Below are 57,671 nucleotides of genomic sequence, written 5' to 3' on the forward strand. Positions count from 1 at the left end.
AAATTTTCGTCATTCTATCTTGCTGTTCTCTCAATCAATCTTTTGTTTTACGAAAAGTTGATGCTCAAAGAGGCTAAAAATTTTAAATCTTATAATAAGATTAAGGGAAAGGCTTGCTTCAAAACTAAGAATAGCTAAAAATTTTAAATCTAAAAGTTTAATTAATCCCATGTATCTATTTAACATTCATAACGACGATATGTACTCTATATCAGACACGAAAGCTTATCAAATCAAAATAGACGAAAAACAAATATCTTCTTTCATAAACAGATATATAGAGATAGAATACCCATCCCTTAAAGAAGCATTAGAAACTAAATTACCTTCAACCTTGATTAAAAGATTAATATCTGAATATGATCCAATAAGGAAACAAATTTATTTAACTAAAAAATTGAAACAACTCCTAAAGTATCATGATGAACTAACAAAATTAGGATTGAAAATAAAAATAGAAACAAAAGATAAACTACCCAGTGAAACTAAAGGAAAGATGGATAAAGAAGTTAAAGGCATACGCATATACTTTACTGACCAAGCTTACGATACATTACTCTTAGCTAGTGAAGAAAAAGGAAAGGATATATACAAAGCGAAGAACGGGATAATGATAGATCATACATTGGCAATTGCAGTTATAGACGAAAAACAATTACCTGAGTCTATCTCCTTATGTTATGATGCAAAAAATATGAAAATCATACTTTTATCCAGTACGCAATTCATTAATTACGGAACAGGTAAGTATACTGCACCTTGCGTTAGAGCAAATATAAGAGGAGTTTCATCATATAGAAAAGAAAGCGTGCTGACTATTGCAAATAAAATAGAAAAAGAAGGGGAAGGAGAGAGAAAAGAGAAGAAATCCATTAATCAGAAGAAGCATTCAAAAGATGAAGTAACGCAGTACTCAAAAGATGGATATGATTACATTCAATGCATCTTAAATGATCCTATATCTACAATATGCAAACAAATTTTAATAAGAAATGGAATACAGACAGACAAAGTAGATGAAATAACTTATTTGTTTTCTCCCTGCGTTTACGTTTACACTTCTGCTGAACTCTGCCTATCTCACATGCCATCTTACATTGCCTCTGACTTAATAAGATTTTTATATAAATAGATAGTAATTTGTGCAGAATTTGTGATTACTTAACACTGATTCAGCTGGCATTCCTAGTTGAGAAAAGAGCATTAATTTTCAGATAATCCACAAACTTAGTCTGTGAAGTATTTCAAAATTGAAGTTCTTTCTCTTAATCAGAACATTTCATAAAATTAACGTAAAGTATTCAGATAGTAGACACTACAAACTACTAGTACTTTTAGTGTGCTCTCTTATCCTTTTTTCTTATTATTATAATTAATACTATGAAAATTCATCATTTTTCACGTTTATGTTCAAGTTTTTTACCAGAGTTGATCAGTCAGAACTTCTTAATAAAATATAAATATATAGAAGCTATAATTTTAAAAACGTAATGCAACTTCTCGTGCATATTTTCACAGTATTATGAAAATGTCCTTTTATAAACTTCTTTTTTCTGACATCTTCTTATTATACTGTGAATCCTTAAAGGAATAACTCAAGCAATTCAATTTTAATATCTAAGATAGTTTGTGGATTTTCTGAAAATTGATATTCTCTCTATTAGGACTATTCATAGAATTATCGTATAGTTTTAAAATGATATACACGCACACTAAATCTAAGTTAGTGTATATTTGAACACTTTACTTTTTTGCTATGAGTTAATCAAGAGAAAAGCTTATTTCAGATATTCTCTCCACAAACTAAATCTAAGAAAAAATTTATAAGATATACCTAGAACAACTAGCATTTCATGGGTACCCATTATTCATTGGTACCCAGGAATTCTGCCAGCGATCTAAATTTAGGCTTCTCTTCAACCGATACGTAAGCGTATTCACTTTCCTTATCATCAAGCCTTATGTATCCTATTCCTCTGCTTTTTCCTTGACCTATAAAATATCCTAAATCTCTTAAGTATCTTAACGTCTCTTTCCATCCATTAAATATTTCATCGTCACCCCTTAGTATTACCTTTACATTCACTACTGGAGTTAGCACTATTTCTTCTGAAAATAATGATTTCTCTAAGTTAGTCTTTGATTTTCTATCTATAGTAACATGAGGCCTTACCACGGATTTAGCGTCTATTAAACTATCAGATATTGTTATTGCTCCCGCTAAGCTCTCCTTTTCATCATGATATCCGTAAATGTATTTAGCTGACTGACTCACTGACTCCGTTATCCTCCTAAACATCCCTTTCCAACTAGTTGAAGGTATAACATATTTATCCCTGAATTTTAACGCATAAATTGTATTTTCTCCTTCAATTTTAGTTCCTATTCTTATCCCGTTCGGAGTTAAGAATTTTAGGTTAAATAAACAAGCTTTCATTCTACCACCTTTAATAGTTCATGAAGATCTTTTATTGACAATAAGAAGTTCAACCCAGCTGGCCTTAAGTCCACATTTATTCTGTCAAGGTAAATTAAACTTCCTTCTTTAATTGAATTGAACACAGGCTTTTGACCTGAGTATTCATCTGTAGTAAACCAGCCTGAGTATATGCTAGTGTCTCCTATTATTGACTTAGCTGAAAGTATTTGATTTCCAAATAATTTTGTTACGCATTGGGAAAGGCAATAGGATAAACCCCCTTCTGATTCTGGGAATTCTACTTCCTTTACTTTTTGAATCTGTATTTCTTTGTTACCTCTATTCTTTCCCCTACCTACTCTTATCGTTTCTACTACGTCTATTATTTCGCTCGGTTGAGAAAGAGCCCACATTTCTCCCAGTTTTTTGTACTCGTAAGCGTACAGCATATTCGTAACTGAGGTAGCCTTATCTTTGTCAATCGCTACGTGCATTTCTATCGTTGACTCTGAAGAATACTGAGAGTATAAGTATTTTTCGTTCTCTTCCTTATTTAAAGTGATCAATGTCCCTATTTTTGGTTTTGGCGTTTCTTCACTCTTAAATTTCATGATCTCTTCTAAACTCTTTCCTTCTTTCATTTCTGCACTCTTTTTCTGCAATATTTCTTTCTCTTCTTCAAAAAGTTTAGATTTTCTAGATACTGCTGGTGAGAAGTAATGGGCTGGAGCTGAGCTTTTAGGATACGCTGGAGATACGTAATAGTTCTGATCAATTTTTCCCTTTTGATAATAATATTCAGCTAATATTGCTCCACGTAACGTGGTAGACGGAATGTAATCAGTTACGGAAAAATAATAATTCTTTATTTTTCTCATATAAGTAGTAGTATATCCGTCTATTTTCAATTTCAACAAAACGTACTTCGACATAGAATCACCATAAATAGTTTTCTAAATTAGTTACAATTTTTTTCATTTCTTCATCACATTTATATTTTTCGCATATGTTTTCAATTTTAAGATCAATCATAGCATTCCTTCCTAACCTCCATAGCCTTAAAGCGGACAAAGAGTAAAGAAGCAATTTAAGCATCCTTTCACGACACGAATCTCTGAAATTCACTTCTATTACCACTTCACTTTCCGGAGATATTGCTTCTTGCGAAAATAATCCCCCTTCCACTGCCTTCTGAGTTTTATCATCAATGGCTACTCTAGTAAATGAAACTTTATCCAATTTTTCCAAATCTGTCACAATATTTATGGTAAAACATCCTATATCCCTAGATTTTGGATAACCAAATAGTAAGCAGACATCGCAAGGTTTTCCAAGTTCTTTATGTTTTTCAGTTATTTCTTCTGGTCTAATCTTCCCACAGCTAGTATAATTTTGCGGTAAAAATTTATTTATTGCAGTCCTCATACTTCCCTTTATGGATGACGGCGGAATAATTAGATCATTTAATGAAATATCTGTCCTTCCTTCAGCTCCACCGCCTATCGTTAACGCAGTGTAATTTTTAATAAAAACTTTGAACCTCATAAACCAACACCTAACCTAAAAGTCTTTAACATGTAAAAATAATCTTGAATTGGAAGTATTTCCTTACCTTCTTTCTCCTTTATTTCAACGTACTTCCTCAGAATAAAACTGATCAAATCCTTTTCCTCCTTAGATTCAGCCCTAAACTTATACCTAAGCATATAAGCTAAAGTCGAAAGAAAATCATTCTCAAAAGAATATTCTACAATGTAATTTATGTAACCCAATTTCTCCCTAGTCTTCTTCTTACCTTGTTTCTTATCGTAATAATAAGATAACACATTCTTAAAGTCCATATAACCTAACATATTCAAAACTCCTTCAACATCCTTCAATTCATTCTTAAGCAATAAATATGAATTCCCATCTTCTATTCTCCTAACTACTCCGTCCGTCGCTAAAGATGATTCAAAAGTCAAACAAGAAATAGAAGTTTTAGGACTTCCTTCTATTTTAGCATCCTCCATCAATTGATCTACAGCCCTTATAGCAAACTGTATTGGATGATCAGGCTTTATCGTAAGTACACCAACCTTAAAAGTAAAACCAGTATACTCTTCAGCCCTCTGAAACATCTTCACAGCAAAAGGCAAAGAAATTATTGCAGGAGAAAAAATCAAAACATCGTCTCCGCCCAAATAGAGAACTCCAGATAAAATCCTTGAAGCAATATTCTCCTTATCCTGTTCTGACAAACTGCCTAAGTCTAACAACTCCTTCAACGTTTCATAAAACGAAGTCTTTATTCCATAGTCTAACCTAAAACTCCTATCAATATAATCAGAGAAAGTAATACTATTTCTAAAAATTTCCCCACCGTAATTTCCATCAGCCTTTATCAAGGATAAGTAAGTACTATCATTCGGATCCCTATATCCAGCTATGAACTCCATAGGATCTATATCCTTCCTAAAACTTTCAGGATTTATAGTATAATTTCCAACAATATAAGTAGAATTAACCTTAGCAGAAAATCCCCTGTTAATCGAAAGAGAGTTAACCTTATAACACAGAGAACATAACTTCATATTCTCGTTATTGATCGACACTATTTCTACAGCTGGTCTTATTCCACAGTTATCGCAAACCACGTGAAACCCTAGAGAGTAAACTTCCTCCTCCTCAGAGTTTACAACATACCTTTCAGTAGAAGAATAAAGATAAGGAGTAACCTCAGCAAAATTCCTAACGTAATTCCTATAAGCAAACTCAGCAATCCTAACAGAAAGCTTAACTCCAAATTCGTCCTTTCCCAAATCCCTTAAACTAGCCAACTTATTCTCTAAATCAGACCCAATATCCTTCCTCACCACGATGTAAGAATGTCCTCCATAACCACTCAGTAAAGCCTCGGCAGGAATCCTGGACTTTCCATTAGTAATATTGTAAAATAAATTATCAATGTAAACAAAGGAAGAAACTGTAGTCATGAAATCAACCAACATACTGGCAAAAGACATATCCCTCAAATTCGGAAAACTAGAAATAAACTTCTGAATACTTGGAAAATCTATGTAAACCAAATAACCTATAAGATCATTAGGTACAACCTTCGCGACATTAACCTTTTTATCGCTCTGGAAAACCTTCAATTCAGACTTTTTGTCAATCAAAGTACCAAGCAAATACTTAAACAAAGTAACGCTAAGCTCCTCGTACTTTTCCTTACCTAACTGATTAAAACATTCAAAAGACTCCTCCCTCCTCAGTTTATAACACTTCTCATCTTCAGAACCCTCCAAAGCCTTACCAATAATCTTACTTAACCTATCAGCGGAAGAAGCCAGTTCGTCAGCCTTACTCAGAATAGAATCGTAATCAGAATGATGCTGTAAAACTATATCCCTAACCCTGGTCAAAGGATCATAAATCTTATTATCTTTACCTATATTAGCCAAAACTTTATCCAAAATCTCCACTCCAGCCTTAACGTGATGCTCAGGTTCAAACAATTTCCCCAAATCGTGAAGCAAAGCAGCAATCCTCAAATAATTCAAATCCAGAGAAGACGCTTGAAGAAGCCAAACCAAAATAGAAGTCAACTGAAGATGAGAAGCCAAAGAAGAAACATTGTACCCAGGCCTAGTATCAGCAGGAGTATAAAGCAAAGCCTCATAAATTTCCTTTATAGAATTAATATAACCAGAAATCTGAGTAAGATTCAATTTCTTCCTTAAATCCTCTAATTTCTTCATCAAATCCTCAACATTCGTGTAATTAATCACATTACAATGCCTAGCAATAACATAAGTAAAGAAATATTCATAAGCAGTAGACAAATAATTACCACTCGACGGAGCATAAGACAACAACATCGGAGCCTTAAATATAAACGAAAGCAAATCAGCGTAAACATCGATAGCATGATCAGGACAAACATTAGAAGAAATATCAGCAAACACAGTCAACACTTGAACTACCTTCTCCTTCAATTCTTGATTCTTACTTTCATCAACAAACCTAACTTTTAATTCAGGAACTAGAAGCTTTCCCCTCATAATTCACCACCATATACAAATATTCCAATTCCTTTCCATTTACCTTAACAGAAATCTTTTTTTCATCGTTTATCACAGCATCAGCCAAAAACAAACACTCCTCCCCATTAAAAGAAAGAGACAAATCCCTCTTAACACAGATCTTCCTTTCCACCATTCCTACCAATCCTCCTTAAAATCTCTTGGCCTATATTTAGTTTGAAAAGCTTGAATAGAAGAGATAACATCAGAAGAATTGACAGCACCAATAGAAAAAGTAACCCTACCAAACCTCTTATCCTCATACTTAAATCTTCCCAAAAGCTGAACCTTACTTAAGACTCTCCCATTCTGAACCCTAATCCCAAAACCATAAAACAACATTCCTAACTCCTCCTTACTTAAAGAATTATAGACAACCTTTCCAGAAAACCTAGCACCCTTTTTAGCAACCTCATATCCAACATTACTTATCTTAATTACGTCAGTCTTATCACTGGATACAAAATCAGAAAAATTCACCCTACTAGCCAAACCAGAATTACCCAAAAGATTACACACCGGGCAAACATTAGGATAATCCTCTGGATCAAACCTATCACTCTTCTTATGCTCAGGTTTAAATATACTCTTATACCTTGGAGAATAATTACTTCCCCTGCTATCCACAATATAACAGCTACCAGGTATAGCTAACTCCAACCTAGTCCTAACCATCCCCTTAATAGTAGAACCGGGAATTACAGTCTTTCCCTCATAATGATTCATCAAATACATTTCCTGAGAAAAGAAATTATTAACCTCATTAGGTATATCACCTTTTAATGCCTGATCAACCAACTTATCCACATCAGAAATCGGCTTTAAAACTTCAACACTATACTCACCACTTCCAACGTGAAGATAATCAGAAACCACAGTCATTTCAACATTAATAATTCCACTAAATCCGCTCACTCTATTTCTAGGAGTATACTCACTCCTTTGGATATGGGATTGAGACACTTTCAAACGCCTCTACAAATTTTTTCATTTGTTCAAAAAAATTGTTAAAATCTTTCTCCTTGACGTGGGTAATTTCAACCGGTTTATCCTCATCCCCAATCTTATTATCTCCCTGAGAAGTGAAAGACAAATTCTCAAATCTAACGAAACCAAAACCCCTAGTCTTAAGTCCACCTAACTGAACATACTCATCATTAATATTCTTCATAATTTTAATTAAATATCCAATAGCATAATTAGGCAAATTATATCCTATTAATTTAAAAGGAAAAACCGAACCAGGCTCTACAAATTCAACAGTGAGCAAAGCCCTACGAGCAGCTGCCCCATCCTCCCTACTAATAGCTACCATAGTCCTTACCCCTAGAGTGTAAGAAGAAGACACTGAATCCAAAAACCTAACAGAACCAATAACACTCATAGTCCCAAACAATTTACAGTTCAAGCAAGTGTAATCCCAAAACGTCTTTAAAGCCTCTTCAACTTTCTCCTCCTTTATCAATCTCTGAAAATAATCCGCCTTTCTTTTATTATTTAAACAGTAATCCCTACCTACTCCAGAACAAACTTTGACATTCCTTGACCTCAATATCCTTTCTCCAGTAGACCTAAAAACTCCCTTCCAAGAAGAACCTGGAATGACAGGATTACCCAGAACGTCCTTTAAAACCTCATCCCTAGCCAAGCTAGAAGGAGAAAAATTAGCCTTCCCACCACCAATCCTTAAAGGAGCCGTATTTATCACATTACCCTCAATTATTACAGTCCTTTTTAAAACATCCTTTCTAGCAAAAGTATAATCTACCATGACGAAATCAACTCCTTCAAATCCTTTTCAGAACTTGACGAAAGAGTACGAAAAGAAACCCTACCTTCCACCAATTTAACCAAACCATAACCCACACTTTTCCTTCCTCCCACGAATACGCCATCGTTAACTAAAGTCTTCAAAAGATAACGCATAACCTCCACAGCCTTATTCTTCCATTCTTCTTTTTCTCCATTTATTATATCTAAATTATTTATTATCATGTTAAATTTAAAAGAAGCTCCAGGATCTACAAAATCCAAAGTATATAAATGACCAGCGTGTTGACCTCCAAAAACCCTATTTATTGTAACCATAGTACGCATAGAAATTGAATAATTACCCTCAATCACAGCGTCAAATAAGAAAACCCTAGACGAAATATCGTGAAAACCAAAAAGAATACAAGGAATACAGTAAATCCTCTTATTATTAACTTCCTTACAACTTGGCTCCTCCCTTTCTTTAAGATCATAAACCTTGTAAATTACATTATTTTCTCCCTCATTATTTTCTCCCTTATTCGTTTCCTGACTCCTCATATAAGCCTCAGCCAAACTACGCAAAACTCCCTTCAGAGTTGACCCAGGAATAACAGGCTTATCTCCCAGAGTTAATACAGGGTTATCAGTCAGCGAAGTAAACACTTGAGCCCTCCCTGAACCAATCCTCAGCGGAGTCTCATTCCTAAGAATACCTTCAATCCTCGTAGTCGAAACTATCCTATCCAAATCATAACAATCTGACATTAACTCACCTGGATAGAACTTCAACCACTCCTTTAAAATCCTTTACCTTAGAAATCTCAGCCTTCTTATTTCTTGCCTCCTCAGTATCTAAAGCCTCGTACAACCACTTAAAATAACCTAACAGCTCCAACGCCTCCTCTAGCTTCTTCCCTTTCAACTTAGATAAAAGAAGTTTACCAGTGTTTTGATCTATTTCACCCCTACGCATTTGCCTCATAATGTACAACAAAAGCTCATTTACATTCTTTCTAGATTGTAAAAAAATTTAACAAATTATTTACAGTACTACTGCTCACTTTTCCGAACGTAGTAGCAGAAATACCAATTTCTGTTGCTTCGTCCAATAAAGATTTATTCTGAGACACAATATTATTAGTAAAGAACATTTTTATAAAGATTATCCATTTACATGTTTGAAACAAACATAAAAACTAACTTAACTTTAAAGAAAACATGATCCATGAAATTTAAATCCGTTCATTACAACTTGAGCCAATCCCCTCATGTTTTTAAGATTTCTTTATATAGCCTTTCAATTTAATACTTAATTAAAAGGAAGGGATAAGCCCGTATTATTAAATCCACATTATAAAAGTAAGAATCACGCTAGTTTGTGGATCACATGAAAATTGAGGAGATACTAGTAGTATGTCTCATTTGAAAACTAGACGATAATTCTATGAATGATCCTAATAGAGAGAATAGCCTCAATTTCCAGATATTCCACAAACTACAATCTGGAAATCAATTTGCTCCAGACATAAGTGAATAAACGAGCTATTGAACTTACAATCCCCTACTGAATTATTCTTTTTTATTACGATCTTCAAGATTTGAATCGTTATGTCTTTCAATTTTTACAGGATTATTCAAAGAACAGAATCACTAGATGAATGAATTTCGGAAGTATACTTTTAATTCTATACTTGATTGATCCTAATTATTGTCCCAGCCGTAATAGCATACAAGATATATTGTTTTCAATTCCCTAAAGGATTAATCCTCATCATAGTCCCTGCAGTCATCGCGTATAAGATGTATAGCTTTCAATTCCCTAAAGGATTAATCACTTAGCCCGTTGATAAAACCAACCCGAGGACACCCAAGCTTTCAATTCCCTAAAGGATTAATCAATGGGAGTTAGGGCTAATTGCCTCTAGCCCGTATGTCCACGCACTTTCAATTCCCTAAAGGATTAATCTTATTATGAAATTTTAGAAGGTAAATCATATTGGGTTAGCTTTCAATTCCCTACAGGATTAATCCGGGAAAATATCAAATTAATGTGCTATCTTATACTACTTCTTTCAATTCCCTACAGGATTAATCAAGAAGAACTAAGGTGGCAGAATGATCCAGTAAATAATTGCTTTCAATTCCCTACAGGATTAATCATCATTTTGTATTTGCATTAAAAAGTCTATGTTAGAACATTCTTTCAATTCCCTACAGGATTAATCAAGAAATATGATTTTTACATTCCTAAGTTTAAGATGTATATCTTTCAATTCCCTAAAGGATTAATCTTATAGCGTACTGCAGTCCGTTGAATGATATCTACTACAGCTTTCAATTCCCTAAAGGATTAATCTGGGATACACAAATTCAATTTTCTGGGAGTCAACAATTCTTTCAATTCCCAAAGGATTAATCCTTTAGCGTACGCTTTTTAGCATCGTAGCATTTGATGAAGCTTTCAATTCCCTAAAGGATTAATCATGTCGGATCAAGATCTAGATGATCTCGTTAATTCAGTAAACTTTCAATTCCCTACAGGATTAATCAGAGTGAATCAACCGTTTGTGTGGAAGCTTATCGATTATCTCTTTCAATTCCCTACAGGATTAATCATCACAAGTTCTAAATGGTGAAGAATCAATAGAAAAGACCTTTCAATTCCCTACAGGATTAATCTGGATTTGACTCTGTTTTCCGACTCTGATTATCTATCTTTCTTTCAATTCCCTACAGGATTAATCAATACTAATAACTAAGAAATTACCATCAGACTACCTAAAATACTTTCAATTCCCTACAGGATTAATCCTTTTTCATGAAAAAGCAAATGATAAGTAATGATAATGTTACTTTCAATTCCCTACAGGATTAATCCTTTGACAAATTTAATAAGATTAATGACGAGATAATAGCTTTCTTTCAATTCCATAGTGGATTAATCAAAATATCAAGTTGTTGTTTTGATTCATAATGCTAAATACTTTCAATTCCATAGTGGATTAATCAAATTTTGGATGGCTACACACAATAAGCGCATTTGACTTTCAATTCCATAATGGATTAATCCTTAATCTGCCAGACTATGTCATCGCAGTAATTAATGCTCCTTTCAATTCCATAGTGGATTAATCAATAGAAGAAAGAGAATAGCAATCTCCATAAGATATATAAACTTTCAATTCCATAGTGGATTAATCTCAGTACGACGCTATCATCGCATCGTTACCAGTAAATTTGTATCACTTTCAATTCTATAGTGGATTAATCATTATCCCCGAAAAAAAGAGCAATTGCCTTTAGAATCTTTCAATTCCATAGTGGATTAATCTGGGTACAATTTTTCAATATAGTCTTTGAAAATATAGTCCTTTCAATTCCATAGTGGATTAATCTCACTTTATGATTTCTATCCTTCCATACTATGATATGTCTTTCAATTCCATAGTGGATTAATCACCATAAGAGACAACTAAGAAAAAAACAATAATTTCTGCCATTCTTTCAATTCCATAGTGGATTAATCCTTCTTTTAACTCTTCCTTATATACTATACCTTCACCACTTTCAATTCCATAGTGGATTAATCACATGGAAGGGATATAGATGTCTGAGAATTCTATAGAAAACTTTCAATTCCATAGTGGATTAATCAAGAACATATTCAGAAATTCAATTAACTGTAGAAAATCTCTTTCAATTCCATAGTGGATTAATCATAAACTTGTAAATCTAAGGATAAGGATTTAAGCTGTTCTCTTTCAATTCCATAGTGGATTAATCCAAAACAAACAATAGAACATAGAATTCATATTCTATATACCTTTCAATTCCATAGTGGATTAATCGTAACCATGATCCAAGTAGCTTCCTTAGAATATAAAGTTCTTTCAATTCCATAGTGGATTAATCGATCCCTGACTAGTTGAACTACCAGTTGTTGGATTGATAGTCTTTCAATTCCATAGTGGATTAATCTTTTCTTGTTTTTGTAATTTTCATTTTATTTATTTCAAACTTTCAATTCCATAGTGGATTAATCGCTTTGTGTTTTTTTCTGTGCCCCGCTTTGTTTTCGATTCTTTCAATTCCATAGTGGATTAATCCTTGAAGACTTCAGGATTACCTTCAAACCAATAACTACTTTCAATTCCATAGTGGATTAATCCGCCATACTTGGGCTCGATGAAACGGAGCCAGTAGGCATTACTTTCAATTCCATAGTGGATTAATCGAGTTCAAAACAGTTAGTGTCGGCAATATGACTATTAGTCTTTCAATTCCATAGTGGATTAATCATCATTTTTTTAATAGTTATATTTGTGGGAATTTGGTATTACTTTCAATTCCATAGTGGATTAATCGCTTTGTGTTTTTTTCTGTGCCCCGCTTTGTTTTCGATTCTTTCAATTCCATAGTGGATTAATCCTTGAAGACTTCAGGATTACCTTCAAACCAATAACTACTTTCAATTCCATAGTGGATTAATCCGCCATACTTGGGCTCGATGAAACGGAGCCAGTAGGCATTACTTTCAATTCCATAGTGGATTAATCGAGTTCAAAACAGTTAGTGTCGGCAATATGACTATTAGTCTTTCAATTCCATAGTGGATTAATCATCATTTTTTTAATAGTTATATTTGTGGGAATTTGGTATTACTTTCAATTCCATAGTGGATTAATCTAGAAGTCATGCAAAGAAGAATGGTATAGGTGGTGTAGCTCTTTCAATTCCATAGTGGATTAATCAAAGTACACAACATGGGGATATAGTGGACTAGACCATAGACTTTCAATTCCATAGTGGATTAATCCCTTCTTGTAAGAATTTAAGGATTTCATTCATACTACTTTCAATTCCATAGTGGATTAATCAAAATCTAAAACCATATAAAGATTGCAAGATTGTTATATTTCTTTCAATTCCATAGTGGATTAATCAAATAAGATCATTATTAAATCAACTAGAAAAAGAAAATGACTTTCAATTCCATAGTGGATTAATCCAACAATAATTGTCGAAATATATAGAAACCTATTAAAAATCTTTCAATTCCATAGTGGATTAATCGCATTTCAGGGTCTCGTAGTAGGAGGAACGAAGGCATACGCTTTCAATTCCATAGTGGATTAATCCGCCAGGAATGTTTCCTAGCGGGAGTTATTTATACCTAACCTTTCAATTCCATAGTGGATTAATCCTTTAACAAGCCCTTCATACCTTTGTACATAATTCCAACATACTTTCAATTCCATAGTGGATTAATCATTCCTTCGATAGAGAAAGTATAAACACTATGTTCAAGCGGCTTTCAATTCCATAGTGGATTAATCTTGAACCTTCTTGTAGAGATTATTATCGCTTTCTTAGAATAACTTTCAATTCCATAGTGGATTAATCATTCCAAATCCGTCAATAAAATTCACTCAGGATGAAATTCCTTTCAATTCCATAGTGGATTAATCAGGCACTGGTCAGCCTGCAGTAGAAGGACAACCTGTAAACCCTTTCAATTCCATAGTGGATTAATCAGTCTCATCGCAATCTGTAAGAAATTATCTCAATTCATTCTTTCAATTCCATAGTGGATTAATCATACAATCTCAACAGCTGTACTGTCAACATTTCCAGTCATACCTTTCAATTCCATAGTGGATTAATCACGACATTAAAAACGTAATAACACTATTAGCAGACAGCGTCTTTCAATTCCATAGTGGATTAATCGAAACATGACATTGAAACTGCTGAATACGGTCTTGATGAATCTTTCAATTCCATAGTGGATTAATCTCAGGAAGTCTATGTACACATTACGCTGACATACGCTTTCAATTCCATAGTGGATTAATCAGAAGAAGGTTGTAAAGAAGAAGTAGTATGTTGTAAATAACTTTCAATTCCATAGTGGATTAATCAAGTTTTTCGGTTAATTATAGATAACGCTACGTAAGTTTACTTTCAATTCCATAGTGGATTAATCTGCAATGAAGAATGTGTTTAGTTCGTCCATCAACCAGTCCATCTTTCAATTCCATAGTGGATTAATCATTTTATTAATCTCTTCTACAAAATACAGACAAACACCTTTCAATTCCATAGTGGATTAATCACAAGTAGAGTGGATATTCCACTCAATTTTTATCAGGCTTTCAATTCCATAGTGGATTAATCAATGAACAATATAAATTTCTCTCATACGAATTAAACTAACTTTCAATTCCATAGTGGATTAATCTCTTGGTCTTTTGATGAAAATTGAAGTTTTAGAAAGAACTTTCAATTCCATAGTGGATTAATCAGATTGGTTTTTTCCAGGACTAAGAGACATAATACATATACTTTCAATTCCATAGTGGATTAATCGAATTTACAACCTGCAAAAATTCCGTATCAACTTCTTCAGTTCTTTCAATTCCATAGTGGATTAATCAGTTTTGTAGTTTTCTAATTATATCTAATGCATTCTGATACTTTCAATTCCATAGTGGATTAATCACGCAAAAAACGAAACAAATTCAAAGTCCTTATTAATTGACTTTCAATTCCATAGTGGATTAATCCTGGAAAATTGTAATTTCGCGGCTGAAATTTCATTTAGATGCTTTCAATTCCATAGTGGATTAATCAAAGCAATACATTACCCTTCATTTCTGGAATATCATTTATTCTTTCAATTCCATAGTGGATTAATCATGATGATTGCGACAGCTGTACCGTTTTTCATATATTAAACTTTCAATTCCATAGTGGATTAATCCTTAATTCTTAAACTCTTTTTTCTCTTGGGTGGAAAAAACTTTCAATTCCATAGTGGATTAATCTCCGCCTCCCTTTTAACCTCATGCCCCAGTAAAAGCATACTTTCAATTCCATAGTGGATTAATCTGTTGGTTTTATATATCACCTATCTTAGTTTTTTCTTTCTTTGTTTATAAGTTTACGTGTTTTCCTTAGTTTTAGTTGCGACCGACTTCTCTAGTATTTACTTTTGCGTTTTTTGGTCGCATGGTCTTTTTCACAAATTGAAAGTAAAAATTGGTTTTTAAATGTAAGTTTTCTCTGATGATTTCGTTTTGGTCGCATTGAGACTCGAACTTTCACATTTTTAATCTCTAAATCAAATTCGAAAGTAACCCTTCCTGAAGTTTAACTTCTTTTTCCTAAATTCGTCAGAATACCTCAAAAACTTTATTATTCAAGTTCTTCTCTTCTGTTTTTTGTTTATTTTTAGGTTTTTCTGTGTTTTTATTCTCTCTTATAAATAGGCGTTTCGACGTGGAAAAAACTACGACGTAAACTTAAACACTTTTTATCTAGCTTTAAATCTAATATTAGATATATTATTTGAATATTTTACTCTAGTATGTGAGTTGTTCTACTTAGAAAATCTCGATTTCAGATTATGGGAATTGTTGGAACGCAGACACGAAAATTAGTATGTAATACGCAAAGAATTAAACGTAAAGAAATTATATACACAAAAGTTATTTACGTAAGCACAGCAATGCGTAAGTGCTTCTTTTTCATCTACAGTATCAATCAGTCTTGTTTTTTCACGTAAATATACCAATGTTAACTAACATTAATTTAGGGTTTATTGCAAGACACTTAGAGGATTATATAAGCTACAATTTAGATCGTATTATTTGTTGATTTTCATGACTGCAATCCAAAGTCTCAGATAGTAGAAAATTAACGAAAAAAAGAATGTCTAATATAACAAAAAATAATTGGCATTTCTATTTAAGACCAAAATATATAATACTATCCATTCATGGATTGTATGATGGAGTTTAGTTCTTTTCTAATTTTTTCTATTGATTTTTCTATGTTAGATAGACTTACGTCTTGAGACGATTGTTTTATATTCCCATTGCCATCGATTTGGGTTTTTGCATCTATTGACAGTCCACTGTGCATTATGAAGTTTCTATATTTTATTAGATCTGAGATCTTTTTCGTTATTGTTTCATTTACTCTTTCCTCGCATTTTCCGTATAATGTGCTTTCTTTAGTTTTATCCTCTGTGTCTTCGAATTTTCCTCCTCCGTTAATTTTCAAACAATACGCTATAGGATATTCTCTAGCTAAAGATAAAAACTTGTCGTAATACTTCACTTCAGCGTAAAGGTCAATAATATTTCTGAGAGAATCTAAGTCGTTGCTCGCCTTTATCCTGGATATTAAGCTTTTCACCGTTAAAGCAGAGTAGAAATTTGACAGTAGAATGGAAGTGAACTCTGACAATTTTGAATAGGAGTACCATTTCTCGTACGCGTCTTTCAAGGTCATTACTCTGTTTTCGAAGTTAGTCATCTCATCTTCCAGTTCCTTTAATTCTTTCACTGCATTCACTGGAAATCCGTTCCTTAACTCTGCTAGAAAATTCTTTATCCTGCCTGGATCGTGGGACTTTATTTTTCCCAATATATCAGAAATTTCTGGCATTTTATCAGGTCTAATTTCTTTCAATTTGTCTGAATAATCCCTAAAATATCTTTCGTCAACTTTCTTAATGGACTCTTCAGTCATTATAGAATCTTTCATTGCCTCAATAACGCCAGTTAGCTCTACAATGTTCACCTCTTGTTGCTGTCCAGGAGAGCCCATGACTGGGGCAGCGAATACTTTGGCATTAAACATTGAGGCCACAGTTAAAGAAATACTGGTTAACACGTTAGTCCCGTGAGTTAGATCTAAGATTATATCATAACCGTCATCACGATATTTTCTGAATATTGAATATATTACATTAAAAATGAAAACAGGGCTAAAGTTACTCGAATAAGGAACCCTGGCGTACTTATCATCTTTACTTTTTTCAAGGTTTGATCCATTAGCTTTTATAGCACTTCCAATACCAGTGTTTGGAATAACGTAAGCCTCTAAATTGCGTAGAAAAGCATCAATTTCCTCCTGGTTATAGTTCAACTTACTAGCCCTTTCCTTAATTAGTTGCGTGTAAGCATCCTTTAATTGGCCAGGATCTAGTTTATCTCCAGACGATATTAAAGAATCTGGCAATAAAGCCACTACCTTCTCTGGTTTAAAAATTTTATAAAGTGCATGAGCTGCAAAAAATGTTTTTTCACTTTGGTTAGAATATTTATAAGTTATTACATTATAATTACTTACATCCCCAGCTATATAAAATAGGACTTCCATAAAGAGATAAAATACTCTCTTGTATAAACGTTTTTGTGAACATGACAGTTTTCTGATCCTTCATGCATTCAGAGTATTAGAAATGCCTAGACCAATTCCCTTTTCTGTCTTTCTCAGAGCATTGCATGAAAACGTCCAGGTTTATTTTTCTTAGACATTTTCGCATAAACAAAAAGCGTAATAGTAAGAAGGAGGTGATAGAAGATGCAACGTTTAAAGGTTTTCGCATAAACAGAAGCGTGACATATGAGTTTAAAAATACCGCATTAACTTGCTGAGTAAATCCAAAACCGAATCTCTTCTTAATCTAACATTCTTTTACGAATAACGTATTTTAACAAAAACACAGTTGTACGTACCATTTGAATACTTAACGCTTATTTTACGAATAATTCTGATCTTGAAAATTGTCTCAATTTTCAGATTATTCACAAGCCACTTTACTCATACATTTTTAATTAACGTTTATTCATTTCAATTAGTTTGTGGATTGTCTGGAAATTAAGGCTATCCTCTTTATCAGAATAATCCATAGAACCAACATAAAGATTCAAATGTTACACACACTACATTTCAATACGAAATATTGGATTGGGAAGAGAAATGAGTGAAGAACACTATGGACGTTTATTTATTTCAATACCTTTCTGATTTTACGAAGGTCTAACCTAGAGAAAAACCTCAGTTCCCAGATACTTATCTCCAAACTGCCTTGATCAAGAAGTTGCCAGTTTTAAATGCTCACAGATAGAAAGCGTGTGGAATATCTGAAAATCAAGATTCTTCTCTTTATTAGAATTATCATCTAATTTTCAAATAATACACACATTACAGATAAAAGGGGAAATTTGAAAAACATGGAGTAAGACTTTAGACTCAGCCAGAACCATTGAGATAAAAGGGGAAATTTGAAAAACCAATAGTATTTTATATTTATCAGTTTTAAACGATTTCATTCATTTTCACACGGTTAAACTAGGCATGGCAGATGTTTTTTATATTCCTCTACTATTCTACTATAACTATTCCCTCTGTCTTTATTCGCAGCCACTGTATCTGATACCATCAGTGGTCCTAAAACTATTGGATAAACGCTTAGTAAATTTAGGCTAAAGCTCAGATTTTGGAACCATTTTAACGCTTTTATTGGTGAAATTACTTTATTATTTTCTATCGTTTCAATCACTACATCTGTAATTCTCTTATCTATTTCTATAGTAATTTTTTCTATTTCTTCTCTGCATTCTTCACAAAATTCAAACTGTTTCACTTGATTTATTTGACTTATGCTTCTCATTAATTTGAACCCTCTAGCTGCCATAGCTTCGTGGTGGTTAATAGATGCCAGTACAAACGGTATTCCAATATTATCTGTGTTTTTGTTATTTTCAAAGTTTTCATATATCTTATACAGCAAATAACCACTGTAGATTTCATGCCCGTAGTAATTAGGCCCCTTTTGGTAATTTTTAGAAGTTTTACCTAAGTCGTGAAGAGCTATTGCCAATTCAGTGTAAACTTCAATTTCCCTTTGATCCCTATTCAGCCTTTTAGCAATTATGGGCACAGTTTCTTGAAAGCATCTTCTGAACACATTTAAAGTCTCTATTCCATGTTGCGAGAACGTCTCTTTGCCTGAAAATGCCCAACACATTTTCTTATACTTTGCACTTCACAAATATAAACATTTGAGTTTTGCGATTCAACGCGATATTATAAGGTAATAATGGTTCTTCTCCACATGGATTCCTAGCGTTTTGCATTTCAACGTGATATTATAGTGATGAAAACTTAGAATTTTTATCCATTCCGTCAGAGTTTTGCGATTCAACGTGATGTCAACAGTATATGATCAATTATCCATCCAGTTATTGCAGAATTCAGTTTTCCAATTCAAGACGATATCAACACGAAAATTTCTCCGTCAATCCGTTTCGATACGTTAAGTTCTATGATTTACCGTGATATCCTTTTTCCTTAATAGAAAGCGTGCCATCACTCTGTGTAAAACCATATTATGTATTTCTGGCAGAATCCACTGTCCTATAGCTTCAACTCTTCCTCGCGGTAACTTAGCTTCTATTATTTCTGGCAGAATCTACTGTCCGATGCTCAAAAAGTAACGAATTAAACGCGTAGTATGCAGTATTTAACCTAAAGTGGTATAGTTTTAAACCACTCTGAATCTTTTTAGCGTTTGTGCCCCAGTTTGTGGAGCTATTGAGTATAGTTTTAAACCACTCTGAATCAGTTAAGTACGCTTAGTATACAGTATTTAACTAATTTTGGTATTGCTGATCAGAGGGATTCATTTTCAGATATTCCATACAAGGTTACATAAAGTTACCATGTAAATTAGCATTTGATTACTTAAAGCTCCACAGACTATCATTTAACAACTAAAAATTAACGCTCTATCAAGACATATACGGCTAGCGTAAAATATCCGAATAGTAATAGTAAAATTATCTAAAATAATAGACTTATAGACTTCAATTTCTTAGCAACCTAGAGCTCCATTAATCTCTTTAAACCTAGCTAAGAATTTCCAATTTCATATAAGATTAATCAAGAAAGTAGTGAAGTAAAGGGATTTTTGTTTCAAAAAATTCAATTCTCTAAAGGATTAATCTAAAGAAACTCAAGTCATCTGAACCTGTATAGTCTACTTCTTTCAATCTGCCAATGGATTAATCGTAGGCAAGAATTTGTAGCCAATGCTATAAGAAGAATCTTTCAATTCCCTAAAGGATTAATCATCCCTATGAAACAAAGAATCCCGCGGACTACTTGCTTTCAATTCCCTAAAGGATTAATCATAATCAATTTGAGACACATATCAGATATTATCATGACTTTCAATTCCCTAAAGGATTAATCAGGTTGGGTGTGACTGTACTCTGACAGGGGTGGGCATACCTTTCAATTCCCTAAAGGATTAATCAGGTTGATACATTTGGCTATATTGTAAATTCAGTTTTATCCTTTCAATTCCCTAAAGGATTAATCGTTATATTTTTATTGATGAAATCTCGCCTGTGGATCCCACTTTCAATTCCATAATGGATTAATCAGATTATTCAAAAGTATGAGTCGCTTTGCCCTGGAGTAACTTTCAATTCCATAATGGATTAATCATAATATAGTATAATTTTATGGGACATAGGATAAATGGAATCTTTCAATTCCATAATGGATTAATCTTAGAAAATGCGTTAAAGTCGTTTCTCGAACAGTATAAAATCTTTCAATTCCATAATGGATTAATCATAGCAATAAAAATTAGATATAGATTTTTGCTAAAAATACTTTCAATTCCATAATGGATTAATCACTTTGATGGTACACATTTCCCAGTAGAGCTGAGCTCTTTCAATTCCATAATGGATTAATCAGTCCTTCCCTCTGTCTGCCTTCTTCAAGTGATTTAAATCTTTCAATTCCATAATGGATTAATCTTGATTATTTTGCTAAGAAGAGAATTTTAATCATCAATTTCTGCTTTCAATTCCATAATGGATTAATCTAACGGATATGCAACAGTCGATATTAACGGTACTATTTTCTTTCAATTCCATAATGGATTAATCGCAAACTACACGAATTAATATCCAATTTTCAAACTGAACTTTCAATTCCATAATGGATTAATCTATGAAGGGTGCCGTTTACCTGAGTAAAGGCTTAATCTTCTTTCAATTCCATAATGGATTAATCAGTATCAGTTTGATATCCACAGACAGGGCAAACGTAACCAGTTCTTTCAATTCCATAATGGATTAATCTTGCAGATACTGATGATGAATTACTAGATTTTATACACTTTCAATTCCATAATGGATTAATCAGAGCAAAAATTCCATGGCGTAGGATACAAGAAGAAAGGAACTTTCAATTCCATAATGGATTAATCAATGAAATAAGATTTATACAACGTCATTACGAGTACGTTACTTTCAATTCCATAATGGATTAATCATTTTAGCGTACATTTTAGTGGCATGGGAAGGGTTCGAAGACTTTCAATTCCATAATGGATTAATCAAGAATTAGAGAAATAGCCCAAGAAGAAATAGAAAAACACTTTCAATTCCATAATGGATTAATCTGTGAGAACAATTGGACTTTGATGGAATTTACTCAAATGATCTTTCAATTCCATAATGGATTAATCAGGCGGTGTACCCCATAGTACACCCTTTTACTTACCCCTTACTTTCAATTCCATAATGGATTAATCAGAACCCTGAAATACCTGGTTTATAATTTATTGTATAATCTTTCAATTCCATAATGGATTAATCCAGAAACAATTCAAGTTCAACCACCAGGTACAATTACCTTTCAATTCCATAATGGATTAATCATGATTATAAAGAAGTATTTGATCAAATTAACAGTGTTAACTTTCAATTCCATAATGGATTAATCTGAACAAATATGAACTTAAAATGTTAGAACAGATGAAAGACTTTCAATTCCATAATGGATTAATCTTTTTTGTTTTGTATTTTCGTTCTTTATTTGTTATTTTCTTTCAATTCCATAATGGATTAATCGTTTGCAGGGAGATATTATAAAGATCGGCACTTTATCAAACTTTCAATTCCATAATGGATTAATCATCGTGTTTCTTACATTTAATCAATTCAGAGATTTAAACTTTCAATTCCATAATGGATTAATCCTGGAGCATCTAGATTTGATGAATGTAGGAGAGTAATCTTTCAATTCCATAATGGATTAATCTAGCATTTTGAGAACTGTAAATAAGTACTGAAAATGGTCTTTCAATTCCATAATGGATTAATCTTATAAAGCCTCACCTTCCCACAGATAATTATTGATTTGCTTTCAATTCCATAATGGATTAATCAGAAAGGGAATATTAGGAATGAAAATAGAGGTTGATTAACTTTCAATTCCATAATGGATTAATCATATATCGTGATAATGCTGACCTAATATCAATTTATTATTTCTTTCAATTCCATAATGGATTAATCAAAGTTCCCATCAAATGGTGTTCCTTACATTGAAGTTAATCTTTCAATTCCATAATGGATTAATCACATTATCTTGCACATGGTCATGAAAGGGGGAATTAATATCTTTCAATTCCATAATGGATTAATCGAAAACTGAAAATTATTCATAAAAATGAGAAAAAAAGACTTTCAATTCCATAATGGATTAATCAAATTTGGGAAACAGATGATAAACACAGACCTTATAGTTTAACTTTCAATTCCATAATGGATTAATCCTATCTTTTTATTCTTGATCTAAGGATGTCTTTCTTACTTTCAATTCCATAATGGATTAATCTTCGAAAATTGGTTATCTCAGTATGGATTTAAATGGTTTGCCTTTCAATTCCATAATGGATTAATCATCAGTGGACGGTATCGTTCGCTAATTCTTCATCATCAACTTTCAATTCCATAATGGATTAATCGGCTTGCTTTGCTAAAAACGTCATTTGCCAGGAGATCTTGTCTTTCAATTCCATAATGGATTAATCAAGTTTTTAATGCGGAAGTTATAATTTTTTGTGTTTTATATCTTTCAATTCCATAATGGATTAATCTACTTTCGGTTTCGCGTTAAGTAGACCGAAACTGTTAACGTTCTTTCAATTCCATAATGGATTAATCATGACAAAGATGATATTAGTGCCAAATGATGTTTATCAACTTTCAATTCCATAATGGATTAATCATTACGATAGCATTCTTAATGGGAATATTTTGCGATTTACTTTCAATTCCATAATGGATTAATCATCCTTTATTCATATAAAATTCAACACCTAAGTCATGTACTTTCAATTCCATAATGGATTAATCGTTTTAGATTATTTTATCGCAACAAATTACAGAGGAATACTTTCAATTCCATAATGGATTAATCTCAGCTAAACAGTTCATAAGTTTTATTAATTCAAAAGAGGCTTTCAATTCCATAATGGATTAATCGACAGATTAGCTAAAGTGATAGTTGAAACTCAAAATGAACCTTTCAATTCCATAATGGATTAATCAGAGAAGCTTCGAAATAGGTAAGGGAGAATGGTTTACTTTCAATTCCATAATGGATTAATCATGATCATGATTTGATGAAAGCCAAATATATTTTTTAAATACTTTCAATTCCATAATGGATTAATCAGATATTCAAACATCATCTCTACAATTAAAGGAATACATCTTTCAATTCCATAATGGATTAATCTTTGTAAGATTGTAGTTTTGTATTGTATGATTAAGAAATTCTTTCAATTCCATAATGGATTAATCTGTTCTCTTCATCGATTTCGTATCTATCCTGTCTGACTACTTTCAATTCCATAATGGATTAATCCTGCTTTCAACTGTTCATTATCTTCAAGCACCTGATCTATCTTTCAATTCCATAATGGATTAATCTGCAAATTCTGTAAGAGCGATACTTAAGTTTGCTGATTCTCTTTCAATTCCATAATGGATTAATCAATTGTGTTACACGCCGAATACCACTGCAGAGGAATACCGTCTTTCAATTCCATAATGGATTAATCTAAATGAAGCGAAAAAACTCCCCAGTTTCCAATATTACGTCTTTCAATTCCATAATGGATTAATCGGAAGACGAATACTACGCTTATAAATACTTTGAAGCGAACTTTCAATTCCATAATGGATTAATCAATTTGTTTCATTTTTTGCGTGTAATACGATAAAAATCTTTCAATTCCATAATGGATTAATCCCTTAACCCTATGCGGGCGTAAAACCCGTTTCATTAAAACTTTCAATTCCATAATGGATTAATCCGTTGATGAGTCGTTAACAGGATCGCAGGAATACAGCTTTCAATTCCATAATGGATTAATCTGTTGGTTTTATATATCACCTATCTTAGTTTTTTCTTTCTTTGTTTATAAGTTTACGTGTTTTCCTTAGTTTTAGTTGCGACCGACTTCTCTAGTATTTACTTTTACGTTTTTTGGTTGCATGGTCTTTTTCGTGAATTGAAAGTAGATTTTGGTTTTTAAATGTAAGTTTTCTCTGATGATTTCGTTTCGGTCGCATTGAGACTCGAACTTTCACACTTTTAATCTCTAAATGAAATTCGAAAATCACCTTTCCTAAAATCGTATTCTTTCTTCATAAATTCGCTAGGATATCTTAAAAACTATATTATAGGCTTTGGTCTTTTCTGTTTTTTGTTTATTTTTAGGTTTTTCTGTGTTTTTAATCTCTCTTATAAATAGGCGTTTCCTCGTAGAAAAAGCTACTTCGTAAATTTAAACGCTTTTTATTTCAGTTTTTGCTTATTTCTTTAAAAAAATAAAATTTTTTTCAAATAGAACTATTATTAGAATAAGTATTAGATAGTCAAATATTAATACAATGAGCTGTAAGATTAATGCGCTATAGGGGACTGTTGGAGTGCAGTCATGAAAATTAGTATAACACGCAAAAAATTAAGCGTAAAGAAATCATGTAGACAAAAACTAGTTCGCGTAAATATGCCAATACTAATTAGCGTTTATTGTAAAATATATAGACGATTAATAAGCTACAATTTAGCTCGTATTATTTATTGATTTTCGTGGATGCAATCCAACACACCCCATTAATTCTATAACTAGTCGTTGGAATGCATAGTATTTTCACGTTTATGTAAAAGTGTAATTAAATTGACGTTATGTATTAGCCTTGATAATTAATTTTTAAGTAATTATTCAGTTATCACCTTTATTTAGTACTTTCATGAAGTTGTAAAAGTTAAATGCTGGATTTTATGGACTATATCATTTTGCTCTTTAGTTCAATATTTTATAGATAGTAGGAAAAAATAAATATTATTAACGTATTATTTTTTATAAAAATAAAATTTAGTAGTCGTTGGCTTCTTATTTATTATGAAGTCTTAATCACGATAGAGTAACGTAATCTATCCGTGCTTCTATACCCTGTATTATTGAAAGAATACTTAAAAACTAGTTTATGTAGAAGCCGAATACTTTACGCTGGTTCTAAGAATGGTCTTGATTTAGAGAAAAATCTCTGTTTCCGAACACTCCACAAACTATTTAAAAAACTATCATAGTTTAACTGGCGGGATAACCAGTTACTGGTGTACCACCAGTTTCATAGACTGAACGTGCGTAATAAGAGTGTTATTTTCAGTCTAGAAGGAAAATCTAACTGATTAAAGGAATGTACATTGACGGAGTGTCCATTTTCTGTTTAAGAGGAAGATTTCGATAAGATTCTGTCACAATTTCATATTTTATTTGAAACGTGTTTGTAGTTACTTAACGTTTTAACTACAGTCTAACCTTCAGAATTGCGAAGAAGAGCTTAGCTCTCATCCCCTTCAGCTACACTCTAACTCGGAGAATTGCCTCAATTTTCATATTATCCCCTATAGATTTTGTAATTAATTCACAGAAGTAGTGTGTATCATTTGAAAACTAAACTATAATTCTATAAATGGCTAATAAATAGAATAACCTTAATTTTCAGATAATCAAGGTGTATGATTATCCGTTGAATGTAATTACTGCCTCTAGCGAATAACCTTAATTTTCAGATAATCCACTATCTATCAGAGAAGTTTTCGATGTTGGTAAATCAGCAGGCAACGAAGTTAGGATAATCCTCTATCTATCAGAGAAGGAAAAAATTGATATAGAATTAGTGAACTTAACACCTCAATTTTCCTGTGATCCACTATGAATTGTAATTTTACTATGATATATGTAGTCCTAATTCTTTATCATAGTATTTTGGATTTACTTTGAACGCTATGAAAACCATCTTTTTATTGTCTTCCCATATCACATCTTTATACTGTTCAGCTAAATTTTCTAGAAAACTATCAACATCTTTACCGAACCAGCGGTAAACTGTAGAAGAACATTTCTCTATTATGCCTGAATCGTAGGTTTCTAAGTACACTGTTACGCATTTATTGTTATTATCAAAATAAAGTAATTTTTCCCTATTATTGTATAAATAGTTAACGCTCACTGGTATCAGTTCTTTTTCGTCATATGGCTTAGTAAAAGCCACGTTTAGGAAGAGGTTTCCTGTCAATGATAGATAATCTTTCATCATGTTTTGCAGATCTTTCTTTGCTAAAAATATATTTTCTGATAATTGTTTGAGCTTTGTAATCATCGTAGAATCTAACTTATAACTGATGTTTATCTTATTTGCATAGCCTGGTTTTTGATAGCATCCGAATGGGTGTCTTAAACATAGTTTTTCTTTATTTAATATTTCTAATGTTGAGTTCACTAATTCTTTATCATAAGGACCTGGATTTCCGCTATTCCAAATATATATTTTTCCTTCACTTTCCTCATTTTTTCTTAGTACTCTACCTACTCTTTGTACAATTGAAGGTAATGGAGCTAATTCTGTTATCATGCTGAGTGCGCTTATGTTTACTCCAACTTCTATAACCTGGGTTGAAACTATGACTTCGCAGTTTGAGAAGTCTTTGTCCTTATCTTCAACTCTGAATCTGGAATGGACTAAGCAAAGCCCTTCCATTTTATTCTTCAATTTACTGTATACTTCTATTGCCTTATCTACTGTATTTAGGACAATTAGTAGTTTAGGTTTTTTGTCTACTTCTTTTTTAGCTATTTCTTCTGCTTTAGAATATATTTCATCTTCATTATTAATTATTTCGTAGTCTATGTTAGGTACTTTGAAATCGTCCACGATTTCGATAAGTTCGTACTCTGAGGAAGACCCTTTAGGTTTGCACGTGTAATGCCCTTTTTCTCCTTCCTCTTTGCAATCTTTACCTTTTATTGCTTCGCCGTAATTATTTACTATTGCTATTGATATTATGCGTCTGTTGTTTTCTGCAAATTCTCTGGAAATTGCTTCTTCCAAGGGGATTGAAGGAGTTGCTGAAGAAAATATAACGTTGACTCCCATTTTAGCTAGCTGTTCTGCTGAGGCTATCAATGAAGAATATCCTTTATCGGTCATTAAATGATATTCATCGAAGTTAACTATTGACGTTAAAATGGAGAATCTAGGTAAATCGTAGTGGCCGTGATCTGTGAAAGGTTCACCTATGTTTCCTTTATATAAATTGAGGAAAAATGAATCGTAGGTGGTAATTACAAAGTTTGAAAGGAAAAAAGGAGACTTTAATTCTGAAGGAGAGAAAGAATACTGAACTCTGAAATCCAGTCCATATTTTTTGGCGTCATCTGTTATACTTTTTACTAATGCTCTGGTAGGGACTACGTGAATTATTCTAGAGAAATTAGAAGTAGTGTGAGTGGATAAATATTTAGCTAAAATTAGGGATAAAGTAGTTTTTCCGTAACCTGTAGGTAAGGATAGGATAAAGTTAACGTCATTGCATTCTGCTAATTTTCTTCCGTTAATTTCTGTTCCAGTTTCTCTACAGTTAAGTAGCTCTAGAACTTTTTCAATACCTTTTCTAGCCCTCTGCGTGGTTAAATCAGGCAAATACTCATCCATGTCAGACATATATGAAAAACTAAATTAAAGGTTTTAATTTTAAGTTAGACGTTATATATAGCATTAAGTATTCAAATGGTACACATACTAAACGGGCTACTTCTATCATACCTTCTGTGAAAATCATAGGAGGATAACGTTGTTTGTTTTACCTTATATAATAATCTAACGAACTGGGTTAGATCACCAGTTCTACTTTGAGATATATAAGTTTCACCTTTATAATAATCTAACTATTTTTCATACTATCTCGTTTTAGTTTGTGGATTTTCTGAAAATTAAGGTTATTCTCTTTATTAGGATAGCTCATGGAATTTTCGTCTAGTTTTCAAATGATACACACACTAATCTCGTTTTGGAAAAACCGTAGGATAGTCTTAATATGCTCAAAAACTTATCTTACAAATGTTCTGATTTAGAGAATTGCCTCAGTTTTCAGATAATCTATAAACTACTGCGATAAAACCATTTTCAGATGATTTAAAAACGAGGTTTTTTAAAAAATTAATAAGCAAAATCAACAAATCATAAACTGCGTTATGGATTACTAGGGTTTTTTTTAAAAAAAAATTAATAAGTCAATTGATTTTTAACCGTTAATACAGTTTCTAATCCACGTTTTAGTTCTCTAACCCTATAAGGATTTAGAATTTTTGCTAAAGATGGATCTTTAATAAATGAGTCTCTGCTAACTAAATTGTAGAATTCGTCTGGGCTTATACTTCCCTTCAAGCCTTCCAAAATTAAATTGCTAACTTCTAAAAATGTATTCACTGCTTTACTCTCTGCACAGTTATAATCACAGTTACTGTCCTTTAATTTGGAGATTGATGAAGGAGATAACATTTTTATAAATTCGTCTTTTTTATTTAAAGCAGAGGACAGCTGTATCAAGCTTGATATTGAAGAGTAATTATTATCTTCCAGTATTTCAGCTCTGTGAGAATCTACGTGAACTACTGTTAATTTTTGATAATAACCTTCGTTTATCTTTAATGACGCTAAAAATAACCTTGCATTATGAGATAATTTAGCCAAAGCACTGTCTTTTATTTCGTTAATTCTTAAATTATCTCCATATAATATTTTAGGCCCAGTTACTTCCATCAATTGCACTGTGGAATCAACTGGACACAGCATAAGGACTTTTTTGTTTCCTTTTTCTATGTACTGACCTAATCTGAATAACGAAAAAGATACAGTACCTAAAAACGAAAAACTTTTAGAAATATCTAGCTTAGTTTTACCTGAAGAACCCTTCCAACCACCGTACCATCTCCCCGATTCTAAGAATTCGGGAATTAACGAAGGATATGAATAATCCTCTTCATCACTTTTTTTAAGATCCTCTAGTATCGTCTTCGCAAAATCTTCAGACTTTATGTCTTCAGTAAGTAGCTTATATGCATTTTTATAGTTTTTAGAAAAACTTTTTAAAGAATTCATGATCAAGTTATCCTTCGTTAAATAGTTCTTTAATTCGTTAATCCTGTCAAGCATAACGCCTTCGCTATTCACTTTTATTTTTATTTTATCACCTTCTATACTAATTTTCCCGTCTTGTCCTAAATATAGCAGAGAACTAACCACTAAATCCCTTAACAGTAGCCCTTTTTGAGGTAAGTTTAACTCAATTTCGAACTCCAAATTCCATCACGATCCATAATTATATAATAATCCTTTATTTTATATATAACACATTCTTGGTTTATATTATTTTTATTAATCTTCACGTAACCACCATATCCTAAATTCCTAGGTACTAAAGCGTGAATGAATCTCTTTGCTTCAACACTTTTCGAACTTAACTCGTAATTATTCTCAACAGGCATACTCAATTCTTCTAATCCTTCTAACCTGGAGGTAAGGCATTTAGAAGGAAAATAAGCGTTCGTCTCAAACTTATCCTCATTAACTTCTTTTAAGTCATCAACAATCACCGAATACACTGACACTATTGATTCCTTCGAACCCATACTCGGAATCTGCCAAGCTAGTTTAGTCCACAATTCAGCGTTATCTTTAACTACTAGAAAAATTTCAAATCTAGAACATGGTCCATAAACTTTTCCAAAAGACGAAACTCCAAACCATTGCCCAATTTCATTTAATTTCTTGTATTTACTCTGCTTATAAGGAATTCTTGACTCCCTCATCATGTCAGAATAAGGCATTAAAAGAGGTTCATCCAAGCCTAAAGTTATCCAAAATAAATCCTTCCTTGCTACATTATTTATGAACTCCTCCGTACATGACCTTTTTGAACTAACAGCATGATCGCAGTAACCCCTACTTAAAGCCCCTAACAGAGTAGAAATCGGAGGAACTGGATACGAAGCTCCTCCAGCAGAAGTTTTAGGTATCCTTATAGAAAAACCCCAATGATATGATCCCGTTACTACGATACCCTTCATTTTATCACTTCTTTGAAAAAATTATTAACATAGGATCTCATCGTCTATTTCTTTGGAAATAAATCATTTTTAACCCTATTAAACACTTCAACTGGATTATTTATATCGTTATTCTTAGTAGTTAACCCTTCCTTTACATAATAGTATATCTTATTAGTATTTTTGAGATCAAGAGCTTTCTTGAAAGATTCCAAAGTCGAAGAAACGAAATCTATGTAACTATCCATGCTGTTATTACTCATTGAAACTGGAGGTAAATTGAACGGCTTTTCAGTTAAACTAATAAACAGAGCCTCTATATCAACAATAGGCTTAAACCTAGTCTGCTTAGCTCCGAACAACATCTGAGATAATGTTAGAGTTAAAGCTTCCAATGAAGCAGAAATCCTCTCATTCCTCTTTTCAACACACTCCAACGGAGTAGACTGCGTACACCCTATTCCGTCAACGTTTAAATATCCCGTAAGAATATAAGGCGAGCTAGCAACTTCTACATTATATATTGATTGAGCATTTTCATTTGCCTTCATTAACTCATTTGTAGCATATCTAACGTGAAATTCTGGATTAACAGCAGAACTCTTTACAGCGTCCAAAGCAGGAATCATGTAGCTGAAAGCTATGTTTGACACCCTCTTAACCAACTTATCGGGATTCATAAATCCAGCGACATCTTCAATCACATCCTCCCCAATCACACACTTTTCATAGTCATGTTCTTCTTTTACCTCCTTACATTTAGTATTATGTACATCGTCCTTGGCACCCCTCTTTACAAAAATCCCCATCTCCGCTAAACTATCCACAGGCAAGTTCATTTGCTTAGAAGTAAGAACCAAATTAGATTGATATCCATGAGCTATCATTTCTCCACTAATGGCAGGAGCGTACGTTAGTATGTATCCCGTATCGCTTTTCGTTACTATAGGAGCTCTTCTATGTCTAACGTAGTTACCAGCGGACTCTACATTATTTAAATCTTCTACATTAACTAAATACCTTACACTAAAGGACAACCACATTTTCAAGCACCCATTGCCAAAGCTGCTAATATTCTTGCGTATTCAATATTATTTAAGTTTTCTAAAAACTCCTTTATCTTAATATCAGTAGGCATAGCCAAATAAGATCTTCCCTCCCTGTCCCACATCACTGGAGTTACACAGTAGTTATTATTATCAGCAATTTTATGTACCATATCCCTATATATATTTACGTACGCTTCAGGAATATCGCCAGGCTTAGCCTCTAAAAGGCATGGTAGCTCTACTACCTCTTCCTTCTTAGACTTTATATTAAATACACTCATCTTCCTCTGCGGAGCAGATGAAACATAAGAGTGGTACTCCCTTAACGCCTGTGCAATTAAATCTTTAAGAAAATTTACATCCAATGAGTAGACTAAAGGATCTATGTAGCCAAACCTTCTGAGAACAATATAGAAACGAAAAACTTTTACAATACTTTTAAACTTTTTGTTTATAATACTTTCCAAAGATTCAGTAGACATTTAACCTCACTATTAATATTAAAAACTAGATTATATTCTTTATCATTCAATTCACATTTCCATTACAAATCAGAATTTAAGGTAAATAATAATGGCACGACATGTTATCTAAGATAAATGATATAGGAACACGAGATTATGTCATGATCCATGAAACCAAAACAACCCTATATTCATTCAAAAAAGTATGATAAGATAATGGAAAGTAATAACTGATACTCTGTATTCATAAAAAAGTGAAAATTACTGAACAAAACACAAAAATCGAAACCTTATACCACAAAGAAAAATAGAGGCAGAACCTTTTCATCAATTTCCTCATTTAATCAAACCTAATAATAAAAAGAAATCGTACAATAGGGACTGTTGGATTGCAGTCATCAAAATCTACAAATAATACACTAAATTGTAGCTTATATTAATCCTCTATGAATCTTGCAGTAAACTCTAAATTAATACTAGATAGTATTGGCATATTTACAACTAACTTTTCGTGAATATAATTTCTTTATGCTTTTATTTTTCTCGTATTATACACTAATTTTCATGACTGTATTCCAACAGTCCCGTACAATAAGTAACAGTTCACGAGCATCTAGAAATTGACATATCTTTTATCATTGGAATAAGCTATAGAACTAGTATATAATACTAAAAATTAAAGACATTAAGAAATTATTATACACAAAAACGTTTCACGTAAATATGCAAATACACATAGGTTGATGAGGGAAAACTTTCAATTCCATAGTGGATTAATCAAGAATATGAAGTCTTGTTTAACAGATTTTACCTGATCACCTTTCAATTCCATAGTGGATTAATCATTTGATAACTTAGATTCTTACAGACGTCAAGTACTCAGCTTTCAATTCCATAATGGATTAATTATAACTATGATAGATAGCTCATTATATGAAATGAGTTTTATCTTTCAATTCCATAGTGGATTAATCCCAAGCCCTCCAACGAACCATGCTTGGTTAGGTGATGGTCTTTCAATTCCATAATGGATTAATCGATCTTGATGAAGTAAGAGAGCTCATTGACATGAAAGAAGTCTTTCAATTCCATAATGGATTAATCATGGTAAAAAAGCATTTACTGAAGATGGAAAGATAAAAATATTTCAATTCCATAATGGATTAATCTTGCCCCATGCATTTGAAAGAAAGTTACCTATTACACCCTTTCAATTCCATAATGGATTAATCAAACGGATTAGATGAACCAGAAGATGTTCCTCCAGATCCTGATTGCGTGCTTTCAATTCCATAATGGATTAATCATTAGTGCATGTAAATACTGGCATTGGCTTACCAGAAACCTTTCAATTCCATAATGGATTAATCAGGAAGAAGAAATAGAATTAAATGGAATTGGCGTTCTATCTAACTTTCAATTCCATAATGGATTAATCCTAACATTACGTGGAATCTGACAGTCGGCTCAATAAACTGCTTTCAATTCCATAATGGATTAATCAAATCCAAAATCAGCCTGGCTCTAGTTCCTCTTTTTCAAACTTTCAATTCCATAATGGATTAATCGAAATATATGCTTCTGGTCAAGTTTATATTCAATTAGTTCTTTCAATTCCATAATGGATTAATCGGTAAATATCAAATCAATGTAATATCATACACAAATCTAAACTTTCAATTCCATAATGGATTAATCAAGAAAACAAGAAGGATATAACTATATCCCAAATAACTTTCAATTCCATAATGGATTAATCGGAAATTATCATTATCGGCGTGGAGAGATAGATAGTGTACTTTCAATTCCATAATGGATTAATCTCACCAATTGGATTTTGGACGATTGGGTTTGATAGAAATCTTTCAATTCCATAATGGATTAATCACTTAAATGCCGAAAAAGAAGAAAGAAGACCAATCAAATCTTTCAATTCCATAATGGATTAATCGGTAGAGGCACAGAGGCAAAAGACATTACAGCGATTAAGCTTTCAATTCCATAATGGATTAATCAGTTTTTCCGAAGCATTAAGAAGCAATTAATATACAATCTTTCAATTCCATAATGGATTAATCAAACTTTAAATATCACTTCTGAGTACACATTATTAGAGGTCTTTCAATTCCATAATGGATTAATCCTTATTGCAGAAAGCTGCAGAAAGTTAAGCAAAAAGACTTTCAATTCCATAATGGATTAATCCATTTGTAGTCTTCTTCGAATCTTACAGTATAGTTAGGCTTTCAATTCCATAATGGATTAATCAGTATCACCATGGTCTAGAAAAATGATAATAGATAATTTACTTTCAATTCCATAATGGATTAATCATACCTAATGCTGCAACAATACCAGTCCTTTCATCCCTTTCAATTCCATAATGGATTAATCCTAGTTTACCAGTAAACTTATATCAGATATTATTATCTCAACTTTCAATTCCATAATGGATTAATCAAAGATTTGAATTATTCTAATCAGACCGAATTTTTTGCCTTTCAATTCCATAATGGATTAATCACAGAGATATACGAAGCGAATCTTTCAATTCCATAGAGCTTTCAATTCCATAATGGATTAATCAGAAATATGTTCAACTGATAAAGAGTGGGGCGAGTATATAGCTTTCAATTCCATAATGGATTAATCATGATCATACCACCACCCAATTAATACTAAGATTATGCCTTTCAATTCCATAATGGATTAATCATATTATTCGTAAACGCTAAAAATGTCATTAATACAACTTTCAATTCCATAATGGATTAATCAAACGGTCTGACTAGTCTATTGAATTCTTCTGATTTAGTCTTTCAATTCCATAATGGATTAATCAAATTCTAGCCAGATTTTTAGTAAATTTTCTGTATCTTCCCCTTTCAATTCCATAATGGATTAATCAAAATGTTTGAGTTTTGCTCTATGTAATCGGCGTAGTATCTTTCAATTCTATAATGGATTAATCAGAGAAGGAAGAAGAGAGGGAAGAAAAAGGAGGATCAGCTTTCAATTCCATAATGGATTAATCTGAAGGGCATGGAGGAGCTGTTAGGTCTCCTCCCCCTTCACTTTCAATTCCATAATGGATTAATCCTTATTATTTGTATGATATCGTTCAAAGTTAGCGTTTTTTGTATCTTTCAATTCCATAATGGATTAATCGTAATTTTTTCGGGGTTAGTTATGGTAGGTAAAATGACAAACTTTCAATTCCATAATGGATTAATCGGCAAGTAAATGACAGCTAACGATCTTAAAGAGAAGTATACTTTCAATTCCATAATGGATTAATCAAAGTATAAATTTTGGTAAAAATAATCTATCCACATACTTTCAATTCCATAATGGATTAATCGAAAGACCCTGATCATAATTGGGCTGAGAAAGTTGATCTCTTTCAATTCCATAATGGATTAATCAGGCGTTCTTATAGTTTTGTATGATAATATGCAAAAAATCTTTCAATTCCATAATGGATTAATCAACAAAGCATAAAATCCGCAATTAAAGAGATAGTAAACGACTTTCAATTCCATAATGGATTAATCAAAACTTGTGTATCAACATTCAAAAACTAAAACAAAAGTGCTTTCAATTCCATAATGGATTAATCTTGTTGAAGAGAATGATCAGACCGTAACTCAATTTATTACCTTTCAATTCCATAATGGATTAATCACAAAATGTTCATTTTGTTTCAAAATTTGGCTATAATCCTCTTTCAATTCCATAATGGATTAATCAGCTTTACAATATCTTAATCAGTTAGGTTTTAAATCAATACTTTCAATTCCATAATGGATTAATCACGATTCGACTACGCTACTCGTAAGGATTGGCTGAGAGATCTTTCAATTCCATAATGGATTAATCCTGTCCAAGATTGCTGGAGTAAATACTTCGTAGTTATCTTTCAATTCCATAATGGATTAATCAAGAAATCGGGCAACAATTACCTTACTTACCTGACCCATACTTTCAATTCCATAATGGATTAATCGTGGGATTGTTTTACGTGAATCTTCAGACCGTAAATTGTCCTTTCAATTCCATAATGGATTAATCCAGTCCGAATTCCTGCCTGTATGCCAACGCAATCAGTGACTTTCAATTCCATAATGGATTAATCATTCCAAAGCAGAAAGCTACTTACTCTGAAGTAGAGCCCTTTCAATTCCATAATGGATTAATCATTACAAGAGTTTATAGTAAACTTGGGGTTAGTGAATTTCCTTTCAATTCCATAATGGATTAATCATGGTATCAGCATTAATAACGACGTGGAAAAATATTCTTTCAATTCCATAATGGATTAATCAAATTAATTGTGATTATTAGAAACGATAGGTACACTGTGGACTTTCAATTCCATAATGGATTAATCAGCTATCGCATGAGGTATCGCAGAGGTTGAAGATAATAACTTTCAATTCCATAATGGATTAATCAAAACTTAAATACCCCCTAGTATAAGTTAGCCTGGAGGTCTTTCAATTCCATAATGGATTAATCAAGATTATGGTTTTCAGTCTTTCGTTGTCTTTAAGTACACTTTCAATTCCATAATGGATTAATCTCGTTGTGACGACACAAAATTGCGAAATTGTAAGATTTGACTTTCAATTCCATAATGGATTAATCCTAACATCTCGTTAGGTCCATGGATATGGAAAACTTACGACTTTCAATTCCATAATGGATTAATCATTGCCATGATGTAAATTCGTCGAATGGCGGAATCAATTGGCTTTCAATTCCATAATGGATTAATCCTACTTGCTGATTGACGGAAGTGAATTTGGTAACGTTAGTTCTTTCAATTCCATAATGGATTAATCAAACCAGGACCATTTGATGAGGTACGGCCTCCCGTGTGTCTTTCAATTCCATAATGGATTAATCTAGTTTTAAACATTTTTTTCATCCCATCAAGGAAGAGAACTTTCAATTCCATAATGGATTAATCGAAATAAATGACAGACAAATGTGATATGTGGTATTACTTCCTTTCAATTCCATAATGGATTAATCATGCTGAGGAGAACCTCAGGAGAAGTATCACTATTGATTTCTTTCAATTCCATAATGGATTAATCATTATCAGTGATTATATGACCAAGCACACTAAGGACATAGCTTTCAATTCCATAATGGATTAATCAAATTGTAGTTATGATTAAAATTTTATTTCTCTAATTTTATCTTTCAATTCCATAATGGATTAATCATGATGGATATTCAATTAAGTTACAGAATGAGAAGATATATTCATACTTTCAATTCCATAATGGATTAATCCTATACAACAATTATTTTCGATACAACAAATAAACTTTCAATTCCATAATGGATTAATCACAAGAAGAATTGGAAGGAATGATAGAAGAGATAGAAAGCTTTCAATTCCATAATGGATTAATCATAACTCCACCGTGCCAGTACCGAAGTACTGGTAGAGGGCCTTTCAATTCCATAATGGATTAATCACTGCATCTTTTATTTGTTGTATTGAAAATTGTTGTATCTTTCAATTCCATAATGGATTAATCTATAACCAATTGTCGTAATGCAAAAATTAGTTCATGATGCTTTCAATTCCATAATGGATTAATCAAAGCAATAAGCATAATGCTAGATGTTGTAAACCTTCTAACTTTCAATTCCATAATGGATTAATCAAATAAACAAAGAGCTTTTCAAGTTAATAACAGCCAAGCCTTTCAATTCCATAATGGATTAATCAAGAAAGAGGAAACAAAGCTGAAAGAGAAATAGAGAAGACTTTCAATTCCATAATGGATTAATCACGGTGTTAGTTGTGGCAAAGAATAGGGGTACGTACAATATCGCTTTCAATTCCATAATGGATTAATCTCTAATATATTCGGCTGGTTAGCTTGTGAAGTAGAGACACTTTCAATTCCATAATGGATTAATCAGGTATTTCTTATCGTAGCAGATCCGTCAATCCAACCAGTACTTTCAATTCCATAATGGATTAATCACCATGAAATATCTTCACTATTATTGAAAGGACAAATGACTTTCAATTCCATAATGGATTAATCCAATTATGATTGGACCTATCATTTTTTCCACCAATATATATATATACTTTCAATTCCATAATGGATTAATCATTTGAAGTGTGGACATATTATTTCCATCCATGATATGTACTTTCAATTCCATAATGGATTAATCGACATCAAAATCTCCGGAGGCATTCTCTTCCTGATTTACCTTTCAATTCCATAATGGATTAATCGAGGGACCTGAAAAAATCACTATCTTGAAAGAAATTGTTAACTTTCAATTCCATAATGGATTAATCATAACTGCAAAAGAAATAGCTCAAAAGATTAAGAATTTTGTCTTTCAATTCCATAATGGATTAATCTTGCTTTAAGCAGTCTACTAAATCCCAAAACTCATCTTCCTTTCAATTCCATAATGGATTAATCGAGGAATTAGAAAAATTATTAGAGGCACATATTACGTTCTTTCAATTCCATAATGGATTAATCAGCGTCATGATATATTGGTAGGACATCTGGAAGATGGTACTTTCAATTCCATAATGGATTAATCTGCTTGTTGTATTGCAACATCTCCGTTCCCAGATTCTGTCTTTCAATTCCATAATGGATTAATCTGTTGGTTTTATATATCACCTATCTTAGTTTTTTCTTTCTTTGTTTATAAGTTTACGTGTTTTCCTTAGTTTTAGTTGCGACCGACTTCTCTAGTATTTACTTTGACGTTTTTTGGTCGCATGGTCTTTTTCATGAATTGAAAGAAAAAATTGGTTTTTAAATGTAAGTTTTCTCTGATGATTTCGTTTCGGTCGCATTGAGACTCGAACTCTTACGCTTTTAATCTCTAAATGAAATTCGAAAATCACCTTTTCTAAGACAGTACTTTTTCTTCATAAATTCGTTAGATTCTCTTAAAAACTTTATTGCTAATCGTCATCTTTTCTGTTTTTTGTTTATTTTTAGGTTTTTCTGTGTTTTTAATCTCTCTTATAAATAGGCGTTTCTACGTAGAAAAGACTACGTCGTAAATTTAAACACTTTTTATCGTTAAATGAAAGCTTGCCCTAGACAATTAGTGTAATAACAAATTTCTTAAAAATGTTACAAAAATATTTTATCTAATAGTAAAAAATATAATTTCGAGGAATTTTTAATGGAACCTATCTATACGTAATGAGTAGTTGTTTCTCGTGTAAGGATTGAATAGAACTGAGCAATAATAGCTAGATTGAGAGGAGACATTCCAGATAATATTCATGTAAGGATTGAATGAAAGAAGAGATAAGGAAGGGAGAAGGAAGAAAGAGATATTCATATAATGATCTCCTATTCTTGTAGCTATAGATCCAACTACTAGGAAGAAAGAGATATTCATGTAAGGATTGAATAGAACTAGTTTGTGGATTATCTGAAAATTGAGGTTCTTCTCTCAATAAGACAGTCGTAAAATAAGCGTTAAGTTTTCAAATGATACACAAACTAGAATAGAACCAAATATTTCACATTATCTTCGTGATGATCAATTACAAATGATACACAAACTAGAATAGAACTGGAAAATCTTTAATACCATGTATAATTCAAATAAAAATAGATGAACACGTAGACTGTGCTTTGCAAGGCAGATGGGCATGAAGTTAGTTTGTACTCTAGGAATGACGCCTGGAGGTATTGCTGAGACTGTGATTAATTTGTCTACTGGTAATTATGTTTCTAAGTATGAGCCAAAAAGGGTTAGTTTTGATGAGATAATTATTGTTAGGACTAAGGACACTGAGTATTCTTATGCGTTTTTAAAGGCTATTTTTCTTTGTTGTATTAATTTTGGAGAATTAAAAGAATTTGTTTTACCTTTTAATGACGTTTCTTCTCCTCAGGATTTCATATACGTTAGGGATAATGTGAGGAATATGCTGAAGGCTGGGGATTATTTGGATTTCACTGGAGGTAGGAAGGCTATATCGAGTGCTGCAGTGCTAGCTGCTAGAGAGGCTGGAGCTCATCTGGTTTCTACAATAATTGACCAGAAGGATTACATAGAAATGAACGAAAAGTTTAATGAGTTAAAGAGATTGGCTATGTCGGTTAAAGGAAAGGAGGATTGTACAAATTATTTCTGTAGTTTAATATCTAAAAACTCTAAAACAATATTGTTCTTTTAGGATAAGAAGGTATAACTGAGGTAATCGAGGTTTTCTCATTAAGTTTACAGATTAGAGGTTCAGAGAGTTTTTCTTCTCGTGTGTATTTGAATAGTTTACGTTAGTTCTGGTTTGTGGATTATCTAAGAATTAAGTTTATTTTCCTAATCAGACAATCGCAAAATAATCGCAAAGTATTCAAATGATACAATAAAAGGATTACATAAACTGTACCTTATGGATAGATTGCGTAATCATTTTCTAAAATGATACAATAAAAGGATTACATCGATTTTCTGCTACATTACGCTGGGTTACATTTCTATATTTAATTTTTAGCTACTTTTACATAGACTGAGGAATGGACATTCATTGTCGCATTTTTTAGGTAAACCTGGATCTACGTTTTTGTCTATGCTTTCTAGTGCTTTGTCTCTTTCTTCGAGAAACTCTGTTCTTAGCGAGTCGTTGATCGGGATCAGCCTGCAGTTATTCATTACTTTTCCGTCATCTACGTTTACGTAGCATAGGTATCCGAAGTCCATTGGAATTTCGTATTGACTTTCGTAAGCTAAGGAATATCCTGCTAAAGCTAACTCGTGAGCATGTCTAAATTTTCCAGTCTTCATTTCTGCTATTAATTGTATAGAAGGTATGAAGGCGTCTGCTCTTATTGCCTGCTGTAACCCTATGGCTGAACCGTCTATTGGGAATTCCACGTAAAAGGGTATTACCAAAGATACCATTGAGTCCCTTGTAAGGTAGAGTTTTCCTCTTACTTTGTTCACTTCAGCTGCGTAAATGTCGGTGATGTAGTCCCATAGTATTTTTGAAGTCTCAACGTAAGTCATATTTTTTGAGAAATCGTAGAAAATATCTGACATTAATGTTTTTATTCTGTTTCCGTCTATGTTTTCGTTCTCGTAAATTAACTTTTTCAGGGTTTGTATAGCCTCAGCGTAGGTTTGATGAATAACGCTTCCTAATCCAGGCTTGACTTCTACCTTATTTCCTTTATACTTTAGGTATACGTACCTTTGAGTTTGACAAAAACCATTTGTTAAGTCTGATACGTTAAGTAGAGTGTTAGATGATGGATAAATTGGAGGTTCGTTCCAGTTCCATCCCCTAAGTTCTTCAGAAATAAGCCTAGGAGTAGATTTTATTCTTTTGGAGAGTAGCATTACGTCCGAAATTGTAAAGAACACGTAATATATAGTTAAACCACTTTAATATTCTTTATTTTTCATTTCAGTCTAACTTCCTTAGTGTGTGTACCATTTAAATCTTTACGTTAGTTCTACTAACTATTCTGATAAGGAGAATGGCCTTAATTTTCAGATAATCCATAAACTAGATACTCGTAATAAATATCCAAATAAATACTCTGAAGGAATTTATTGTGTACCATTCGATTACTTAACGCTTATTCTACTACCCCCCCAAGGTCTGGGAAGAAAGAGAACCCTCAGAGCCAAGGATTACTTAACGCATGATGAAGCCTTCATTTCAATTCCATACTGGATTATTTAATTAGAGTCAGGATTACTTAACGCTTATTCTACGAATTCTGATTTATAGAATTGTAGTTTGTGGATTATCTGAAAATTGAGGTTCTTCTCTCAATAAGACAGTCGTAAAATAAGCGTTAAGTTTTCAAATGATACACAAACTAATAGAATTGCCTCAATTTTCAGATATCCCACACTCCATGGACAGAGTATTCTAACCTTCGACAGAGCTTTTGCGGACGAACATTTAGGCAAAGAAATAGATCGACAGAGTATTCTAATCTTCGACAAATAAAAGATTTAGAAGAATTTGATGAAATTGTAAACATCGACAGAGTATTCTAATCTTCGACAGTAGTTTCTACCACAATTTGCAAATTGCATGATACTAGAGTAAGGATAGGGTAGAGTATAGTAATCTCTACAGCAATTCATTAAAATTCTCTTTCATAGAAATTTCCGACCCTCTTAGGCTTACAAAACTGAAAATACCCACAGTTAGCACACTTCCTAACAGGCTGTCTTACTTTAAGAAAACCCTTCTTAGCTTTAACAATATTCCTCAATATTCTCTCAACATATTCCCTCTCATAATTAGTGTAATTTATTTTCACCAATTTCTTTACAGGAATATAATAAAGAATAGCCTGCTTAACATTAAAACCCAATTTTTCCATAATAAATGCATAAAATAAGACCTGAGCCTTATGATCCATATGAACTTGATTAGTATACTTTACATCCAAAGGAGAATAATAGTAGGAAAAACCCAAAACAAAATCAGGGGAACCAACTAAATCCTTATATTTATACACAGGTTTCCTAATAAGCTCCTTAGCCTTCAAAACACCAAACAAAAAATTACCAACAGTCTCCTTATCAACCTCCTCCCCCTCCATCATACTATCAGTAACCCTCTCCTCAAAACCAAGCTCAGTAATTCTAACAATAGCAGGACAGTATAAAAAATGCTTAACCACAACACCAGAAATCATATAATAAAAGAGAAATAAAAAAGGACAAAATAAACATTACGTCATATTATTATACATGATGCCAAGTATGATTTAAGCCTTTTAGGGACAAAATAAACATTAAGTCGTGTATAATTAAGATTTACCCATTCGACATCAATATCTTCGAAAAGATCAATAAACATAACTTCATGCTCAACGCAGAATTATCCTTCACAAATAAACGTTATAGCAATGATATCAAATAGTTGAAAAAACCTAATCTTGGTTGGGTCGTTTATCTCTCTTTTTCTGTAATAATATGAAATAATTGAAAAATCAAGAGCATAGATCTATTGCAGACTTAAGATCGCCTCTTGATACGGGATCGGTGAGGTTGTAGTGGGAGTTTGTGATGTATTGCAGAATTAAGATCGCCTCCATAGTATTCTGTAATATTATGAAATAATTGAAAAATCAAGAATGTGGTTCTCTTTCCCTCTTTCTTTCGCAATTAGTGAGATATTTACATCAATAAATGAAGAACCACGTTCTCTTTCCCTCTTTCTTTCGCTTTATAATGCTATGAAATAATTGAAGAACGAGATTTTCAGAAAATTCGAAACACAGTTGTTAATATTTAGAACTTAGAAATTGAGGTTTTATCTCAATTAGAACCTTTAGTTGAATCAACGTAAAGTAATCAAACTATGTAATGTATATCGATTAGTTTTGATAATTCTCTTACCTCGAATCAACGTAAAATATTCAAACAGTATAAACACTAGAATATACAATCTTTTTCAATAAGCAAAGAAAATAAGGCGTATTAGATTGAAGTCATCAAAATCGACAAATAACACGAGCAAAATTTTAGCTTACATAATCCTCTATGTACCTTTAATAATCCTAAATTAATATTAGTGTTAACATACTATACTGGATTAATTTTCATCATCGTCCATTTTATCTTCTACTTCCTCAAGTTTCGTTAACATACTATACTGGATTAATTTATTTGTCCATTCTCAATCGTGTACTCTACAATTTGTTAACATTACTATACTGGATTAATCAATGCGAATCCACTATGAATATACCATTGAATTTTACTCTTTATGCTACTCTTGGATTAATCAATGCGAATCCACTATCAATTCAGTATTTACGTGAACTGAAATATTTCTGAAACAATTCATATAATTTCTGATTAGTTAACATTATCATTTTTATGCGAACTGACTTTTTGTCTACATAATTTCACTATGTTTTTATTTTTCTCGTATTACATACTAATTTTTAGGACTCATCCCAACAGTCCCAGAAAATATAGAGAGGTTCCATTAAAAATTCCCGGAAATTGTATTTTCTACTATTAGATAAAATATTTTTGTAACATTTTTAAGAAATTTGTTATTACAGTAATTGTAGAGGACAAGCCTTCATTTAATGATAAAAAGCGTTTAAATTTACGTCGTAGCTTTTTCTACGTAAAAACGCCTATTTATAAGAGAGAATAAAAATACAGAAAAACCTAAAAATAAACAAAAAACAGAAGAGATGATCTTGAATAATATAGTTTTTAAGAGGATCTAACGAATTTATGAAGAAAAAGTACTGTCTTAGAAAAGGTGATTTTCGAATTTCATTTAGAGATTAAAAATGTGAAAGTTCGAGTCTCAATGCGACCAAAACGAAATCATGAGAGGAAACTTACATTTAAAAACCAAAATCTACTTTCAATTTGCGAAAAAGACCATGCGACCAAAAAACGCAAAAGTAAATACTAGAGAATTCGGTCGCAACTAAAACTAAGGAAAACACGTAAACTTATAAACAAAGAAAGAGAAAACTAACATAGGTGATATATAAAACCAACAGATTAATCCATTATGGAATTGAAAGAGTAGTATGTAGTAACTGCCCTCTTTAGTTGTCACTTTTGATTAATCCATTATGGAATTGAAAGCTATTTCCTCATACGCCGAAGCATTATTATAAATGTTCTGATTAATCCATTATGGAATTGAAAGATTGTTATTGTATTCACTCTTTCCTGTTCCTTCTTCAAAGATTAATCCATTATGGAATTGAAAGTTATCATAAAGACTATAACAATCGTTCTTTCTTAACCAGATTAATCCATTATGGAATTGAAAGAGAATAGATTTAATTTGATTATCTGGAATTCCTAATTTCTGATTAATCCATTATGGAATTGAAAGTACACCACCAGGGCAGTTGAATGGACAGAAACATTGGAAGATTAATCCATTATGGAATTGAAAGTTGTCAGAGCTTCTGACCCGCTCCTTAATTTCAAGGGATTAATCCATTATGGAATTGAAAGGATAAACAACGAGGAGACGATTAGGGCATATTATCTTTTCAGATTAATCCATTATGGAATTGAAAGTATTACCGCTATTGCTCCAGCATACTGATCTACGAGACCCGGATTAATCCATTATGGAATTGAAAGCGAAAAGCGTGAATTTTCCGGGCGGGAAGTATTGTAGGTAGATTAATCCATTATGGAATTGAAAGTATACCTCTCTAGTTGTTCGCCATATTGTTGCAGTATTACATGATTAATCCATTATGGAATTGAAAGTCTATCTTCCCTCCAGTAATATTTTCTATATCACTAACGATTAATCCATTATGGAATTGAAAGTTCGTTACGTTCAACATCTGTTGCATCTGTTGAACTATGATTAATCCATTATGGAATTGAAAGATGCTATCATGTCTCTATATCAAGCGGGATTGATAGCATTATGATTAATCCATTATGGAATTGAAAGTTGGTAACCACTACATGTACAAAATATCGTATACAACCTGATTAATCCATTATGGAATTGAAAGTTAATTTCTGCCTTCCTTTCATTTCATTCACCCACAAGGATTAATCCATTATGGAATTGAAAGTTATCTTACCCAACATCAAAGAGAGTATTATTGACGAGAGATTAATCCATTATGGAATTGAAAGTTACTACAAACCATTAGCCCCGAAGTGGGGGAATGGTATGATTAATCCATTATGGAATTGAAAGTGCAATTGTGGTTTAGGTTGAGAGGATTGAGAGGAGGATTAATCCATTATGGAATTGAAAGATTTGAATAGTTTTCTTAATTTCTAAATTTTCTAAAAGGATTAATCCATTATGGAATTGAAAGTGTGATAATGTTAGTAACAGCGTCTAAAACTGAAGGATTGATTAATCCATTATGGAATTGAAAGTGAAAAGTTGTGAGAATAGTTGTGAGACATTATACCTTAAGATTAATCCATTATGGAATTGAAAGGTAAATTTCCTAAAACTCCACAAGACTTACAATTTTCACGATTAATCCATTATGGAATTGAAAGGCAATTATTGTTACAAAAGATGATCATTATCCGTATTGGTTCGATTAATCCATTATGGAATTGAAAGATAGTTAAATTAAAAATGTTTTTTTTAACTCGCGGGATAGGATTAATCCATTATGGAATTGAAAGCAATGCCGAAAAAATTAGCCCATACTCTCCCCCACTCTCTATTGATTAATCCATTATGGAATTGAAAGTACTTGAGTAGATCCCGTCTACTCATTGTGAAGGCGAAAAGATTAATCCATTATGGAATTGAAAGAACTTGCTTGCTACTACCTACTTATAAAATTTCTTTCATGATTAATCCATTATGGAATTGAAAGATTAAAAGACGGACGGTTCCGAATACATTTTGAAACGGGATTAATCCATTATGGAATTGAAAGAATAATCAATGCCCCATTCCAAACCTTTATGTGGATATGATTAATCCATTATGGAATTGAAAGAGTTTTACATTCAGTTTTTCTTGGTCTTTTGATGAAAATGATTAATCCATTATGGAATTGAAAGTTATTTCTTCTTGTTTAGGTTCTTCTTGTGTCTTAGGTTTGATTAATCCATTATGGAATTGAAAGTTTACATGTGATATACATATGTTACTTAGCGATGACGATGATTAATCCATTATGGAATTGAAAGGTGTGAAAGAAGCCAAACTCCCCCATGTAGTCCACAAGATGGATTAATCCATTATGGAATTGAAAGTTATAATTGCAGCGATGCTCTCTCCCATTTTGTGACATGATTAATCCATTATGGAATTGAAAGTTTCGGCGACGCCTTCGGAGATATTTACTATTTACTAGGGATTAATCCATTATGGAATTGAAAGAAACTTCCAAATGGGGCCAAACCAAACATAAACTCTGCAAGATTAATCCATTATGGAATTGAAAGAAATCAATTCCCTTATCCCAAGTTTTTTGCTCTGTCATGATTAATCCATTATGGAATTGAAAGAAAAGTCATCACTTTAGATTACGGAAAAGAAAAAATCTAGATTAATCCATTATGGAATTGAAAGAACACTCAAATCGGCCCAAACTCTGCAATTTTTTATTTCGATTAATCCATTATGGAATTGAAAGAGTTACAGACGATATTCCAGGCATTATATAATCATTTATAAGATTAATCCATTATGGAATTGAAAGATCTTATCAAGTAAATCTTTAGATATCGGATTAACTTTTTGATTAATCCATTATGGAATTGAAAGTCTTCCTCAAGTGCGATTGCAGTTGCGAGATCATTTATTGGATTAATCCATTATGGAATTGAAAGCATCTTTAGCTATCTCTTCTGTTAATTTTGATGTATCAGGATTAATCCATTATGGAATTGAAAGATATCATAGATTGCTTCTTTAGTTTCTATACTATGTTTCTGATTAATCCATTATGGAATTGAAAGGATAGAAATGAGGCATGGAGTGAGGTTGAGAAATATTACTGATTAATCCATTATGGAATTGAAAGTTTGTATCTATATAGCGTAATATCAGTTCTCCTTTCGGGATTAATCCATTATGGAATTGAAAGTTTTAAAAAGTGTTATAAAAATATATGAAAACTGTCTTGATCAGATTAATCCATTATGGAATTGAAAGTTAATAACTTCAATGAATTTGTTAAAGAAAAGATTAATCCATTATGGAATTGAAAGTAAAAATCTATTAGATCGGACATAATTTACCATTATGCGAGATTAATCCATTATGGAATTGAAAGAATGTTAAAGATAAACAAATGGTAGAAGAAACTACGATTGATTAATCCATTATGGAATTGAAAGGTTCCAAATATTTCTTTTCCTGCTAAGATTAGATATTTGATTAATCCATTATGGAATTGAAAGTTAGCAAGATTTTTTAATACTAAATCATGTAATTCTATTCTGATTAATCCATTATGGAATTGAAAGATGCAATGTACTTATTTTGTTTGGAATAATCAAATTTTTGTGATTAATCCATTATGGAATTGAAAGTTAGTATCATAAAAAACACATTAGCACCAACTTTACCTTGATTAATCCATTATGGAATTGAAAGTGATAATTTTTCATTTTGAAGTTTATTATATAATTTTCCAGATTAATCCATTATGGAATTGAAAGATGATTCTCGCCATGGCGGGATAAATGAGAAAAAAGGGTTGATTAATCCAGTATGGAATTGAAAGGGATCAGTCAACCATACATTTTCTAATTTGCTGTACTGTGATTAATCCACTATGGAATTGAAAGATCAAGAGCTCAATTTTTCCTTTATAGAGATATTGATCATGATTAATCCACTATGGAATTGAAAGTTGTATTTTATTATCTTCTCGTGAATAAATGTTTTTGTGTCTCCTGATTAATCCACTATGGAATTGAAAGGTAATGAACTCTTGACGTGAATAATATCCACCTTTACGATTAATCCATTATGGAATGGAAAGTAGGCGGTACATTTCAATAAATAAAAGCAATAAGCTTGATTAATCTACTATGGAATGGAAATATTTTTGAGAGTATCTGGTAAAGTTTCATTCTAAAATTGAGATTAATCCACTATGGAATGGAAAGAGACTGAAAATAATCAAGGTTCACAATCAAAAAGTAAGACAAAGGAATAATCCACTATGGAATTGAAAGAAATAAGTCTCATCATGAGTATGCTTGTTATTCGTTATCAATCTAATAAAGAATTGAAAGGAAAAATCTTTACTATATGTGGGAAAAATTCTGAGAACAAATTAACAGCTCAGAGATCTTAGTTCCTTTGATTTTCCAACATCAAAGGCTTTACTAGAATAGATTAACTAAGTCAGAAATATTATTTGCAATAAAGTCCACTTCACTTTCTCCATTGAATAGATTAACTAAGTCAGAAATCGAAGAATTAAAAAAGGAAGAAAGAAGGTGGCTATATTAATCAAAATCTAATTGAAAGAAATAGAACAAGGTTACGATAAATATCTTTTCGTCCAATTGATTCATATAAATTACTGAGGGTGCAAGATTACTTTACTCTTAGTTTGTGGATTATCTGGAAATTAAGGCTATTCTCCTTATCAGAATAATCGTATAACCAACGTAAAGATTCAAATAGTACACACACTAATTAACTCTTTCATATTTTAGAATTCAACAAAGAATTTTGAACATTTGCAATTAATCGCTTCACCTTATCTTGTAAGCATCTGTATCAGAGACACCCAGGTTTTCAGACTTTCACAGTCTGTTTTCAATTTACCATATTATGTCTTCGTTTTTCTCTTCGACTTCGTTGCTTATCACTATTCTCTGTTTGAACTGTGTTTCGGTTACTGGAACGATTAGTATGCTGAATCTTCCGTTGCTTTTTTCTTTTCTTTTTATTAGTCTTAACCCTGCTTCTATTTCTTTTACTCTGGAGGAATTTAGGTCTCCTATGAATACGCTGTATTGTACTCTGGTTAATCCTTTTTTCTTCAAGTAGTCTGAAATTTTGTTTCTTACATTATCTTCAGTGATGTCGTAAAATATAACGTAAAACAAGGTGATCACTTCGATAAAAATGGTTTATATTCTTCTCCAGTCAGCACTGCGTTAGCTAATTTTCTAGCTTGAGTATATATTTCTTCTTCTTCAAATTTTATTCCATATACAGTCTTTTTGTCCTCTAAGCTTTTAGGATCTTCTCTGGCTATTCCTAAAAGTTTTCTGTCTACAAATGGAGATCTGAATTCCTCCATTAGGTCGAAGACTAAAGAGGGTCTACCAGACCTCATTTTGTGAAGAAATCCCCAGTAGGGGTTTAGTCCAGCGGAGATAATGGCTGAGTAAACTACTCTGCTCAGCATACTGTAACCTATGTTCAAAGAGACGTTGAACAGATCCTTGGCTTCTCCTCTTTTCCTCCTGCCTTTAAATTTCAGTTCTTTGGGAAGTAAATTCTTAATTCCTTTCCAATACCATCTAGCACCTTCAGCCTCCTTTTGCATTACTCCTTCTATACTGCTCTCAGTTAAAACGTCCCTGGAAAGCTGATAAATGTTTTCGGAGGAAAGAGAGATACCGTACTTCCTTTCATAATATCTTAAAGTGATCCACTGATTGTGAAGTTTACCGTAAATGAACTGCTTGGCAAATTCAACCTTTCTCTTCTTCCAAGCTATTAGCTGATGGACCCATACGTTAAAAGAACCGCCGTAATTTACGGGGATAATCTTTGAAACAGGCTTGATGCCTTTAAAAAAGACGAGGTCAATGCCAAACTCTCCTGCCAGACGTATAACCTCCGAAGATACTAAACAGTTAGTTAAAACTACTATAGAGGAAATTTCAAAAGGGGAAACAGACCACTTTTCCTCCTTATTTAAATAACAGGTAATTAAACCGTTCTTAACCCTTAAATAAGCTCCCCAGTCTTTGACAAAAACAATCTTCTTATTATTATTCGATTTAGTCATACCTAATATTTATAAGATAAGTTTATAAACTTAAACTTTACAAGGCAGGCGATTAGAAAAATTAAATAGTTTTTGAAATAAATCTGAATGAGTCATGTCAATCTAATCAGATATAGTGCGTATTTTTATACTTTTTTAATTTTTTCAATTCTCGTCAATCTAATTAGATATAGTGTGCGTACTATTTGAAGACTTTATTCAATTATTTGTACATTCACAGTTAAAATCGCCACGCTTGGTACTATTTGAAGACTTTATTCTGATTTAACGAATAGTCCTAATTAGAGAATAGCCTCAATTTTCAGATGATGTACAGTCTATTAGCACAGAACCCTTGGCACTTTATAGATATAGACTTATAAAGAAGATTTTTTCCTTGAAGCATCCAATCCATTAATATATAACAAAATTTAGTGTGTATCTGAAGACGTGACGATAATTCTATGAGTGACCCTTATAAAGAGAATCCTTAATTTACAGATAATCCACAAACTATAACAAATAGTAGTTGAAAACTTCTTTCTATACTTTGATACAATTAGATCATTTATCTGAAATAAACCTGAATAAAGTGCGTTGGATTGAAGTCATGAAGATAAGTCATGAAAATTTTAGAGCAACGTTTTGCACAAGATTTTTAGTGATCGAAGTCGTGAAAATCGAAAAAGAGTTTTTAAACTTTAAGTTGAATGAGCTAGGCTATCCAATAATGTATAGGTAAAAATCGAAAAAGAGTTTAAACTGTACTTCGAAATCTTCTACGTATCTTACAATAAGCGTTAGTTTTGTGGAATATTCAAAAATTAAGGGTTCTATTAACTAGAAGCTCTTTCGTATCAAAACGCTTGGTCATGTCTTCAATAGCCTGGGTTCTATTAACTAGAACTGCTCTTAGAATCGGTGTGAAGTGCTCAAATGGTACACACTAAATAAACGCTAATTAAATATTATGTCAGTAGCGTATTTACGTTAACTAACTTTTGTGTATACGTTTTTACGTTTAATTTTTATCGTATTGCATACTAATTTTTAGGGCTCATCAACAGTCCAAGTAATTTAGCAATCAGGACATTTTGTTCTTGTATACATGAATAATGAATAGCAGGAAAATTTCTTTTTATCCAAACAGTTAATTTGTGAAGATCTCATTTACTTCTGAGGGAACAGTAGTTAATTCGGAACCAAGCAGTTAGGTTGTGAAGATCTGAAAATTACTCTTCTCTAAATAGAAACATTCGTAGAAATAGCACAAAGAATTCAGATAGGACAATGATAGCAGTCAGAAAAATTACAATAGTTTGCAAAGAGTGTCTAGAAAATAATGGTCTAATGGGCAAACTTATACTTCATCACTTGCCCGTTTACGAAGAGTATCTAGAAAAACAGTTTTTCCTATTTCTGGATTGTTTAAGAAATGATCTAATTGTATCAAAGTATAGAAAGAAGTTTTTCAATTTGCTCAGAAAACTTTACGGAATAACATTTACTATACAGTTAATGTTAACGCAAATCTTTGACTTGTAGGAAAACTTTACGGAATAACATTTACTCGAAGTATAGAAAGAAGTTTTTTTCTGATAAGGTTGTCGTAATTCTGATGGATGAGGGGGTTGTATTTATTATTATGGTTTTTCTTATCCCTTATTCTTTTTTCCTAAAGTGTATTTCTCGTTGGTTGCAGTTATTATGGTTTTTTATAAGATTGTCGTAAAATTAACGTAAAATGTTAAAATAGTACAGAGCAAATCAGGCGTCATTTTTCATTTTAGCCTTTATTCACGTCAAATGAAAAACCCCGGGTACAGAACAAATTAATGTGTTGTTTTAGCATCTTTTGAAGAGAAAGGAACTGTACGTGAAATTTTCGAGAAAAATAGCATCAAAGTTAGCATCCTCTGAAGAGAAAGAAATTAAGATTGAAATACACAGAGAAAGGTGCAGTTTGAAAACTAGGCGATTCATTAACTGAGAGTGTACCACAATTGAAAATAGTTATTTGGAAACTAGACGATAATTCTATGAATATTCCTAATAGCGTTAATTCTTAGATGCTCCGCAAACTAAATAAAAAATAGAATTATTCAATAGCTTTCGCAGCACCTAAAACAACTATCTCTTAAAAACATATATCGAGAACTTTCAAGATTTGTTTTTTATTCCCTAAAACAACTATCTCTTAAAAACCGTAAGCACTAAATAGCACATTAAGTGAATTGGATCGCAGTCATGAAAATCAACGAATAATACGACAATTATAGCTTATATAATCCTCTATATATCTTTAATAACCCTAAATTAATATTAGCGTCAGTATTGGCATATTTACGTGAATTAACTTTTTGTGTATATTTTTTACATTTTTTTGTATTATATATTTATTTTTCGTATCACATACTATTTTTTCGGACTCATCCTAACAGCCCCCATACTTTCAACCAAGTAAAAACCTAAAGCTACGAAAGCAATAAATAGTTATCAATATTTACATATATTTCTGTTTTCTTCTTTTTTATTTCTAAGAGATTATAAAGATATAAAATTAATATATAGTTAGATTACAAAAATAAGAAATAAAAAGTGTTCAAATTTACGACGTAGTTTTTTCTACGTGAAAACTCCTATTTATAAGAGAGATTAAAAACACAGAAAAACCTAAAAATAAACAAAAAACAGAAGAGTAGATCATCAGAAATAAAGTTTTTAAGAAAATCTAACGAATTTATGAAGAGAGAATACGATTTCAGGAAAGGATATTTTCGAATTTCATTTAGAGATTAAAAGCGTAAGAGTTCGAGTCTCAATACGACCGAAACGAAATCATCAGAGAAAACTTACATTTAAAAACTAAATTTTTCTTTCAATTTGCGAAAAAGACCATGCGACCAAAAAACGTCAAAGTAAATACTAGAGAAGTTGGTCGCAACTAAAACTAAGGAAAACACGTAAACTTATAAACAAAGAAAGAAAAAACTAAGATAGGTGATATATAAAACCAACAGATTAATCCTGTAGGGAATTGAAAGTTATAATTTCCTTGAACATCGGACTTGCATACTCTCGTTCGATTAATCCTGTAGGGAATTGAAAGCATAAACTTCCGATGCTCCACCAAGACTTTTGATAGTGATTAATCCTGTAGGGAATTGAAAGTTCATAAAAACGCATGGAGGATTGGGTTCTACGTACCTTATTGATTAATCCTGTAGGGAATTGAAAGCAGACTTCGATTGGCATCCAAATCTAGAAAACGGCTTGTACGATTAATCCTGTAGGGAATTGAAAGTCTTTTTTAGTCTACGTTTATATTTTTCCCTCTTTGTCTTTGATTAATCCTGTAGGGAATTGAAAGATCAAAATAAGATTGAACCTAGCGGAGAGCTGTGCTACGGTGATTAATCCTGTAGGGAATTGAAAGAGCACAAGTATTTAAATCTTTCTTTCTAGTTTTACACTTTGGATTAATCCTGTAGGGAATTGAAAGGCTAAATTACCGAATACAAACTCTGGAACTATAACTTGATAGATTAATCCTGTAGGGAATTGAAAGCAGAGTATTCTCATTCGTAACTTTTGCATACTTCAAAATGATTAATCCTGTAGGGAATTGAAAGGCCATTTTCCCACCCCGATTAGTTTTGAGTGAAAGGATTTGATTAATCCTGTAGGGAATTGAAAGGATTCGTAAGATACAATAATTCAACAATTTATTTTTAGATTAATCCTGTAGGGAATTGAAAGTTGTAGTTATCGATACTGTAAAAACCACCTTTTACGGTTGTAGATTAATCCTGTAGGGAATTGAAAGTAGTCTCTTTAATAAAGAGGCTGGAAGAGGGAAAGGTTCTGATTAATCCTGTAGGGAATTGAAAGGACTTCTTCCCAACGGTTATCAACACAGAAAGTTATGATTAATCCTGTAGGGAATTGAAAGTGTGCCTTAAGCTCGATGGAATTGATCAGTTTACGATATGAGATTAATCCTGTAGGGAATTGAAAGCTGCTTGAGATAAAAGTGTTGACAGTTCCTTCATCTTCATGATTAATCCTGTAGGGAATTGAAAGTACTTATGTCCTCAGCTTCCTCACTGTTCTCTTCATCTTGATTAATCCTGTAGGGAATTGAAAGTGGACAGACTGCCTTCCCCCGCATCCCAAATATTTTCACAGGATTAATCCTGTAGGGAATTGAAAGAAAGCAGAAAGTAAAGAAGGAGAATCGAAAGAAAATAAATCTGATTAATCCTGTAGGGAATTGAAAGATTAGGCATTCTCATTTTTCTTAGCCATTTTTCTGCCAGATTAATCCTGTAGGGAATTGAAAGATTTATTATAACTTCTTGGAGAGATATATTTGGGGGATTAATCCTGTAGGGAATTGAAAGGGTAATATAATTCCAGCTTCAGGTAGTATGTCAATTTCTGATTAATCCTGTAGGGAATTGAAAGAATACTGCAACAACTCAAGCAGCAATCAATTCAATTATTAAGATTAATCCTGTAGGGAATTGAAAGACAACAGTATTTATATCATCACGGGTTAACCAATTAGATTAATCCTGTAGGGAATTGAAAGTTTTATGTTCTCTAGTTGGAGATCAGGCTCCTCAATCCCGATTAATCCTGTAGGGAATTGAAAGCTTTTTATATGTTCTTTAAAAATCTTCAAATAAGCTTTTGATTAATCCTGTAGGGAATTGAAAGGAATACACCAACGGAAGTACCTGTTAATGTTTTTTGATGATTAATCCTGTAGGGAATTGAAAGTCCTCCCAAACTTTCTTGTAATAGATATCCTCACACTCAAGATTAATCCTGTAGGGAATTGAAAGTGATAGTGCTACATTATTTAAAATTGCATTATATGCTTCGATTAATCCTGTAGGGAATTGAAAGATTAGAAACAATTATGAGTCAGTACGGCGTAACAAATACATGATTAATCCTGTAGGGAATTGAAAGTTAACTTCTACTATAAAAAGAACATACATCTCTCCATGGTTGATTAATCCTGTAGGGAATTGAAAGTTTGACATCACATCATCATCGAAGAAGACTGCTTTGATGATTAATCCTGTAGGGAATTGAAAGATTAAATCAATTAAATCATCAGAATAAACTAAGTTCTTGATTAATCCTGTAGGGAATTGAAAGTCATAAAGAGGAGCACTAACGCGAGCAGTAACAATCATCTTTGATTAATCCTGTAGGGAATTGAAAGCCAACTTTATTGGGATACAGTTAGAGCAGGTCTAAGAAAACCTGGATTAATCCTGTAGGGAATTGAAAGTTAACTTCAATTTCGTGAACGACTTGACAGCTTTTTATATGATTAATCCTGTAGGGAATTGAAAGAGTAGCTTCGGCAGTAGACAGAGACTTTAAAGCTATATTATGATTAATCCTGTAGGGAATTGAAAGTTTTCTAAGTTAGAACATATAATTATGTACTCTCCCCAGTGATTAATCCTGTAGGGAATTGAAAGGTTTTACTTGCCATGTCTTATCATCCTTTAAAAATGAAGATTAATCCTGTAGGGAATTGAAAGTAGTAAACCATTTTTGTAGTGGATAAGATAATTTTCTGGATTAATCCTGTAGGGAATTGAAAGTATTCAGTTTGATTGTACTGTGGCGAATGGTGAGGAATAGATTAATCCTGTAGGGAATTGAAAGTACAGTATATCAGCTATCAATGAACTATCTGCTTGATCATGATTAATCCTGTAGGGAATTGAAAGATGAATATATTAAAAACAAACAAAGTAAAATTGTTTATCTGATTAATCCTGTAGGGAATTGAAAGAATTACATTGACTGCGATTTGTTAGAATCTAGAAGAGATTAATCCTGTAGGGAATTGAAAGTAACGAAAAAATGTTATTACTTGGCAAAAACGGGAATTTCGATTAATCCTGTAGGGAATTGAAAGCCCTTTCTGTTTTCTTCATTTCTTTTCACCAACTCTTGATGATTAATCCTGTAGGGAATTGAAAGATAAAGACATTTATGAGTTTTATGCTAATCGAATTAAAGATTAATCCTGTAGGGAATTGAAAGTGAGATAAAATTCATACTTTTTGAGAGAAGTGTCCAATTCATGATTAATCCTGTAGGGAATTGAAAGCTAAACTACTTATAATCTTAGGTAAACTCTTAGTGGGATTAATCCTGTAGGGAATTGAAAGGCAATACCCTGGCGATAGACTAATTTACGAATTGCAAGAAGGATTAATCCTGTAGGGAATTGAAAGTTTTCTGCCTTTTTATTTGTCTCAAATTCAACCATTTTCCGATTAATCCTGTAGGGAATTGAAAGTTAGTAATGTTTACACTTTGTATACCACTTAAAGTAACTTGATTAATCCTGTAGGGAATTGAAAGATTCCATATTTTGATTCATTACATATATCAGCATCCTTGCGATTAATCCTGTAGGGAATTGAAAGATCTTGTTCAACTGTATTCCATTAATATTTTCGAGAAAAGATTAATCTTGTAGGGAATTGAAAGTTTCTGTTTCATATAGGAATTCTTCTATCTGACCTTTTAAGATTAATCCTGTAGGGAATTGAAAGATAGAATACCCACATTTTTTTAAAACATTTTCTAGACTTTGATTAATCCTGTAGGGAATTGAAAGATATATTTTCGACTTGATTAATCAGAATATTTAAATGTAGATTAATCCTGTAGGGAATTGAAAGCGGAGGATGTAAGAAACGTCCTATGCCACCTATAAGAGATGAGATTAATCCTGTAGGGAATTGAAAGTATACCAGTCAATAGTACTTTAACATTAAGTAATTTCAAGATTAATCCTGTAGGGAATTGAAAGACAATCAACTTCAATTTTGGATTCTCATCATGATATTTGGATTAATCCTGTAGGGAATTGAAAGACCTTTTAGATTTTCTCAAAGCTAAGTACAAATTAATGACGATTAATCCTGTAGGGAATTGAAAGTAGATAACATACTTAAAAATAGATATTTTTATGACCCGAAAATGATTAATCCTGTAGGGAATTGAAAGTGTTGTCTTTGCCATTGTTTGAACTTAGTTTCACCCTTGATTAATCCTGTAGGGAATTGAAAGTGTTCTCCGCTACTTGTATTTGCAATATATTGATTTGGTGATTAATCCTGTAGGGAATTGAAAGGATTTATTCTTCTCTTTTTTGTGCTGACCAAACTTACCATAGCGATTAATCCTGTAGGGAATTGAAAGTTTTCACTCATTTAACTCATCCTCCTCAATCTTTCCTTGATTAATCCTGTAGGGAATTGAAAGTTGAAATAAATGGAATGTTAGGTAGTGTGTGTATCATTTGAAAACTTAACGCTTATTTTATGAACAGTTCTGATTAAGAGAAGAA

21 protein-coding genes and 6 CRISPR repeat arrays are annotated in these 57,671 nt (G+C 32.2%); of the genes, 2 read left to right on the forward strand and 19 right to left on the reverse strand.

The features are described from left to right. Nucleotides 1-169: 169 nt before the first annotated feature. Nucleotides 170-1,132: a hypothetical protein gene (locus B6F84_RS00005; protein WP_148690315.1), complete on the forward strand. Its 963-nt coding sequence runs from the start codon at nt 170-172 to the stop codon at nt 1,130-1,132. Nucleotides 1,133-1,864: 732 nt separating this feature from the next. Here the strand turns inward: B6F84_RS00005 and B6F84_RS00010 are convergent. The 15 genes from B6F84_RS00010 to B6F84_RS00080 form a co-directional block, all read right to left on the reverse strand. Then, nucleotides 1,865-2,437, reverse strand: coding sequence for an RAMP superfamily CRISPR-associated protein (locus B6F84_RS00010; protein WP_148690316.1), 573 nt, complete (start codon nt 2,435-2,437; stop codon nt 1,865-1,867). Then, a complete protein-coding gene (locus B6F84_RS00015; protein WP_236748983.1) occupies nt 2,434-3,351 on the reverse strand; it encodes a hypothetical protein in 918 nt (305 codons plus the stop codon). The genes B6F84_RS00010 and B6F84_RS00015 overlap by 4 nt, the downstream gene beginning before the upstream one ends. A 4-nt stretch (nt 3,352-3,355) precedes the next feature. Further along, nucleotides 3,356-3,964 (reverse strand): RAMP superfamily CRISPR-associated protein, encoded by a 609-nt coding sequence (locus B6F84_RS00020; protein WP_148690317.1) that lies wholly within the window; start codon nt 3,962-3,964, stop codon nt 3,356-3,358. After that, complete coding sequence (locus tag B6F84_RS00025) at nt 3,961-6,462, reverse strand: HD domain-containing protein (protein ID WP_148690318.1); 2,502 nt, start codon at nt 6,460-6,462, stop codon at nt 3,961-3,963. The genes B6F84_RS00020 and B6F84_RS00025 overlap by 4 nt, the downstream gene beginning before the upstream one ends. Before the next feature lie 159 nt (nt 6,463-6,621). Continuing rightward, nucleotides 6,622-7,446 carry an RAMP superfamily CRISPR-associated protein gene (locus B6F84_RS00030; RefSeq protein ID WP_236748984.1) on the reverse strand — a complete coding sequence of 275 codons (825 nt, stop codon included), beginning with the start codon at nt 7,444-7,446 and terminating at the stop codon, nt 6,622-6,624. After that, entirely contained in the window at nt 7,418-8,254 is an 837-nt protein-coding gene (gene csx7, locus B6F84_RS00035) for a type III CRISPR-associated RAMP protein Csx7 (RefSeq protein ID WP_148690319.1), read from the reverse strand. The genes B6F84_RS00030 and csx7 (B6F84_RS00035) overlap by 29 nt, the downstream gene beginning before the upstream one ends. Further along, nucleotides 8,248-9,003, reverse strand: a complete 756-nt coding sequence (gene csx7, locus B6F84_RS00040) for a type III CRISPR-associated RAMP protein Csx7 (protein ID WP_148690320.1) — start codon at nt 9,001-9,003, stop codon at nt 8,248-8,250. Before csx7 (B6F84_RS00040) ends, csx7 (B6F84_RS00035) begins: the two co-directional genes overlap by 7 nt. 4 nt (nt 9,004-9,007) lie before the next feature. After that, nucleotides 9,008-9,220, reverse strand: coding sequence for a hypothetical protein (locus B6F84_RS14015; RefSeq protein WP_236748985.1), 213 nt, complete (start codon nt 9,218-9,220; stop codon nt 9,008-9,010). A 760-nt stretch (nt 9,221-9,980) separates the two neighbouring features. Further along, nucleotides 9,981-10,595: a CRISPR direct-repeat array (repeat unit 25 nt; unit sequence CTTTCAATTCCCTACAGGATTAATC). Nucleotides 10,596-10,696: 101 nt separating this feature from the next. Then, nucleotides 10,697-15,129: a CRISPR direct-repeat array (repeat unit 25 nt; unit sequence CTTTCAATTCCCTACAGGATTAATC). 879 nt (nt 15,130-16,008) lie between these two features. Next, on the reverse strand, nt 16,009-17,409 hold the full coding sequence (locus B6F84_RS00050; protein ID WP_148690321.1) for a TM1812 family CRISPR-associated protein: 1,401 nt from the start codon (nt 17,407-17,409) through the stop codon (nt 16,009-16,011). A 970-nt stretch (nt 17,410-18,379) separates the two neighbouring features. Beyond that, entirely contained in the window at nt 18,380-19,063 is a 684-nt protein-coding gene (locus B6F84_RS00055; protein ID WP_148690322.1) for a CRISPR-associated endonuclease Cas3'', read from the reverse strand. A gap of 953 nt (nt 19,064-20,016) precedes the next feature. Beyond that, a CRISPR array of direct repeats spans nt 20,017-24,284; the repeat unit is 25 nt; unit sequence CTTTCAATTCCATAATGGATTAATC. A 1,866-nt stretch (nt 24,285-26,150) separates the two neighbouring features. Beyond that, nucleotides 26,151-27,914, reverse strand: coding sequence for a CRISPR-associated helicase Cas3' (gene cas3 / locus B6F84_RS00060; protein WP_187152715.1), 1,764 nt, complete (start codon nt 27,912-27,914; stop codon nt 26,151-26,153). A gap of 570 nt (nt 27,915-28,484) precedes the next feature. Continuing rightward, nucleotides 28,485-29,561: a hypothetical protein gene (locus tag B6F84_RS00065; protein ID WP_148690324.1), complete on the reverse strand. Its 1,077-nt coding sequence runs from the start codon at nt 29,559-29,561 to the stop codon at nt 28,485-28,487. Next, a complete protein-coding gene (gene cas5a, locus B6F84_RS00070; RefSeq protein ID WP_148690325.1) occupies nt 29,540-30,328 on the reverse strand; it encodes a type I-A CRISPR-associated protein Cas5a in 789 nt (262 codons plus the stop codon). The genes B6F84_RS00065 and cas5a overlap by 22 nt, the downstream gene beginning before the upstream one ends. A gap of 44 nt (nt 30,329-30,372) precedes the next feature. Then, nucleotides 30,373-31,350 carry a type I-A CRISPR-associated protein Cas7/Csa2 gene (gene cas7a / locus B6F84_RS00075; RefSeq protein ID WP_148690326.1) on the reverse strand — a complete coding sequence of 326 codons (978 nt, stop codon included), beginning with the start codon at nt 31,348-31,350 and terminating at the stop codon, nt 30,373-30,375. A 2-nt stretch (nt 31,351-31,352) separates the two neighbouring features. Then, complete coding sequence (locus B6F84_RS00080; RefSeq protein ID WP_148690327.1) at nt 31,353-31,838, reverse strand: hypothetical protein; 486 nt, start codon at nt 31,836-31,838, stop codon at nt 31,353-31,355. 736 nt (nt 31,839-32,574) lie between these two features. Then, nucleotides 32,575-38,481: direct repeats of the CRISPR family, unit length 25 nt; unit sequence CTTTCAATTCCATAATGGATTAATC. A 1,014-nt stretch (nt 38,482-39,495) separates the two neighbouring features. Between B6F84_RS00080 and crn1 the strand changes: the two genes are divergently transcribed. After that, on the forward strand, nt 39,496-40,026 hold the full coding sequence (gene crn1, locus B6F84_RS00085) for a CRISPR-associated ring nuclease Crn1 (RefSeq protein WP_148690328.1): 531 nt from the start codon (nt 39,496-39,498) through the stop codon (nt 40,024-40,026). A 314-nt stretch (nt 40,027-40,340) separates the two neighbouring features. On the opposite strand, the gene cas4a is transcribed toward crn1, so the two are convergent. The 4 genes from cas4a to cas1 all read right to left on the reverse strand — a co-directional run bounded on the left by cas4a (nt 40,341) and on the right by cas1 (nt 50,296). Then, nucleotides 40,341-41,213, reverse strand: coding sequence for a type I-A CRISPR-associated protein Cas4/Csa1 (cas4a, locus tag B6F84_RS00090; RefSeq protein WP_148690329.1), 873 nt, complete (start codon nt 41,211-41,213; stop codon nt 40,341-40,343). Nucleotides 41,214-41,950: 737 nt separating this feature from the next. After that, nucleotides 41,951-42,511, reverse strand: a complete 561-nt coding sequence (gene cas4, locus B6F84_RS00095) for a CRISPR-associated protein Cas4 (protein WP_148690330.1) — start codon at nt 42,509-42,511, stop codon at nt 41,951-41,953. 1,838 nt (nt 42,512-44,349) lie between these two features. Next, nucleotides 44,350-48,497: a CRISPR direct-repeat array (repeat unit 25 nt; unit sequence GATTAATCCATTATGGAATTGAAAG). 597 nt (nt 48,498-49,094) lie between these two features. Next, a complete protein-coding gene (gene cas2 / locus B6F84_RS00100; RefSeq protein ID WP_187152765.1) occupies nt 49,095-49,388 on the reverse strand; it encodes a CRISPR-associated endonuclease Cas2 in 294 nt (97 codons plus the stop codon). Next, complete coding sequence (cas1, locus tag B6F84_RS00105) at nt 49,388-50,296, reverse strand: CRISPR-associated endonuclease Cas1 (RefSeq protein ID WP_148690332.1); 909 nt, start codon at nt 50,294-50,296, stop codon at nt 49,388-49,390. Before cas1 ends, cas2 begins: the two co-directional genes overlap by 1 nt. A gap of 2,998 nt (nt 50,297-53,294) precedes the next feature. After that, a CRISPR array of direct repeats spans nt 53,295-57,587; the repeat unit is 25 nt; unit sequence GATTAATCCTGTAGGGAATTGAAAG. The last annotated feature ends 84 nt before the right edge of the window (nt 57,588-57,671 follow it).

It is taken from the genome of Acidianus manzaensis, from assembly GCF_002116695.1.
Classification (GTDB): domain Archaea; phylum Thermoproteota; class Thermoprotei_A; order Sulfolobales; family Sulfolobaceae; genus Acidianus; species Acidianus manzaensis.

What these genes read in the sequence shown, in the direction of transcription:
- B6F84_RS00005 (WP_148690315.1), top strand. Translation starts at nt 170, where the DNA reads ATGTATCTATTTAACATTCATAACGACGATATGTACTCTATATCAGAC.
- B6F84_RS00010 (WP_148690316.1), bottom strand. Translation starts at nt 2,437, where the DNA reads ATGAAAGCTTGTTTATTTAACCTAAAATTCTTAACTCCGAACGGGATA.
- B6F84_RS00015 (WP_236748983.1), bottom strand. Translation starts at nt 3,351, where the DNA reads ATGTCGAAGTACGTTTTGTTGAAATTGAAAATAGACGGATATACTACT.
- B6F84_RS00020 (WP_148690317.1), bottom strand. Translation starts at nt 3,964, where the DNA reads ATGAGGTTCAAAGTTTTTATTAAAAATTACACTGCGTTAACGATAGGC.
- B6F84_RS00025 (WP_148690318.1), bottom strand. Translation starts at nt 6,462, where the DNA reads ATGAGGGGAAAGCTTCTAGTTCCTGAATTAAAAGTTAGGTTTGTTGAT.
- csx7 (WP_148690319.1), bottom strand. Translation starts at nt 8,254, where the DNA reads ATGGTAGATTATACTTTTGCTAGAAAGGATGTTTTAAAAAGGACTGTA.
- csx7 (WP_148690320.1), bottom strand. Translation starts at nt 9,003, where the DNA reads ATGTCAGATTGTTATGATTTGGATAGGATAGTTTCGACTACGAGGATT.
- B6F84_RS14015 (WP_236748985.1), bottom strand. Translation starts at nt 9,220, where the DNA reads ATGAGGCAAATGCGTAGGGGTGAAATAGATCAAAACACTGGTAAACTT.
- B6F84_RS00050 (WP_148690321.1), bottom strand. Translation starts at nt 17,409, where the DNA reads ATGGAAGTCCTATTTTATATAGCTGGGGATGTAAGTAATTATAATGTA.
- B6F84_RS00055 (WP_148690322.1), bottom strand. Translation starts at nt 19,063, where the DNA reads ATGTGTTGGGCATTTTCAGGCAAAGAGACGTTCTCGCAACATGGAATA.
- cas3 (WP_187152715.1), bottom strand. Translation starts at nt 27,914, where the DNA reads ATGGATGAGTATTTGCCTGATTTAACCACGCAGAGGGCTAGAAAAGGT.
- cas5a (WP_148690325.1), bottom strand. Translation starts at nt 30,328, where the DNA reads ATGAAGGGTATCGTAGTAACGGGATCATATCATTGGGGTTTTTCTATA.
- cas7a (WP_148690326.1), bottom strand. Translation starts at nt 31,350, where the DNA reads ATGTGGTTGTCCTTTAGTGTAAGGTATTTAGTTAATGTAGAAGATTTA.
- B6F84_RS00080 (WP_148690327.1), bottom strand. Translation starts at nt 31,838, where the DNA reads ATGTCTACTGAATCTTTGGAAAGTATTATAAACAAAAAGTTTAAAAGT.
- crn1 (WP_148690328.1), top strand. Translation starts at nt 39,496, where the DNA reads ATGAAGTTAGTTTGTACTCTAGGAATGACGCCTGGAGGTATTGCTGAG.
- cas4 (WP_148690330.1), bottom strand. Translation starts at nt 42,511, where the DNA reads ATGATTTCTGGTGTTGTGGTTAAGCATTTTTTATACTGTCCTGCTATT.
- cas1 (WP_148690332.1), bottom strand. Translation starts at nt 50,296, where the DNA reads ATGACTAAATCGAATAATAATAAGAAGATTGTTTTTGTCAAAGACTGG.